General features: G+C 39.3%; 55 protein-coding genes (1 of these 55 running past the window's edge). 27 read left to right on the forward strand and 28 right to left on the reverse strand.

What is annotated here, in order from left to right:
• Positions 1–809: 809 nt before the first annotated feature.
• Positions 810–2,261, reverse strand: coding sequence for a 16S rRNA (cytosine(1407)-C(5))-methyltransferase RsmF (gene rsmF / locus I6F45_RS17730; RefSeq protein WP_165740737.1), 1,452 nt, complete (start codon positions 2,259–2,261; stop codon positions 810–812).
• Positions 2,262–2,526: 265 nt separating this feature from the next.
• Here rsmF and I6F45_RS17735 point away from each other — a divergent pair, with 265 nt between their 5' ends.
• From I6F45_RS17735 to I6F45_RS17770, 8 genes are all read left to right on the forward strand, one after another.
• On the forward strand, positions 2,527–3,219 hold the full coding sequence (locus I6F45_RS17735; protein ID WP_165740738.1) for a GntR family transcriptional regulator: 693 nt from the start codon (positions 2,527–2,529) through the stop codon (positions 3,217–3,219).
• Positions 3,220–3,358: 139 nt separating this feature from the next.
• The gene (prpB, locus tag I6F45_RS17740) at positions 3,359–4,237 is read left to right on the forward strand and encodes a methylisocitrate lyase (protein ID WP_002962361.1); all 879 of its coding nucleotides are present in this window, start codon (positions 3,359–3,361) and stop codon (positions 4,235–4,237) included.
• 46 nt (positions 4,238–4,283) lie between these two features.
• Entirely contained in the window at positions 4,284–5,408 is a 1,125-nt protein-coding gene (gene prpC / locus I6F45_RS17745; protein WP_165740739.1) for a bifunctional 2-methylcitrate synthase/citrate synthase, read from the forward strand.
• A 129-nt stretch (positions 5,409–5,537) separates the two neighbouring features.
• Positions 5,538–8,147, forward strand: a complete 2,610-nt coding sequence (gene acnD, locus I6F45_RS17750; protein ID WP_165740740.1) for a Fe/S-dependent 2-methylisocitrate dehydratase AcnD — start codon at positions 5,538–5,540, stop codon at positions 8,145–8,147.
• Between the two features lie 11 nt (positions 8,148–8,158).
• Positions 8,159–9,325: a 2-methylaconitate cis-trans isomerase PrpF gene (prpF, locus tag I6F45_RS17755; protein WP_165740741.1), complete on the forward strand. Its 1,167-nt coding sequence runs from the start codon at positions 8,159–8,161 to the stop codon at positions 9,323–9,325.
• A 482-nt stretch (positions 9,326–9,807) separates the two neighbouring features.
• Positions 9,808–12,840 (forward strand): hypothetical protein, encoded by a 3,033-nt coding sequence (locus I6F45_RS17760; RefSeq protein WP_165740742.1) that lies wholly within the window; start codon positions 9,808–9,810, stop codon positions 12,838–12,840.
• A gap of 62 nt (positions 12,841–12,902) precedes the next feature.
• Complete coding sequence (locus tag I6F45_RS17765) at positions 12,903–13,994, forward strand: hypothetical protein (protein ID WP_024607186.1); 1,092 nt, start codon at positions 12,903–12,905, stop codon at positions 13,992–13,994.
• Positions 13,995–14,003: 9 nt separating this feature from the next.
• Positions 14,004–15,884: a hypothetical protein gene (locus I6F45_RS17770; protein WP_197119748.1), complete on the forward strand. Its 1,881-nt coding sequence runs from the start codon at positions 14,004–14,006 to the stop codon at positions 15,882–15,884.
• A 77-nt stretch (positions 15,885–15,961) separates the two neighbouring features.
• Here the strand turns inward: I6F45_RS17770 and I6F45_RS17775 are convergent, their stop codons facing one another.
• Entirely contained in the window at positions 15,962–16,603 is a 642-nt protein-coding gene (locus I6F45_RS17775) for a CPBP family intramembrane glutamic endopeptidase (protein ID WP_197161450.1), read from the reverse strand.
• A 66-nt stretch (positions 16,604–16,669) separates the two neighbouring features.
• Positions 16,670–17,245, reverse strand: a complete 576-nt coding sequence (locus tag I6F45_RS17780; protein ID WP_197161452.1) for an inner membrane-spanning protein YciB — start codon at positions 17,243–17,245, stop codon at positions 16,670–16,672.
• 191 nt (positions 17,246–17,436) lie between these two features.
• Between I6F45_RS17780 and I6F45_RS17785 the strand changes: the two genes are divergently transcribed.
• Both I6F45_RS17785 and I6F45_RS17790 read left to right on the forward strand, forming a co-directional pair.
• Positions 17,437–17,706: an HU family DNA-binding protein gene (locus I6F45_RS17785; RefSeq protein ID WP_197161455.1), complete on the forward strand. Its 270-nt coding sequence runs from the start codon at positions 17,437–17,439 to the stop codon at positions 17,704–17,706.
• A gap of 932 nt (positions 17,707–18,638) precedes the next feature.
• Positions 18,639–19,217, forward strand: coding sequence for a type 1 glutamine amidotransferase domain-containing protein (locus tag I6F45_RS17790; RefSeq protein WP_197161457.1), 579 nt, complete (start codon positions 18,639–18,641; stop codon positions 19,215–19,217).
• Between the two features lie 109 nt (positions 19,218–19,326).
• Here I6F45_RS17790 and trpA read toward each other — a convergent pair whose 3' ends face one another.
• From trpA to I6F45_RS17820, 6 genes are read right to left on the reverse strand one after another with little or no spacing between them, the layout of a single operon-like run.
• Complete coding sequence (gene trpA / locus I6F45_RS17795) at positions 19,327–20,148, reverse strand: tryptophan synthase subunit alpha (RefSeq protein WP_197161459.1); 822 nt, start codon at positions 20,146–20,148, stop codon at positions 19,327–19,329.
• Positions 20,145–21,329: a tryptophan synthase subunit beta gene (gene trpB / locus I6F45_RS17800; protein WP_197161462.1), complete on the reverse strand. Its 1,185-nt coding sequence runs from the start codon at positions 21,327–21,329 to the stop codon at positions 20,145–20,147. Before trpB ends, trpA begins: the two co-directional genes overlap by 4 nt.
• A 7-nt stretch (positions 21,330–21,336) precedes the next feature.
• Positions 21,337–22,701: a bifunctional indole-3-glycerol-phosphate synthase TrpC/phosphoribosylanthranilate isomerase TrpF gene (gene trpCF / locus I6F45_RS17805; RefSeq protein ID WP_197161464.1), complete on the reverse strand. Its 1,365-nt coding sequence runs from the start codon at positions 22,699–22,701 to the stop codon at positions 21,337–21,339.
• Positions 22,694–23,731, reverse strand: coding sequence for an anthranilate phosphoribosyltransferase (trpD, locus tag I6F45_RS17810; protein WP_197161466.1), 1,038 nt, complete (start codon positions 23,729–23,731; stop codon positions 22,694–22,696). Before trpD ends, trpCF begins: the two co-directional genes overlap by 8 nt.
• A gap of 11 nt (positions 23,732–23,742) precedes the next feature.
• Complete coding sequence (locus I6F45_RS17815) at positions 23,743–24,345, reverse strand: aminodeoxychorismate/anthranilate synthase component II (RefSeq protein ID WP_010554215.1); 603 nt, start codon at positions 24,343–24,345, stop codon at positions 23,743–23,745.
• 1 nt (position 24,346) lies between these two features.
• Positions 24,347–25,915, reverse strand: coding sequence for an anthranilate synthase component 1 (locus tag I6F45_RS17820; RefSeq protein ID WP_197161468.1), 1,569 nt, complete (start codon positions 25,913–25,915; stop codon positions 24,347–24,349).
• A gap of 464 nt (positions 25,916–26,379) precedes the next feature.
• Here I6F45_RS17820 and rnm point away from each other — a divergent pair, with 464 nt between their 5' ends.
• From rnm to I6F45_RS17845, 5 genes are all read left to right on the forward strand, one after another.
• A complete protein-coding gene (gene rnm / locus I6F45_RS17825; RefSeq protein ID WP_024590417.1) occupies positions 26,380–27,234 on the forward strand; it encodes an RNase RNM in 855 nt (284 codons plus the stop codon).
• Positions 27,231–27,851: an L-threonylcarbamoyladenylate synthase gene (locus tag I6F45_RS17830; RefSeq protein ID WP_024590418.1), complete on the forward strand. Its 621-nt coding sequence runs from the start codon at positions 27,231–27,233 to the stop codon at positions 27,849–27,851. The genes rnm and I6F45_RS17830 overlap by 4 nt, the downstream gene beginning before the upstream one ends.
• A 6-nt stretch (positions 27,852–27,857) precedes the next feature.
• Positions 27,858–28,694 (forward strand): segregation and condensation protein A, encoded by an 837-nt coding sequence (locus I6F45_RS17835; protein WP_197161470.1) that lies wholly within the window; start codon positions 27,858–27,860, stop codon positions 28,692–28,694.
• Between the two features lie 145 nt (positions 28,695–28,839).
• The gene (locus I6F45_RS17840; protein WP_002961572.1) at positions 28,840–29,391 is read left to right on the forward strand and encodes a cytochrome b; all 552 of its coding nucleotides are present in this window, start codon (positions 28,840–28,842) and stop codon (positions 29,389–29,391) included.
• Position 29,392: 1 nt separating this feature from the next.
• Positions 29,393–29,974: a YceI family protein gene (locus I6F45_RS17845; protein WP_165741701.1), complete on the forward strand. Its 582-nt coding sequence runs from the start codon at positions 29,393–29,395 to the stop codon at positions 29,972–29,974.
• Positions 29,975–30,058: 84 nt separating this feature from the next.
• On the opposite strand, the gene I6F45_RS17850 is transcribed toward I6F45_RS17845, so the two are convergent.
• On the reverse strand, positions 30,059–30,901 hold the full coding sequence (locus I6F45_RS17850; RefSeq protein ID WP_197119741.1) for a transporter substrate-binding domain-containing protein: 843 nt from the start codon (positions 30,899–30,901) through the stop codon (positions 30,059–30,061).
• A 139-nt stretch (positions 30,902–31,040) separates the two neighbouring features.
• Entirely contained in the window at positions 31,041–31,208 is a 168-nt protein-coding gene (locus I6F45_RS17855; protein ID WP_002961566.1) for a hypothetical protein, read from the reverse strand.
• Between the two features lie 370 nt (positions 31,209–31,578).
• Here I6F45_RS17855 and I6F45_RS17860 point away from each other — a divergent pair, with 370 nt between their 5' ends.
• The gene (locus tag I6F45_RS17860) at positions 31,579–32,130 is read left to right on the forward strand and encodes a hypothetical protein (RefSeq protein WP_165727372.1); all 552 of its coding nucleotides are present in this window, start codon (positions 31,579–31,581) and stop codon (positions 32,128–32,130) included.
• Here the strand turns inward: I6F45_RS17860 and I6F45_RS17865 are convergent.
• A complete protein-coding gene (locus I6F45_RS17865; protein WP_197161473.1) occupies positions 32,127–32,930 on the reverse strand; it encodes a M61 family metallopeptidase in 804 nt (267 codons plus the stop codon). The genes I6F45_RS17860 and I6F45_RS17865 overlap by 4 nt on opposite strands.
• A gap of 187 nt (positions 32,931–33,117) precedes the next feature.
• Between I6F45_RS17865 and icd the strand changes: the two genes are divergently transcribed.
• Positions 33,118–34,371, forward strand: coding sequence for an NADP-dependent isocitrate dehydrogenase (icd, locus tag I6F45_RS17870; RefSeq protein WP_197161476.1), 1,254 nt, complete (start codon positions 33,118–33,120; stop codon positions 34,369–34,371).
• 12 nt (positions 34,372–34,383) lie between these two features.
• Here the strand turns inward: icd and I6F45_RS17875 are convergent, their stop codons facing one another.
• The 6 genes from I6F45_RS17875 to I6F45_RS17900 all read right to left on the reverse strand — a co-directional run bounded on the left by I6F45_RS17875 (position 34,384) and on the right by I6F45_RS17900 (position 38,026).
• The gene (locus I6F45_RS17875; RefSeq protein ID WP_197161479.1) at positions 34,384–34,815 is read right to left on the reverse strand and encodes a hypothetical protein; all 432 of its coding nucleotides are present in this window, start codon (positions 34,813–34,815) and stop codon (positions 34,384–34,386) included.
• A 418-nt stretch (positions 34,816–35,233) separates the two neighbouring features.
• Positions 35,234–35,440, reverse strand: a complete 207-nt coding sequence (locus tag I6F45_RS17880) for a hypothetical protein (RefSeq protein WP_008169332.1) — start codon at positions 35,438–35,440, stop codon at positions 35,234–35,236.
• A gap of 29 nt (positions 35,441–35,469) precedes the next feature.
• On the reverse strand, positions 35,470–35,919 hold the full coding sequence (locus I6F45_RS17885; protein ID WP_165727377.1) for a GNAT family N-acetyltransferase: 450 nt from the start codon (positions 35,917–35,919) through the stop codon (positions 35,470–35,472).
• Positions 35,903–36,352, reverse strand: coding sequence for a hypothetical protein (locus tag I6F45_RS17890; protein WP_101163613.1), 450 nt, complete (start codon positions 36,350–36,352; stop codon positions 35,903–35,905). The genes I6F45_RS17885 and I6F45_RS17890 overlap by 17 nt, the downstream gene beginning before the upstream one ends.
• 87 nt (positions 36,353–36,439) lie before the next feature.
• Entirely contained in the window at positions 36,440–36,772 is a 333-nt protein-coding gene (locus I6F45_RS17895) for a hypothetical protein (RefSeq protein ID WP_139016249.1), read from the reverse strand.
• Between the two features lie 306 nt (positions 36,773–37,078).
• On the reverse strand, positions 37,079–38,026 hold the full coding sequence (locus tag I6F45_RS17900; RefSeq protein WP_101216732.1) for a LysR family transcriptional regulator: 948 nt from the start codon (positions 38,024–38,026) through the stop codon (positions 37,079–37,081).
• 428 nt (positions 38,027–38,454) lie between these two features.
• Between I6F45_RS17900 and aceK the strand changes: the two genes are divergently transcribed.
• The 3 genes from aceK (at position 38,455) to I6F45_RS17915 (ending at position 41,568) form a co-directional block, all read left to right on the forward strand.
• Positions 38,455–40,227: a bifunctional isocitrate dehydrogenase kinase/phosphatase gene (aceK, locus tag I6F45_RS17905; RefSeq protein ID WP_165741244.1), complete on the forward strand. Its 1,773-nt coding sequence runs from the start codon at positions 38,455–38,457 to the stop codon at positions 40,225–40,227.
• Positions 40,228–40,291: 64 nt separating this feature from the next.
• Positions 40,292–41,254: a zinc-binding dehydrogenase gene (locus I6F45_RS17910; protein WP_165741243.1), complete on the forward strand. Its 963-nt coding sequence runs from the start codon at positions 40,292–40,294 to the stop codon at positions 41,252–41,254.
• A gap of 62 nt (positions 41,255–41,316) precedes the next feature.
• Entirely contained in the window at positions 41,317–41,568 is a 252-nt protein-coding gene (locus I6F45_RS17915) for a DUF2999 family protein (protein WP_007582532.1), read from the forward strand.
• An 81-nt stretch (positions 41,569–41,649) separates the two neighbouring features.
• Here the strand turns inward: I6F45_RS17915 and I6F45_RS17920 are convergent, their stop codons facing one another.
• On the reverse strand, positions 41,650–42,150 hold the full coding sequence (locus I6F45_RS17920; RefSeq protein WP_165727380.1) for a fasciclin domain-containing protein: 501 nt from the start codon (positions 42,148–42,150) through the stop codon (positions 41,650–41,652).
• 183 nt (positions 42,151–42,333) lie between these two features.
• Here I6F45_RS17920 and lepB point away from each other — a divergent pair, with 183 nt between their 5' ends.
• Entirely contained in the window at positions 42,334–42,984 is a 651-nt protein-coding gene (gene lepB / locus I6F45_RS17925) for a signal peptidase I (RefSeq protein ID WP_165727381.1), read from the forward strand.
• 81 nt (positions 42,985–43,065) lie between these two features.
• Here lepB and I6F45_RS17930 read toward each other — a convergent pair whose 3' ends face one another.
• Both I6F45_RS17930 and metG read right to left on the reverse strand, forming a co-directional pair.
• Positions 43,066–43,713, reverse strand: coding sequence for a bifunctional 4-hydroxy-2-oxoglutarate aldolase/2-dehydro-3-deoxy-phosphogluconate aldolase (locus I6F45_RS17930; RefSeq protein ID WP_165727382.1), 648 nt, complete (start codon positions 43,711–43,713; stop codon positions 43,066–43,068).
• A gap of 121 nt (positions 43,714–43,834) precedes the next feature.
• On the reverse strand, positions 43,835–45,856 hold the full coding sequence (metG, locus tag I6F45_RS17935; protein ID WP_007582537.1) for a methionine--tRNA ligase: 2,022 nt from the start codon (positions 45,854–45,856) through the stop codon (positions 43,835–43,837).
• Between the two features lie 187 nt (positions 45,857–46,043).
• Between metG and apbC the strand changes: the two genes are divergently transcribed.
• Together apbC and dcd are read left to right on the forward strand one after the other, a co-directional pair.
• Positions 46,044–47,120 carry an iron-sulfur cluster carrier protein ApbC gene (gene apbC, locus I6F45_RS17940; protein WP_165741044.1) on the forward strand — a complete coding sequence of 359 codons (1,077 nt, stop codon included), beginning with the start codon at positions 46,044–46,046 and terminating at the stop codon, positions 47,118–47,120.
• Between the two features lie 6 nt (positions 47,121–47,126).
• The gene (dcd, locus tag I6F45_RS17945) at positions 47,127–47,711 is read left to right on the forward strand and encodes a dCTP deaminase (RefSeq protein ID WP_007582539.1); all 585 of its coding nucleotides are present in this window, start codon (positions 47,127–47,129) and stop codon (positions 47,709–47,711) included.
• A gap of 229 nt (positions 47,712–47,940) precedes the next feature.
• Here the strand turns inward: dcd and I6F45_RS17950 are convergent, their stop codons facing one another.
• Complete coding sequence (locus I6F45_RS17950) at positions 47,941–48,864, reverse strand: GlxA family transcriptional regulator (RefSeq protein ID WP_166421413.1); 924 nt, start codon at positions 48,862–48,864, stop codon at positions 47,941–47,943.
• Between the two features lie 99 nt (positions 48,865–48,963).
• Between I6F45_RS17950 and I6F45_RS17955 the strand changes: the two genes are divergently transcribed.
• Positions 48,964–49,527, forward strand: a complete 564-nt coding sequence (locus I6F45_RS17955; protein ID WP_024592527.1) for a cysteine hydrolase family protein — start codon at positions 48,964–48,966, stop codon at positions 49,525–49,527.
• 48 nt (positions 49,528–49,575) lie between these two features.
• On the opposite strand, the gene I6F45_RS17960 is transcribed toward I6F45_RS17955, so the two are convergent.
• Both I6F45_RS17960 and I6F45_RS17965 read right to left on the reverse strand, forming a co-directional pair.
• Positions 49,576–50,358: a CLCA_X family protein gene (locus I6F45_RS17960; RefSeq protein ID WP_197161482.1), complete on the reverse strand. Its 783-nt coding sequence runs from the start codon at positions 50,356–50,358 to the stop codon at positions 49,576–49,578.
• Positions 50,359–50,378: 20 nt separating this feature from the next.
• On the reverse strand, positions 50,379–50,975 hold the full coding sequence (locus tag I6F45_RS17965; RefSeq protein WP_197161485.1) for a tRNA-uridine aminocarboxypropyltransferase: 597 nt from the start codon (positions 50,973–50,975) through the stop codon (positions 50,379–50,381).
• A gap of 137 nt (positions 50,976–51,112) precedes the next feature.
• On the opposite strand from I6F45_RS17965, the gene I6F45_RS17970 reads away from it, so the two are divergent.
• Positions 51,113–51,457, forward strand: a complete 345-nt coding sequence (locus I6F45_RS17970; protein ID WP_007582543.1) for an Hpt domain-containing protein — start codon at positions 51,113–51,115, stop codon at positions 51,455–51,457.
• A gap of 367 nt (positions 51,458–51,824) precedes the next feature.
• Positions 51,825–53,042: a pyridoxal phosphate-dependent aminotransferase gene (locus I6F45_RS17975; RefSeq protein WP_024590435.1), complete on the forward strand. Its 1,218-nt coding sequence runs from the start codon at positions 51,825–51,827 to the stop codon at positions 53,040–53,042.
• Positions 53,043–53,422: 380 nt separating this feature from the next.
• On the opposite strand, the gene I6F45_RS17980 is transcribed toward I6F45_RS17975, so the two are convergent.
• The 4 genes from I6F45_RS17980 to I6F45_RS17995 all read right to left on the reverse strand — a co-directional run bounded on the left by I6F45_RS17980 (position 53,423) and on the right by I6F45_RS17995 (position 56,499).
• Positions 53,423–53,890 (reverse strand): glycine zipper 2TM domain-containing protein, encoded by a 468-nt coding sequence (locus I6F45_RS17980; protein WP_165740185.1) that lies wholly within the window; start codon positions 53,888–53,890, stop codon positions 53,423–53,425.
• A gap of 178 nt (positions 53,891–54,068) precedes the next feature.
• Entirely contained in the window at positions 54,069–54,689 is a 621-nt protein-coding gene (gene lpoB / locus I6F45_RS17985; protein ID WP_007375407.1) for a penicillin-binding protein activator LpoB, read from the reverse strand.
• A gap of 11 nt (positions 54,690–54,700) precedes the next feature.
• Positions 54,701–55,126 carry a YcfL family protein gene (locus I6F45_RS17990; protein WP_007582549.1) on the reverse strand — a complete coding sequence of 142 codons (426 nt, stop codon included), beginning with the start codon at positions 55,124–55,126 and terminating at the stop codon, positions 54,701–54,703.
• An 8-nt stretch (positions 55,127–55,134) separates the two neighbouring features.
• Entirely contained in the window at positions 55,135–56,499 is a 1,365-nt protein-coding gene (locus I6F45_RS17995; protein WP_165727387.1) for a COG3014 family protein, read from the reverse strand.
• Positions 56,500–57,010: 511 nt separating this feature from the next.
• Here I6F45_RS17995 and I6F45_RS18000 point away from each other — a divergent pair.
• Positions 57,011–57,671 carry the 5' portion of a DMT family transporter gene (locus I6F45_RS18000; RefSeq protein WP_197161488.1) on the forward strand. 209 nt of this gene lie beyond the right edge of the window, so only the first 661 of its 870 coding nucleotides appear in the window; it begins with the start codon at positions 57,011–57,013; its stop codon lies off the right edge, out of view.

Here is a 57,671-nt window from a genome sequence, read left to right on the forward strand (position 1 = left end):
ACACCAAGTGATCTATTTAACTAACTGATTTATCACTTTTCTAAAAGCGCAGCGTCTCAAAACCTCTTTGTGAATACTTGTTTTATTGGTAAAAGCGTTGCTTTAAACGGCAGCAAGCAGCTCGTATTGTATCCCTACAAGAGTTTTTTGCTTACTTGTAATCGTTTAGCTTAATTACGTTAAAGTTAAATGTGATAAACCAATTGCACAAAGAGAAGTGAATGAGGAGTAAATGAGAAGACACCAAGTGATCTATTCAACGAACTGACTTATCACTTCTCTAAAAGCGCAGCGTCTCAAAACCTCTTTGTGAATACTTGTTTTATTGGTAAAAGCGTTGCTTTAAACGGCAGCAAGCAGCACGTCTTGTATCTCTAGAAGAGAATTGTGCTTACTTATAATCGTGAAGCGGGTTCACGTTAAAGTTAAATGTGATAAACCAATTGCACAAAGAGAAGAGAATGAGGAGTAAATGAGAAGACACCAAGTGATCTATTCAACTAACTGATTTATCACTTCTCTAAAAGCGCAGCGCCTCATAACCTCTTTGTGAATACTTGTTTTTTGGTAAAGCTGAATTGTTATTATACTGCGCAAAAAATTGCCCAGGGGTGTATAAAAAACCTCTGGGCAATAAAATGACTCTAAATTGAGCCTAGCGTTAACTAAAAACTTTCTGGTTCGTTAGGGAGAAGAAGAAAGTACTTAAAACTATAGTAAAGCTACTCAATAAAGCATAACTAATTTTGCCACCTAGTTACATTTGATAACAAAGGATTAGATTAATTATGCGTAATTTGTACTTTAGTTTAACCCCAGCTTATTAACTGCGTATTTTGCACTAGATCGCGTGGTAGTGAGTTTTTGATCTTATTTTTTTGCCATTTCCCCAGCCCGATAGGGCAACCACACAGCGTTAATACTACTTCACCTATTGTTTGAGTTGCCTCAGCTAAGCGTATATCTTTACCTTGAAAATAATCATTTGCTTGCTCGTTATTTAAAGCAAATACATTGGTTTTACACTTATTGCCAAATACGGTTGCAAATTCGTGCGTTAGTCTCACGCCGTTTTTATGAATAATGCCAATTTGAATACCTAAACGTGCGTACTTAATTTTATTTTGTACGGCTTCAAACCCTTGTGGAAATAACCACAGTTCTTTATCGCGCTGCATTAAGCTGCCAGGTAGGTTAGTTAGCCCAAAGTGCTTTTTAAGCGATTGCATAAACGCGGCACTTTGTTTTTTATCAAATTCGTTAAACGGAAACGCGCCTTTTTTAACAGTTTGATTTGGGTTATCGCAACTTGCGTGCTTTTTAAATTTAGCGATAAAAAAGCCTTCGCTATCGAACGTTTGCGGCCATACATGTAAATAGCCTTCATCGGTAGTAGCCTTGCTTGCACCTTCAAATAAGTCGCTTAGGGATTGCGGTGCTATGTAGTCACCGAATTCACTGAGTAAATAATCGCATACTTGTTGGTTTTCGAGCGGAGTAAGTGTGCAGGTTGAATACACTAATGTGCCACCTGGCTTTAATGCGTAAAATGCGCTTTTAATTAAGTCTTTTTGTACTTGGGCTATTTGTATGTTTGATTCTATTGACCAATTTTTAAGGGCGTCTGCGTCTTTACGTACGGTGCCTTCACCAGAACAGGGCGCGTCTAGCAGTATGCTATCAAAGCATTCAAACATGTAGTTGCCAAATATAACGCCATCAAAATGCGAAAGCGCACAGTTACCAACCCCCATACGTTTGAGCGTTGCGCTAAGTACCTTTAAACGAGACGACGAAAGCTCGTTTGCAACAAGCACGCCTTGGTTATCCATAAGTGCAGCTAGCTGCGATGTTTTAGAGCCTGGTGCTGATGCCATATCAAGTATGGTGTTACTTTGAGAGTCTGCGAGTTCAATACTCTGTTTTAAGGCAATAGGGGGCAGCATTGAACTTGCCTCTTGCACGTACATCGCACCGCTTAGATGTAAGTCGGTATTACCAAGGGCTAGGTTTTGCTCTTCATCGCTTGGGCGCTCTAACCAAAAGCCTTCACTGCACCATGGAATAGGGGTTAGCAGCCAATTTTTTTCAGTTGCACGTTTTACAAATTCTTCAATGCTAATTTTTAATGTATTAACGCGAATAGATTTTCTGAGCGGCCTGCGACACGCATTTAAAAAGTCATCTAAGTTTAGATGCGCTGGCAAATAGGTTTTTACGTCATCAATAAAGTGCTCAGGAATAAAAGTGTTGGCGTTCACGCGTTAGCTCATACTATAAAAATAAAGCGCGATAATAGCATTTATGCGAGGTGTTTTCAGCGCTAAAAAGCGTAACATCTGATTTATTACGCTGTCGACACTTCACTGTTTTAGTCCATTGTAAAACCATTTTTATGCGACTTTAGGTTAATAGTGTCGACAATGAGCGTGTTTTTTAGTCGTTTTGATAGGTTTTAGGGTTGACATGTTTTTTTAATAAGCACATAGTGACCATATGAATTGTCGACAATCTAAAAAATAACTTATGACACACACATTTTTAAACGAAGCGCCTATAACTACCGCATCAGATCAAGTATTTGTAGATATGCGCCGTGAGATTGTTGAAGGCACTATAGTTCAAGGTAGTAAAATATCAGAGCCAGAACTTGCAAAACGTTATGGCGTTAGCCGTGCAACGCTTAGAGAGGCGTTAAATCGCTTAGAAAGTTGCTACCTTGTTGAGCGTAAAGCTAACGTAGGTTGTCGCGTAGTTGCCCTTACCGCTGAGCGTTTGATTGAAGTTTACCAAGTTCGCAGCTCGCTTGAAGGTTTAGCATGCAGGCTTGCTGCCGACAATATGGAACCCGAAGAAGTAAAAGGCTTAAAGCAATTACTTAATCAGCACCTACAAACACAACGTGTTAAAGAAGGCGAATCTTATTATCAAGAAGCCGGCGATTTAGATTTTCATTACCGTATTATTCAAGGCAGTAAAAACGCGCATTTAATTCATTTACTGTGTAATGAGCTCTATCAATTAATACGCATGTACCGTGTACAAATGGGCATGGTGGGGCCGCGTGTATCAAAAGCGTTTGATGAGCATTTAGCTATTATTAACGCCATTGAAAACCACGACGGCGAACTGGCCGAAATGCTTATGAAGCGCCACATAAGTGCATCGCAAGCAAATATTCAAACCAAATTTGATTTATTAGCTAAGCAGAAAGCATAAGCTGTTAAAAGCTAAAAGCTAAAAGCTAAAAGCTAAAAGCTAAAAGCTAAAAGCTAGCAAGAGCAGTTAAACAGTCACAATTACAGATTAAAACTATAAGTTACTCCACGTAGCAACCGTTCAAAGTGAGGAGAAAGTAATGTCAGCAGGATTAAAATTTAAACACGCTATTGCCAATAACCGCCCGTTACAAGTAGTAGGTACTATTAACGCATACACCGCGATGATGGCTGAAAAAATGGGTCACCAGGCTATTTACCTCTCAGGTGCCGGTGTTGCAAACGCCTCGTTTGGTATGCCTGATTTAGGTATGACAAGCCTTGATAACGTGCTTGAAGATATTCGCCGTATTACAGGTGCTAGCGATTTACCACTACTTGTGGATGCCGATACCGGTTGGGGTGGGGCGTTTAACATTGCACGCACAGTAAAAGAAATGACTAAGGCCGGTGCGGCGGGTTTTCATATAGAAGACCAAGTAGCGCAAAAGCGCTGTGGTCATCGCCCTAATAAAGAAATTGTAAGCCAAGGTGAAATGGTTGACCGCATTAAAGCGGCAGTTGATGCAAAAACCGATAGCGATTTTTATATTATGGCCCGTACCGATGCATTTCAAAAAGAAGGTTTAAACGCCGCGATAGACCGTGCAGCTGCCTGTGTTGAAGCCGGTGCTGACGCTATTTTTGCAGAAGCCGTACACGACCTTGCTGATTACCAAGCATTTGCAAAAGCGATTAACGTTCCAATTTTGGCAAACATTACTGAGTTTGGCCAAACACCTATTTACACTAAAGAGCAGTTAAGCGATGTAGGCGTTGAAATGGTGCTTTACCCACTAAGTGCATTTAGAGCCATGAACAAAGCAGCATTAAACGTGTATTCAGCAATTTTAAATGAAGGCTCGCAACAAAGCCAAATAGAAAATATGCAAACGCGTTCTGAGCTTTACGACTTTTTAGATTACCACACGTACGAGAACACACTCGATACTCTTTTTTCATCAAAATCTGACAAATAAAAACTATTAAAATAAATCACACACAAATTTAAGATAGGAGAAGATCATGGTAGATAAAGCATTAAGCGGCGCAGGTTTACGCGGACAAGTGGCTGGTCAAACAGCATTGTGTACTGTAGGACAAAGTGGTTCTGGTTTAACGTACTGTGGTTACGATATTAGCGAACTGGCCGAAAAAGCGCAGTTTGAAGAAGTGTCTTTTTTACTTTCACGCGGTGAGTTACCTACAACAAGCGAATTGGCTGAGTATAAAGCTAAACTTAAAAGCTTACGCGGCTTACCGGATGCGCTTAAAACCGTGCTTGAAAATATTCCTAAAGATGCGCATCCAATGGATGTAATGCGCACAGGTTGCTCAATGTTGGGTAACCTTGAAATGGAGCTTGATTTTAACCAAGCCAACGACGCAATCGACCGTATGATTGCTGTGTTCCCAAGTATTATTTGTTACTGGTACCGCTTTACACACGATGGCGTACGCATTGAAACACAAACAGATGACGACTCTGTTGGCGCACATTTTTTAACGCTGTTACACGACAAAGCACCTAGCGAGTTATTTGCACAAGTGATGAACGTATCACTAATTTTATACGCAGAGCACGAGTTTAATGCTTCTACATTTGCGGGTCGTGTGTGTGCATCAACGCTTTCTGATATTCATTCTTGTGTAACAGGTGCGATTGGCACGCTGCGTGGTCCATTACATGGTGGTGCTAACGAAGCGGCAATGGATATGATTCAAGGCTTTACAAGTGCTGAGCATGCTGAGCAAGAAGTTATGGGCATGCTTGAGCGTAAAGACAAAATAATGGGTTTTGGCCATGCGATTTATCGCGAGTCTGATCCACGCAATGTAATTATTAAAAAATGGTCTGAAAAACTAGCTGCAGAGGTAGGCGATACCGTGCTTTACCCTGTGTCTGTTCGTTGTGAGGAGATTATGTGGCGCGAGAAAAAACTGTTTTGTAACGCCGATTTTTTCCATGCGTCTGCTTATCACTTTATGGATATTCCGACTAAATTATTTACGCCAATATTTGTAATGAGCCGCGTTACTGGTTGGACTGCGCATGTAAAAGAGCAACGCGCTAACAACCGTATTATTCGCCCAAGTGCCGATTACACAGGCCCTGATGCACGTAGTTACACACCAATAGAGTCACGTTAAAAAATGAGTGAGCACGCATGTGCTCACTTTTTTATTGCACATAGCCACTAGCGAGCAGTTTTTCTCAAACTTTTCATTAAACACGCTAGCTGTGAGCAAACACCGTCACCAAATTAGCGAACCCTTATCATGACCATAATTAATAACACCCAATACCGTAAACCCTTACCGGGCTCAAATGTCGACTACTACGATACCCAAGAAGCCGTAGATGCAATTAAGCCAGGTGCATACGCCACGCTACCTTATTCATCACGTGTATTTGCCGAAAACCTAGTACGCCGATGCGACCCTGCCATGTTAACCGATGCACTTAATCAGCTAATTGAGCGAAAGCAAGATTTAGATTTCCCTTGGTATCCGGCGCGCGTAGTATGCCACGATATTTTAGGCCAAACGGCACTTGTTGATTTAGCAGGGCTTCGTGATGCAATTGCAGCTAAAGGCGGCGATCCGGCAAAAGTGAATCCGGTAGTCCCTACGCAGTTAATAGTTGATCATTCGTTAGCTGTAGAGCATGCCGGTTTTGATCCTGACGCATTTGAAAAAAATCGCGCCATTGAAGACAGACGAAATGACGACCGTTTTCACTTTATAAATTGGACAAAAACTGCCTTTAAAAATATTGACGTTATTCCACCGGGTAACGGCATTATGCATCAAATTAATCTTGAAAAAATGTCGCCGGTTATTCAAAACCGAGATGGCATTGCATTCCCAGATACTTTAGTTGGTACCGATAGCCACACACCACATGTTGATGCACTGGGCGTTATTGCCGTGGGCGTAGGTGGGCTTGAAGCTGAAAGCGTAATGCTGGGCCGTGCTTCTTATATTCGCTTGCCCGATATTGTCGGTGTTGAGCTAACAGGCAAGCGCCAACCCGGTATTACCGCAACCGATATTGTGTTGGCTATTACTGAATTTTTACGTGAGCAACGTGTTGTATCTACTTATTTAGAGTTTTACGGTGAAGGTGCTGATGCGCTTACTCTTGGTGACAGAGCAACCATTTCGAACATGACGCCTGAATTTGGCGCAACTGCAGCTATGTTTTATATCGATGATAAAACAATAGATTACTTGCGTTTAACTGGCCGCGAAGAAGAACAAATAGCCCTTGTAGAAAACTACGCAAAAACAGCAGGCCTTTGGAGCGATAGCTTAAAAACAGCTAAATACGACCGTGTGCTTACGTTTGATTTATCAAGCGTGGGACGCAATATTGCGGGTCCGTCTAATCCGCACCGCCGTGTATCAACAAGCGATTTAGCTAAAGAAGGGATTTCGGGCGTTGTAGAAAACGAAGAAGGCTTAATGCCCGATGGCGCGTGTATTATTGCTGCTATTACTAGCTGTACTAATACGAGTAATCCGCGCAATGTAATTGCTGCAGCACTCCTTGCCCGTAACGCAAATGCCAAGGGGTTAATGCGCAAACCTTGGGTTAAAACCTCATTAGCACCGGGTTCAAAAGCGGTGCAATCATACCTTGAAGATGCAAATCTACTAACAGAGCTTGAGCAACTGGGCTTTGGTATTGTGGGTTTTGCGTGTACAACTTGTAACGGTATGAGCGGGGCGCTTGACCCTATTATTCAAAAAGAAGTAATCGATCGCGATTTATACACTACAGCGGTGCTTTCGGGCAATCGTAACTTTGATGGACGCATTCATCCTTATGCTAAGCAAGCATTTTTAGCGTCACCTCCTTTAGTTGTTGCGTACGCCATTGCAGGCACTATTCGCTTTGATATTGAAAAAGGAATACTAGGGCAAGATCAACAAGGCAACGATATTACGCTTAAAGATTTATGGCCGTCAGACGAAGAGATTGATGCAGTAATTAAGCAAAGCGTTAAGCCAGAGCAGTTTAGAAAAGTATACGAGCCGATGTTTAATTTAACCGTAGATTACGGTGAAGATAACGATCCACTTTACGACTGGCGCCCAGAAAGTACGTACATTCGTCGCCCTCCTTATTGGGAAGGTGCACTTGCGGGTGAGCGCACAATGACCGGTATGCGTGCGCTTGCAGTTCTTGGCGATAACATTACAACCGATCATTTATCGCCATCAAACGCAATTATGGCAAGTAGTGCTGCTGGTGAATACCTGACCAAAATGAACGTGCCAGAGGAAGACTACAACTCGTATGCAACGCACCGGGGCGATCATTTAACAGCGCAGCGCGCAACATTTGCAAACCCAAAACTACTAAACGAAATGGTACTGGACGAAAACGGCGAAGTTAAGCAAGGCTCTTACGCACGGTTAGAGCCACAAGGCACTAATACCCGTATGTGGGAAGCAATCGAAGCCTACATGGAGCGTAAACAACCGCTTATTATTGTAGCTGGTGCCGATTACGGGCAAGGTTCGTCGCGCGATTGGGCAGCAAAAGGCGTAAGACTTGCAGGCGTTGAAGTAATAGCAGCTGAAGGTTTTGAGCGTATTCACCGTACTAACCTAATTGGTATGGGTGTTTTACCGCTTGAGTTTAAAGCAGGCACAACGCGTAAAACTCTAAAGCTGGATGGCAGTGAAACGTACGATGTAGCAGGCGATTTAAAACCAGGTGCCACCGTTAATTTAAGTATTACTCGTAAAGACGGTGAAGTACTCACTGTGCCTATGAAGTGCCGTATCGATACCCAAGAAGAGCTTTCTATTTACGCGGCTGGTGGTGTGTTACAACGCTTTGCACAAGACTTTTTAGAAGCAGCACAATCTGCATAAGGGCAAGCATTATGTTTAAACCGCAAATTAAAGTGCCTGCAACCTATATGCGTGGCGGCACCAGTAAAGGTGTATTTTTTAATTTAACTGGCTTGCCAAAGCCTGCTCAAGTAGCAGGCGAGGCGCGCGATAATTTATTACTGCGCGTTATTGGCAGCCCCGATCCGTATGCTAAGCAAACGGATGGCATGGGCGGTGCTACATCAAGTACCAGTAAAACCGTAATCTTAAGTAAAAGTGAGCAAGCTGACCACGATGTAGATTACTTGTTTGGTCAAGTGGCAATAGATAAACCTTTTGTAGATTGGAGCGGTAACTGCGGCAACTTAACCTCAGCAGTGGGTGCTTTTGCCATTAGTAATGGTTTGGTCGATAAAAGCAGAGTACCTAATAACGGTGTTGCTATTGTGCGTGTGTGGCAGGCTAATATTAAAAAAAGCATATTAGTGCATGTCCCCATGACAAATGGCGAAGTACAAGAAACCGGCGACTTTGAGCTCGATGGCGTTACTTTTGCTGCAGCTGAAGTAAAACTTGAATTTATTGACCCCGCTGATGGCGATGGTGCGTTATTTCCAACTGGTAATGTAGCTGATGATTTAGAAGTACCGGGTGTTGGTACTTTAAAAGCAACAATGATAAATGCAGGTATTCCTACCATATTTATTAACGCCACTGATATTGGTTATACCGGTACAGAGCTGCAAGACGATATAAATAACGATGTTGCAGCGCTTGAAAAGCTTGAAACCATTCGTGCTTATGGCGCTGTTAAAATGGGCTTAATCACTAACATTAGTGAAGCGCAAGCTCGCCAACATACGCCTAAAGTTGCGTTTGTTGCAGCGCCTTTAGATTACAAAGCATCTAGCGGAAAGCTTATTGAAGCTGCAAATATCAACTTGTTAGTACGTGCTATGTCGATGGGTAAACTGCATCATGCCATGATGGGCACAGCTGCTGTTGCTATTGGCACGGCTGCAGCAATCGAAGGCACACTCGTAAATATAGCCGCTGGTGGCGGCGCATTGAGTGAAGTTAACTTTGGTCATCCGTCGGGCACGCTAAAAGTAGGTGCTGAGGCTAAAAATAATGCTGGCAACTGGCTAGTTACCAAAGCAAGTATGAGCCGAAGTGCACGCGTATTAATGGAAGGGGTTGTAAGAGTCCCTCAGTAATTACTAAACATTTACTTTAGGTAAGTAAACAAGTTTTATAAACGTTTGCTTAGCTAAAGTAAAACCTACTAACATTCATTATAAACAATCCTTTTTCATTAATTTTTCGAATTATCCTCTTTTTTAGCTTTCATCCATCGCATTTACTTGAAGAATATAATTAACAAACTAGATTGTATGTAATATTCATTTAATAAAGTGAATATATTGTATCAATATGTGCTGGTTCTTTATGAGTGTCTATAGGTTATTGAATAATAGAGATGCTGATAAAGAAGTAGCTCATAGAATAAAGATAAATACTTCTATAAAACGTATAAATATGTAGCATAACTATATAGCTTAATGGTATTTTTAATGTTCTGGTAACAAAGGTTATGATTGTGTACTTTTTTAATGCTTTTTAAACATAAAAGCTTACACAAGCCACTATCAACTAAACTAATTTCTGATACTCATTCCAGGCTATCAAGGAGAAATAAATGGTAAAGCGTACGATCAAATTTACACCTATTGCAGCTTCAGTTGCACTTACATTAGGCTTAACAGCATGTGGTTCGGACAATGACAGAAACATTCCTGTTACACCTGTAGAATCTTTTACTGCAACAGGTGATGCACAGTTCAACATTGAAGTAACTGGTAAAGCAGTTAAAGGTTCAATGAAAAGTGCAGTAGTAACTGTAATGACTTTAGATGCATCTGGTCAAAGCGTTCCTGTTGCGTTTCGCTCAGCTGCTTCAGCAGAAGCAGAGTCTTTTTCTGAAGAAGCACTATCACAAAGTGCTGCTGATGCTGCAGTAGAAGCAAGTAAAATTGCTGCTAACCCTGAAGTATTAACTGATGAAAGCGGCCGTTACAGCATCTACTTAGATGATGACTTTACTGGACCAGTTTACATTACTGTTAAAACGTCTGCAGAAGGTGATGATAGCTTTTTACGTTGTGATGCTTACGTAGGTTGTGGCGATTACGATGTAGCGCCAGAAGAAGATGACGTAAATGATGGCGATACTGCGATTGAGTTTGGCGAATGGTACAAAACGGACCTAGAGCTTTCAGTTGTTAAATTTGTTCCAGCTGTTGAAGCAGATACATCTGGAGTAAGTGGTGCAGCTGGCGATCTTAATGTTGCTAGTTCTTATAAAGCTAATGTTACTTTCTTAACATCGTTAGTGGCGGCTCTTCTTCTTGACTCAGGTTCAAGTGTAGATGAAGACGCAATTGCTAAAGCAAGCTTAGATACTGTTGTACAAGTAATGGGTCAAGACGCTGCACTTTTACTTTCAGCTATTATTGGTGATTTATCTAACGGCGGCGCTGTAGATTTAAGTGATGTTGATGGCGAAGAAGAACTAACTGACGGTATTTTAGCAATTGCACAGCTTTCATCTTCAATTCAAGGTTTACCTTCAATTGGTGATGTAATGAGCAGCATTAAAGCTGGTATTAAATCAGGCCAGTTTAAAGGTAATGCTGATGCTAGCATTGCAGCAATAGCGACAATGTTACAAACAGCTATTACAAATACTGCAAATGTTTTTGTTGCCATTGCTACTGGTACTGAAGATGACATTAAAACTGCATTAGAAGCCGCTTTCGCAGCAAAAACTCCAGCTCCTACTGCTGGTGAGATAGTTGCATTTGCTGCTAGCTCAGCTGATGTTGCTAAAAAAGCAAAAGCTGCTAAAGATAAAGCTGTTAAAAATGGTGCAGCAACTGATGCTGGTCTTGCAGCCGCTGCAGTGAAAATTAAAAAAGCACTAGAAGTAATTGGTTGTACTGGCGCAGAATGTACAGTTGGAGATGACTTTTATACAGCTCTAGCAGCTGCTTTAACATTAGAAGTTACTGCTTCTCAAACTGCACTTACTGCATTAGAAATGAGCATTGAAACAGCTCAAAGCTCACTTGTAGATGTTCAAGCAATGGGTGGCGATGCTCTTACCGCTGATAACGCAGCTGCATTTGTAAGCGCTGTTACATTACTGAAAAATGAAGCTGCTACAGCTGGTTTAACAGCTAAAGCGGGTTCTATTTTTGTTAAATCACAAGGCTATGTAACTGCTGCAAAAGCGTTAGTTACTCAAAGCTCTGATTACCAACAAGTTCTTGATTCTGCAACGTCGTTGCAAACAGACGCATCTGTTGCTGTAACTGACACAGTTGCATACGACATTGCATTAGCTGCACTAGTAGCAGAAGCAGAAACTGCGATTGAAACGTTTGATATTGCTCTTGCTGCAGCAAAACTAGTTGCTGAAGACACTGCAGACGTTGCTGATGAGAAAAAATCAGTAGCAGACACAGCTGAAGCGGCTTCTACTAGCGCACTTGCTAACGCAGAAAATGCAATGGTAGATACAGCTGCAAACGCTGCTGAAGCAAAAGAGCTTGCGATGACTGCAGTTACTGCTGCGTCTGATTTTGCTGCTGCTGTTGATGCACTTGAAATTGCTATTGAGCAAGCACTTGTTGCTGCGAATGAATACTTAGCTCTTGAAGGCGAAGGCGCACAAGCAATGATTGATGCGCTTACAGCTATGCAAACAGCTGCTGTAGCTCAAGGTGAACTAGCTAGCGAGCAATTTGTAACAGCTTATAATCTACAGCTTGCTGCTGAAACTGCAGTTGCAAAACTTGAAGTACTAACTTCTGTTAAAGCTACATCAGAGTCATTATCGACTATGACTGTGCTTACAGGCACTGGTGCTGATGCAGTTGCTGATGCAGCAGATATTCTTGCAGACGTAATTGATGAATTAGCTGAAATGGGTAATAACTCAGGTACAGGCACATCAACTCGCAATGCTGATTGGGACTATGCTTACAGCTTAGATGATCTTACGCTAATGCTTAGCAATGCTACTACAGGTGAGATGATTAATGCAGCGGCTTCTTATGAAGGCGACAAGCTTGTTGTTGCTTGGGGCGCTACATTAAAAGGTGAGAATGACGTATCTGTTGAGCTTGTTACTGCTGCTACACAAACACAAGCACTTACAGATTGTGTTGATTTTGCAGCCGGTACAATTGATGCTACTCAAATCGATTCATGTTTAGTATTTACTTTTGATGGCGCAGTAACTGCTGACAATGTAGATGATGCAGAAATCATAATGACTGAAACGGCTAACCATGTTGAAATCATGGATGGTGATTCTGGCTTCACTGGTATGTTAAGTATTACAGCTGATGATGCAACAGATTCAGGCTCTATTACATTAGAGGGTGTTTCTGGTGATGTAGACTTTAAAGTAATGACTACATACCTTGACAGCGACATGGAAGAAGCAAGTGCTTTAACTATTACAGTAAATAATGCAATGGGTTACACGTTGTCTATTACTGGTAATGAAAGTGCAGGTTACACTGGTGACGTTATGGCTATGTACAATGAGATGATGATGTCTTTTGGTACTGCAGCTAAAACAACAAACGGTCTTTCAATTACTTACATTGATGGTGACGTAGTTGATTACACTGATGTTGATTTAATTGATTCATCTAAGTAATATTTAAACTATAAAAGGGGAAAGCAGCGCTTTTCCCTTTTTTTATAGAAAGCGATTAAATTATGAAAAAAAAAATTCTCTTGTTAGGATTTTCAACAGCTTTTATTTCTCCTCTTGCTTCCGCAGATAACCAATTTCAAATTTTTACCCACTTTGACGCAGAAATTTATACAGAAGCACAACCAGTACAAGCCTTTGTAGATGATTTTGATGCTCCATTAAAATCGGGTGACAGTGCATTCACCTATAATATATTTGAAGTAGGTGTTGGCTACGGTAATTTTAAGGTAGGTTTACAAAGTCGTTACGACTATGTTCTTAACTTTGATCCTGATACAGCCAAATATACTCATACCGAAAAAAATGATCTAGAGTTTGAAGATAGATTTTATACATATTACCTTGATGCTAAACAAGCAACGTCTAACGGTGTATTTGTATCTTATGATTTTAAATTTTTAGATAAAAATGCATTAACAATAACACCTAAACTTTCTGTTTTTGCCAGCTCGCACTATCAAGATGCCACTGTAAATGGTGAAATTTATAGTGATGAAGTTGAAGGCGCTGTAACTGTCGATTACAACTTTTCAAAAGACATATTATTTAAAAAGTTTTCACCTTCACAAAAACCTGAAGGGCTTGGCTATAGCCTAGATATTTTTGCTGATTGGCAAGTAAATGATGAGCTTCAAGTTGGTTTTAGCGTAAAAGATTTACTCTATAAAACAGAGTACGAAGACAGCGGCTCTGTAAAAGGTCAAACTACTGAAATTCCATTTAGCGAAGATGACAACGGCGATATTATTACTCAGCCAACAGTTTCATTAAAAACATCTGCATTTGGAAATACGGTATCTCATGATTTAGAAATGGAAATGCGACTACAAGCATTTGCCGATTACAGAATAAACGACCGATTTTCGACTCAGTTAACTTTAAAACGTTACGACAAAGACACGTTCAGCCAATTAAAAGGCCGTATACACTTTTGGGATCATTGGAAAGTACAGGCAGGCTATGAGACAAAAAGTGAAGCATTTTTAGTTGGTATAGAAAACGAGTATTTTGGTCTTAATTTACAAACTGATAGCCTAGATTTAGATAAAGCCTATTATGCTAATGTGAATTGGTACGTGAACATTAAGTTTTAAGGAATGAAGATGTTAAAACAAATTATACCCTTAGGGGTAGCTATTGCATTGGTAGGTTGTGGTTCTTCATCAGACAGTGACAGTTCAGAATCTGTTGCAGTGAGTGAGATTGCTACATCTTCTTCTGTGAGTTTTTATGTATCTAATTGGCAATCACCACAGGGCACGCTTAATGTTTTAGATAGCGACGGGGTGGTGCAAGAATCAATTGAAGTCGAAAACATCAATACTGCGAGTGTAAGTGTAACTCCACTTACTTTTAATAGTTTTGAGTTTATACCGAGTGATACTGCTCTACCTTGTCCTCGCTTTACAGGTTGTGGCAGAACAGTTCGTGGTGATGTAAATGACTTAAACGCAAACCGTTTAATAGACTACCAAGAATTGACAGCCGTTACTCTTAATTACAAAGCAGATGCATTTAGTGCACCAGGTGTAAATACGGTTTATTTATCGCCATTGAGTAAAGCAATTACAGATGAAGGCTTTAGTGCTACGCAAGCTAGTTTATCAGCCACGCCTTTTTATCATTTAACGCACAGCAATTTAAATGCAAGTGTTGAAGCAGAAATGGTTACTAATGCATTTACTTACGCGGCAATTTTAGCTGGTGTTGCTGATAGTTCGTTTAGTGTTGAAAGTGCTTTTAATGCATTTACTAACTTAGAGACTGACCAGCAAGCATGGCAAGATTATAGCGATTTAGCAGCGCAGTATGTTACAGATAACTTATTTAGCGACCAAGGTAATGCTTTACTGCAAAATGTAGCTGGTCAAGTTAAGCAAACGATTGCAAGTGTAACTACATTTACAAATTGGCAGGCTCGCTCAACAGAAGTTCAAAGCTTAGATTCAAGAGAGTTACTTGTTGATACACGAAATATTATAGGTGCAGCAAGACTTCAAGAAAAAAGCTATTCAGATGAATTAGACGCAAAATTCGCTGAGCTTGAAAGTGCGTTTGATGAAGACACACAAAGAACACTTGATGCACTTACTAATGCTTTAAACGAAGTTATTACAAATTATTCACCACTAGCTGATGGCTCTACACCATCAGGACAATATAAACTTCGTGACTTAGATATTGATTACAGCCAATCACCTTATACTTGGGCTATAACTGGCACATATGATGATTTACCTATAACAATTGATTTATCAATTCCAACATTTAGAGTAAGTGGTGTATTAGGTAATAAAATTGAAGGTGTAATGAGCGCAACAGTCACAAATGGTGCTACGGTTTTAAGTGTAGATGTAAGTGAGTTGCTAATTCAGTTTGATGGTATAGATGCTCAAAGTGAATTAAACCCAGAAGCCGATACAGGTATTACACAGGTAACGACCAATGTAATTATCAATAAAGCAGCTGGTAAACTTGAAGGTGACTTGTCACTAAACTTAAATCGTTTTGTTAATTCATTAGGTGAAGAGTCTACGACGTTATCTACTTTTGATTTTAATGGCGATTACGTAAGTGACATTCAGAGCACTGCATTTCATATTACAGCAGTAGAGGCTTCGCCTTTTATTGGTGAAGATAATGACGATTTAGCATTTACTTTTGAATTAGATTTTCCGTTGAGTGGTGCAAGCGATTTTAAGTTTGCTTACGTGGGCGATGTTGAAAACTTATCAGAACTTACCTCTACAGATATATTTGTTAGTATAAAAAACCGTGCGCTAGATTTACGTATTCGTGATGTTAGTGGCAACATTAATCTAATAGCGAAAGGCGAAAATGGACGTTGGTTAGATGTAAAACAAAAGGGCCGTAATTACAGTGGCGGTTTATATTTTGGTGATACTAAAATAGCTGACGTTACAGCAGTACGTGGTATTCCTGGTGTTTTATTTCCAAATGGTGAGTTTGAATCGTTATTTTAATCATTAGTTAAGTGGTTTTAGAAATATTCAAAATCCGATATTAGTTTTCTAGTATCGGATTTTTAATGCTTGTTATATTAGTTAAATGCGCCTGAATCAAGGTAGCTGCCGATCCCGAGTGTAAACATCCATATCCCCCATAAACTATGCTCAATAACGCACACGACGGTTGAGCGGCTTTGTGCATAGGTATAAGCAAACAGTAAGCCACCTAAAAAGGCTAAGGCTACTGCAATCCAATTTGCATACACAATATGCGCCAGTGCAAATACAGTTGCACTTACAATTATGCGCACGGCTTTTTTGGGCATAATTCGTTTATAACGATGAAAAAAGTACGTTCTGAATATTAACTCTTGAGGAATAACCGACAGTATTGGGTAGAGCAACAACAGTAAAAGCCAATCATTAAACGAATTGCGGGGAAGGGTAAACCAGTTTCCCTGATGAATAATCCCGTAAAACATACCTGAGAACAGTGCACCTAAAAAAAAGAAGCTAAACACACGCTTTTTAACCGCAGAAAATTGCCCAAGGCTTGTAAGCCTAAAACGTTTAAAATGCGGATCGCTAAGAAGCAACATACAACACACACTCATAAGTATAATAAGCGCAGGAATAAGCCAATTAGCTAAATGCTCGCGCAATCCAAAGCCCAATAAGGGTAGCAATACAAAAATGAGGGTAAATTCAAACCAGCGATATTGATTGGCGTTCAAGGTCGTCTCAACTTACTTTTTTTAATAAGCTATCAAGCTAAGACGACACTTTTATGACGAGGGGGCTTACTTTGCAGGTTCTTCTTCACTAGGGAGGTATTTATAAAGTGCAATAATGGTTACAAAAATACTCACAAAAGTAATACCCATTAAACCAAATACTTTAAAGTTAACCCAAAAGTCGAGTGAAAAATTATATGCAATATAAATGTTTAGTGCTGCGATGCCAGCAGTAATTACAACCCACATTAGGTTGAGCTTATTCCATAAAGGCTCAGGTACAACAATGGCTTGTTTTGTATCATTAGCATTATCGAGTATTGAGCTAAGCGCTTTTTTAACGAGATTTTTTTTAAGTGCATAACGGCTAACAAGTAACGTTAAACTTAAACCTGCGTATATCAGCGTTGCTTTCCATTTAATGTATTGCTCATCATGTAGTACCAGCGTTAACGTACCAAACACAGCAGCAATGCCAAAAAAGATCCACTGGCGAGTAGGCACAGAGCCATGTTTAAAGTAGCTATAAGCAACCTGAATGAGGGTGGTTACCATTAATAAACCGGTAGCCCAGTAAATATCGACTAGCTTAAAAACTGCAAAAAACAGTATGAGTGGGATGTATTCAATTAATGCGTGCATAGCTTACCTAAATTATACAAAAAAGAGTCAAAGGCTTTTTACCACATAAAGCTTAGCAACTACAAGGTTGACTTGTTGCCCTGTAACCCTTAGCCTGCGTGGCTTTATTGCCAATTTGGTTTGGTATTTTTTATATCATCATATTCCCACGCTTAACCAACACTGATTTGGCGTGTATTTAGGAGCCTAAAATGAATAAAGCAGAACTCGTTGCTGCCATTGCACACAAAAGTGAATTAACAAAAAAAGATTCTCAAGCGGCGCTTTCAAGCTTGCAAAAAGTAATTACTAAATCGCTTTCTGAGGGCGATCAGGTTCAAATTAGTGGCTTTGGTACGTTTGCGCTAAGTTACTATCCAGCGCGTACCGGTCGTAATCCACAAACAGGGGCTGCAATTGAAATAGAAGGCGCTAATAAAGCGGTTTTTAAGCCTGCTAAGGCGTTAAAAGATCTGCTTTAAATAGTATTACTTAGTTTGGTCGTTTGCAGAGCTTGATTGAAGTTATTAAATATATTATTCAACATACAAATTATGGGCTTTGCCCATCACGGCAACAAGTTGCGCGTCTACAAATATAAACATAATGTAGAGCATGAGTTGTAGGCGTTTAGCTTGCTCACGCGAGAAGCGCAGCTTCTGTATTTCTTAACCACCGATCATAAAAACTACGTTTTTAAACGGCTGCAAGCAGCGCCTCTACAGGTATATTACACTGCTGAGTGTAAGTCTTTCAGGTAGGCGCTAAGCTTGCTCGCGCGAGAAGCGAAGCTTCTAATTACTTAATCACCCATCATAAAACCTGCGTCTTTAAACGCCTGCAAGCAGCGCGTCTACAGGTAAATTAAACTGCTGAGTGTAAGTTTTTCAGGTAGGCGCTAAGCTTGCTCGCGCGAGAAGCGCAGCTTCTAATTACTTAACCACCCATCATAAAAACTACGTTTTTAAACGCCTGCAAGCAGCGCGTCTACAAAAATAAACATAATGCCGAGCATGAGTTGTAGGCGCTAAGCTTGCTCGCGCGATAAGTGAAGCTTCAGTATTTAATCATCGAGTACCAAAGCTGTGTTGTATCTGGTTTATGTAGATTATTCATATTGTCTAAATGATTTACATAGCACTGTGGCACAACTTGAATTAACTCCTTTATTTTCAATGGTTTGATTTCGGCATGCATCGTGCTTTTTAACTGTGTGTTTCGAATATATTTTTAATAATACCAATCTGCATATATATGGGGTCTATTTAACGTTAAGAAAATCACGCTAGAATTAGGCAATAATTTTTGTATCTAGTTGTTCTAAATGAAAGATTTTTAACGACGTTATAGTGCGATTTAATTCGTTAAATTGCTCAAAGATTTATGCAGGTTGGTATCAAATAAGGAGATCTAAATGAGTACATTACAAACAAGCACACGTTTACAAGGCAAAAAAATTGCAATTTTAGCCACTGACGGATTTGAGCAAAGTGAGCTTTTATCTCCACGCAGCGCATTACTTGATGCCGGTGCAAGTATCGAAATAGTATCAATTAAAGAAGGCCAAATTACGGGCTGGGATGAAGACAGGTGGGGCGATAAAGTAACAGTAGATAAACTAGTCACAAACGCAGACCCTGCTGATTACGACGCGCTTATGCTTCCTGGTGGTTTATTTAACCCAGACAGTTTACGCCAAGATAAAGACGCTAAAGCATTTATAGACGGCTTTTTTGGTGCAGAAAAAAACAAACCCGTTGCTGCTATTTGCCATGCGCCGTGGTTATTAGCCGAAATTAATAAACTGCGCGACCGTACCATTACCTCTTTTCCAAGTATTAAAAGCGATTTAATTAATGCAGGCGCTAATTGGGTTGACCAAGAAGTATGTGTAGATAAAGGCTTAGTAACAAGCCGAAGCCCAGCCGATTTAGAAGCATTTAATGCTAAATTTATTGAAGAGATTTTAGAGGGTAAGCACCAAGCTCACTAAGTTGCTTTTTAAAATGTTTGGATATTGATAAAGCGTTTGATTTTGAAAAAACAAAAAAGGGCATTTTAAATGCCCTTTTTTAATGAGTATAAAACACGCCCTAGTTAGCTTAAAGCGATGTAGCTGCTTTCATATCAGCTACAAATGCTTTTAACTGAGCGGTCATTGCCGGTAAATCATTAAGGTTAGCTTCAATGATTTTAACCACAGCAGAGCCTGAAATAGCACCGGCTGCACCCGCATTAAGAGCCGCTTTTACATCATCTGGCGTTGAAATACCAAACCCTAAAAGAGCAGGGGCTGCATGGTATTCTTTTAACTTAGTAACAATGTTGCCTGCAGGCATTTGTGCTTTAGTATCGGTGCCGGTAACACCTGCGCGCGATAATAAATACGTGTAACCACGGCCGTAAGAGGCACACTGGCGAAGTGTGTCGTCATCTGCATTCGGTGTTGCGATGAATATTGGGTCTACACCGTTATCCATAGCTGACTTTCTAAACATTTTAGATTCATGCAGAGGCACATCGGCAACTAAAATAGAGTCTACGCCTACCGCTTTTGCATCTTTATAAAATGCTTCAATACCGCGCTTAAACACAAGGTTTGAATACAGTAATAAACCAATTGGAATATCGGCATTATACTCACGTATTTCTTTAATAATATCAAAGCAATCTTGCGTATTAATATGTACATCAAGAGCGCGAATATTCGCTTTTTGAATTACAGGACCATCAGCAATCGGATCTGAGAAAGGAATGCCAAGTTCAAGTGCATCAGCGCCCCCATCAATTAGGCTTTTAATAATTTCTATGCTTTGCTCTTTACCTGGGTCGCCAATTGTTACAAATGGTACAAATGCACCTTGTTTTTGCTCGTTAAGTGCTGCAAACATTTTGCCGTAACGATCCGTTTTTACTTGGCTCATAGCTGACCTCTTTCAGATAGTACGTTGTGAACGTGTGTTAAGTCTTTATCGCCACGACCACTTAGGTTAATTATTAAAATGCTTTCTTCGGTTTGCTCTTCTGCGTACTTAAGAGCGTAAGCTAACGCATGGCTTGATTCAAGCGCCGGAATAATACCTTCGTTTTTAGCAAGCGATTGAAATGCATCAAGCGCCTCGGTATCTGTAATACCAACGTATTGAGCACGACCGGTTTCGTGTAAAAATGCATGCTGAGGACCCACTGCAGGGTAATCAAGACCTGCCGATACCGAGTAAGACTCTTCAATTTGACCGTCGTCATTTTGCATAATATACGTATAAGTACCGTGTAAAATGCCTTTAGTACCTTTACAAATTGTTGCACCGTGCTCATTTGTATCAAGCCCTTTACCAGCAGGCTCAACACCAATTAATTTAACGCCTGGCTCGTCAATAAAGTCGGTAAACATACCAATCGCGTTTGAACCACCACCAACACAGGCAATAACAGCGTCAGGTAAACGACCTTCTGCTTTAAGTACTTGTTGTTTGGCTTCTTCACCAATAATTTTTTGATACTCGCGTACAATTGTTGGGAATGGGTGAGGACCCGCAGCTGTACCTAGTAGGTAATGTGCGTCTTGGTAGTTTGCTGACCAGTCACGCAGCGCTTCATTTACTGCATCTTTTAATGTGCCAGAACCCGCTGTTACCGGAATAACCTCTGCGCCCATTAACTTCATTCTAAATACGTTAGGTTGCTGACGTTCAACGTCTTTTGCGCCCATATAAATACGACATTTTAAACCCAGTAATGCACATGCAAGCGCTGTTGCAACGCCGTGTTGACCGGCACCTGTTTCAGCAATAACTTGTTTTTTACCCATACGTTTAGTAAGTAACGCTTGGCCAAGTACTTGGTTCGTTTTATGTGCGCCGCCGTGTAATAAGTCTTCGCGCTTGAGATACAGTTTTACTTTTGGGTTTTTAACTAAATTGCGCGTTAAAGTAAGTGGGGTAGGACGACCCGCATACTCGTTTAATAATTTACTTAGCTCTGCCTGAAACTCAGGATCTTTTTGTGCTTTGTTAAATTCATTTTCTAACTGCTTAAGCGCAGGGACAAGTAACTCGGGTACAAACATACCGCCAAACTCGCCAAAATAAGCTGGATTTTGCATTTTAACCTCAATAATTTCTGATGCTTGTAAAAGCATTATGTAATTTGTTAGGGCACTTTTTACCCGCAGATTCTTCAACGCCTGAGTTTAAATCAAGGCCTAAGGCACCTTTAAAAAGCGCATCTTTAATATTGTCTGGATTTAAGCCTCCAGCGAGCATAAATGGTGTAGTTGCGCCGCTAAGCACCGACCAATCAAATGCTTTACCAGTACCGCCAGCTTGAGTGTCGCTGTGTGTATCGTAAAGATGACGATCAACCCCATTTACTGGAGTTGGTAATGTATTTTTAACTGCCTGGGCTTTCCAAATTTCGCAATTAGTTGGTAACTGTGTACGCAAGTCAGCAATGTAATCGTCACTTTCTTGGCCATGTAATTGAACTGCCGCTAATTTTAGCACACTTGCGTATTGAGCAACTTGCTCAATGGGAGCATCTACAAATACACCAACAAAGTTAAGTGGTGCGCTTTGGCTCAGCTCTCTTGCACAATCTAAATCGACATAGCGAGGCGATTTAGGATGAAAAATTAAACCACCATAAACAGCACCGTTTTGATATGCCGCTTGTGCATCTTGGCTACGTGTTAAACCACATACTTTATTGTCGCCTAAAATAACACGGCGACATGCTTGCTCTAAATCACGCTCGCTCATAAGTGAGCTGCCAATTAAAAAGCCATCACATAATGGAGCTAAACGTTTTACGTCTTGATGGGTGTAAATACCCGATTCCGAAATAACCACTTTATCTGCTGGGATAAGTTTGCGTAGCTTTTCGGTAGTGGCTAAATCGGTGCTTAAATCGCGTAAATCGCGGTTATTAATACCAATAATTTGTGCATCAAGCGCAAGTGCGCGGTGTACTTCTTCTTCATTACTTACTTCGGTTAACACCGACATATTAAGTGAATCGGCAACAGCATGCAGTGCTTTATAGCTTTCGTCATCGAGTACCGAAAGCATCAGTAATATAGCGTCACCACCATAAATACGTGCCATATACACTTGGTACTCGTCTATAAAAAAGTCTTTACAGATAAGCGGTTGTTCTACTTGGCTGCGAACAAATTCAAGATAGTCAAAGCTGCCTTGAAAATATTTAGCATCAGTTAACACACTCATGCAGGTAGCATATTTTTTATAAACTGAAGTAATTTCAGTTAAATCAAATGGGTTTCTAATTAACCCTTTTGAAGGCGATGCTTTTTTACACTCTAAAATAAACTGAGTGCCAGGTGCTGCAAGTGCTTTATAAAAGCTACGACTTGTAGGCACTGCAAGATGCTTAAAGCTTTCAAGCGGACGTGCAGCTTTTCTCTCAATTAGTTCTAATTTTTTATCAGCAACAATTTTGTCTAATACATTAGCCATTACTTACCTCAATAATTGCACTTAGTGTGTTCATGGCTTGCCCTGAACTTAATAATGTTTGTACTTGTTTTGCTCCTTCTTTTAACGTTTCTGCTTTACCTGTTAGGTATAAAAGGGCAGCTACGTTAACCACAATAGCAGCATTATGTGCATCTGTGCCTTTGCCTTGCAAGATGGCGAGGCTAGCATTTGCGTTGTATTGTGGGCCTTCACCAGCGAGTTGTTCAAGTGAATAGTTTGCAAGGTCGAAGTCGCTTGGGTTTAGTGTGTACTGCGTAATCTCGCCATTATTTAGCTCAACTACCGTTGTTGGGCCGTGTAGGGCTATTTCGTCAGTGCCCGAGCCGTGAACAATCATAGCGCGCTTTGTGCCAAGGGTTTTAAGTGTTTGTGCCATTGGCATACACAACGCTTCGTTATAGACGCCGAGTAATTGCACTTCAGGTGCAGCAGGGTTAGCAAGCGGACCTAAAATATTGAAAATAGTGCGTGTTTTAAGCGATGTTCGTACGCCCATCGCATGGCGTACGCCACTGTGATAGTGCGGTGCAAACAAAAAGGTAAAATTGGTTTGCTCAAGACATTTTGCTGCTTGCTCTGGGCTCATATCTATATTAATGCCCAGGGCTTTGAGTAAATCGGCTGAGCCTGAATTACTCGATACACTGCGATTACCATGTTTTACCATGTTAATACCGGCAGCAGCGGCAACAATTGCAGCCGTTGTACTTATATTAATTGTGTTTGAACCATCGCCACCAGTGCCACAGCTATCGGCAAGTTGCGTACTGCTGGTAGTAAAAGCAACGGCGTTTTCGCGCATTGAGGCTGCAGCGCCTGCAATTTCATCGCTTACTTCGCCTTTAATTTTAAGGCTTATAAGTAGGGCGGTTAGCTCAATTTCACTCATATTACCTTGCATTACTTCATCAAAAAGTGCTTTGGCGTCTGCGTAGCTTAATGATTGCCCAGTAATTAGTTGCTCAATAGCGTGTTGAACATTTATGGGTTGTTCTGGTTGTGTACTCATAATGTCCTCTTTTATTTAGCGCGTGTTAAGTAAGCGACACTTTGCTGAAGTAGCATTGCGCCGTTTGGCGTTAGTATTGATTCTGGATGAAACTGGTAACCCAATGCGTTGTCACCATGATGATAAATAGCCATAGGGATATCTTCGTACTGGGCAATAACCTCAATATTATCAGGCACTTTTGTTGCCATTAATGAATGGTAACGTGCTACAGGCATTGTATTGCCCATACCATCAAATACAGGATGCTCGCCTAAATTAATAATTGAAGACTTACCATGTACGGTTTCACCCGCGTGACCGATTACTCCGCCATAGCTTTGGGTTAACGCTTGTTGACCCAAACAAATACCCAGCATAGGGAAGTGGCCTTTAGAGAGTTCAATAAGCTCCATTAAACAGCCTGCATCGCTTGGTGTTCCGGGGCCTGGCGAAAGTACTAATAGCACTTGGCCTTGCTCTTGACGCATTTTGTTAAAAATAACCTCAGCGCTAATGTTGTTTCTGTAAACAACCAGTTCGCAGCCAAGCATCGTTAGCTCATCAACTAAGTTATATGTAAATGAGTCAAAGTTATCTAAAAAATAGATTTTAATAGGATTCGCTTTACTCATTTTATACCGCCTTATACGTAGATTTTATGGCGGTGATAACCGCTTGTGCTTTAGCGCGAGTTTCGTTTGCTTCTGAAATAGGATCTGAGTCAAACACCACACCGGCACCTGCTTGCACATACGCTTTATTATTTTTAACAAAAGCTGAGCGAATAACAATACAGCTATCCATTGCGCCATCACCGGTTAAGTAACCAACTGCGCCGCCATAGCTGCCACGGCGTTTCCCTTCAGTTTGACGAACAAGCTCAGCAGCACGAACCTTTGGTGCACCAACAAGCGTGCCCATGTTCATACATGCTTGGTAAGCGTGCAGTGCATCAAGCTCGGGTTTTAGTGTGCCAACAACGCGTGACACTAAATGCATTACCTGTGAATAACGGTCTACTTTTAATAGCTCTTTGGCAAAACGAGTACCTGCAACACTAATACGTGCTACGTCGTTACGGGCTAAATCGACAAGCATTAAATGCTCGGCGCGCTCTTTTTGATCGTTCCTAAGTTCAAGTTCAATGCGGCTGTCTAGGTCTGGGTTTATTTGCCCATTAGCAAATTTGCCGCGTGGGCGAGTGCCAGCAATTGGGTATACTTCAACTTGCTGAGATTGCACTGTGTATTTAAGTGCTGATTCAGGCGATGCGCCAAATAAAGCAAAGTCTTCATCGCGCATATAAAACATATACGGACTTGGATTTTGCTTTTTAAGCTGGCTATAAGCATGCAAAGCGTCAGGACAAGGTAGTGAAAATGTACGCGACGGCACTACCTGAAAAATATCACCGTCTACAATATTCTTTTTAAGCTTAATTACTTGCTCGCAGTATGTGTCATCGTCTATATCAACGCTTACCTCACATTGTCCACTTTGCATATCTGCACTAAATTCTGAAGCGTTATCGCACAGCGTATTTAAGCGCTCTAGCTCTTTACCTACTTCAAAGCAATTTGCGTGTACGTCTGGGCCGTTAAATACATTACCAATGAGTTCGGTTGTTTGTTTTTGATGATCAATAACAACTAAGGTTTCGGCTAAATAAAATACGTAATCTGGGCAGGTGTTTTCGCCATCAGGTACATCACTTAACTGCTCAAAGTTTGCTACCATATCGTAGGCAAATACACCGCCTAAAAATAACGAAAATGGATTGTTAGTTGTGCTTTTAATACTGTTAATACAAGTTCTCAGAGCGCTAAATGCGTTATCTGCAATTAGTTTACTCGCTTCGTCAGTATCGCCGCTAGTGTCTAAATAACACAGGGTAAGTGTTGCGTCGTCTAAAGTGGCATCACAGCTTTTAACATTTGCCTGCAAGTAGCTAAGTAGCTGTTGCCCATTATTAGATTGAGCAGTAATAGTGACTGTTTTACCTTGGCATACAATGCGCAATGCACAGTCGACTAAAATTAAACTTTTTACACTGTCTTTAGAATCAATCTCAGCCGATTCAAGCAGTAGTGAGTTAGGCTTATCAAGTGCCGCGTATAATGCAAGAGGACTACTAATATAGTCGCGTACTTGCGTAATGCTTGTTACTTCGCCTGGTGTGGTAGTTATATGACTAAAAATCAAACCTCATTCCCTCAAAAAATTAAACCCCGCAATGCTTTAGCAATGCGGGGTTTGAATAACGATATCTAAATTACAAACAGATCATTACCGTCCCGCTATATCAGGCGCCACCACCAACGATGTGTAAGAGTAAGACCGTTATTCATGTTTTTCTGCCTCAAAATTTATTAAATATTTTTAACGTATACGTTTCGTAAAATTTAGTTATAAAAAAACCCGCATAGTTGCGGGTTTTGAATTTTTGTTAGACACGACAATTCATCACCCGATAATTACGAGTGCCACCACCAAATAGTGTTTAAATTTGAATTGATCATTATTGTTAATTCTTAATGTGTCTGAAAGTGGCTACAGTAAAACGTATCTTATGCTTTTGTGTCAAGTGTTTATTTAAAACAATTTAGTCAAAAAAGTTGTTATACTTACATAAACACCAGTAACCCTTAATTTTAAGCAGTTTTCTTTTGATAAAATATGATTTACATAGCCATACCACACATTCAGACGGGCGTTTAACGGTTGAAGAATTATTGCATCGCGCTGTTGATAAAAATATTGATGTGTTTGCTATTACCGATCATGACACTGTGGCGGCTATTAAGCCTGCGCAGCAATTTATTAAAACCGAAAACTTACCGCTTTCATTAATAACGGGTACAGAAGTGTCTACTAAATGGGAAAGCTTCGAAATTCATATTGTAGGTTTAAATATTGATATTAATAATATTGACCTTACCTCTTTATTATCAGCTCAGCAGCAAAAGCGAGAAGAGCGTGCACTAGAGATTGGTGTTCGCCTTGCAAAAAATGGCTTTGATGGCATTTACGAGCAAGCTAAAGAGCTGGCAAAAGACGCGCAAATAACGCGTGCACATTTTGCACGCGCCCTTATTGAGCGTGGTGTTGCTAAAAATTTCCCGGGTGTTTTTAAAAAGTACTTAGGGCGTGGCAAAACAGGCTACGTACCAAGTTGCTGGTGCACCATGCAAACCGCTATTGAGGCCATACATGCCGCTGGTGGTGTTGCTGTACTTGCGCATCCAAGTAGCTATCAAATGTCAAACAAGTGGCTACGCAAATTATTAGTAGAATTTAAAAGTGTAGGAGGGGACGCAATGGAAGTTGCACAACCTCAACAGGCGCCAAGCGAACGTCAATTTTTAGGTGAACTCAGCCGTGAGTACGAACTACTTTGCTCGCAAGGGTCTGATTTTCATTTTCCGACAAGCTATTTAGAGCTTGGCAAAAATTTATACCTACCAAAAGATTGCCAAGGTGTTTGGCAAGCTTGGGAAGGAGAAGAAGGGGCATTAACATGAGTCAATTATTTCATATTCATCCTGATAACCCGCAACCGAGACTAATTAGTCAAGCCGTTGATATTATTAAACAAGGCGGCGTTGTTGTTTACCCAACAGATTCGGGCTACGCCATCGGTTGTAACATTGGTAATAAGCAAGCCAAAGAGCGCATAGAGCGTATTCGTGGTATTGAAAAAAACGATAATTTTACGCTAGTTTGCCGTGATTTATCGGAGTTATCTACTTATGCACGCGTAGATAATCAGCTATTTAGACTCATTAAAAATAATACGCCAGGGCCTTATACCTTTATTTTTAAAGGCACAAAAGAAGTCCCTAAACGTTTATTAAACGACAAGAAAAAAACCATTGGCATGCGTGTAATTGAGCACCCAATTGCTTGTGCATTGCTTGCCGAACTTGGTGAGCCGTTAATGTCGTGTTCTTTAATTTTACCAGGTGAGCAGTTTACAGAATCAGATCCTGATGAAATATTAGAGCGATTAGATAAACACGTTGATTTAATTATTCACGGTGGCCACTTAGCTGAGCAAGCAACCACGGTAATCGATTTGTCGGAAGATGAAGTCAAGATTTTGCGTGTTGGCTGTGGTGATACAAGCCCATTTGAATAATAAGTAATGAGCGAAAGTACTGCGAATACAAAAAATAGTGAAAAGCCAGTGCAGCAAAAGCTGCCACTGGCTTTTTTGCATGGAAAAGCGGTTGTAGATAAACCTGAAGATTTATACATCCCACCCGATGCGCTCGAAATAATATTAGAAACCTTTGAAGGCCCGCTCGATTTACTGCTCTATTTAATTAAAAAGCATAAGCTTGATGTGCTCGAACTTTCTATTTTTAGTATTACAGAGCAGTACGTAAGTTATGTAGAAATGATGACAGAATTTCAACTCGAACTTGCTGGCGAATATTTAGTAATGGCTGCGTTACTTGCGCAAATTAAGTCGCGCTTATTATTACCTGTACACGAAGAGCTTGAAGAGGAAGAAGATCCTCGCGCTGAGCTTATTAAACGCCTGCAAGAGTATGAGCTGTTTAAACAAGCCGCCGAAAACCTCGACGATATTCCCCGTGTTGGTCGTGATATTTTTATAGCGCATGCCGCTATGCCAATAAGTGAAGATACAAGTCAAAATCTCCCCGATATTGAACTTAAAGACTTAATGCTAGCGTTGAGTGAAGTTATGGCGCGAGCAAAAACGTTTGAGCATCATCAAATTACTGCTGAAGTACTCTCAACCCGTGAGAGAATGAGCCAAATATTACAGCAACTATCGCAAGCAAACTCGGCAGTGGTATTTAATGCGCTTTTTACCCCAAATGAAGGGCGAAGTGGTGTAGTGGTTAGTTTTATAGCTATGCTTGAGCTTATTAAAGAAGGACTTGTTACTTGTTTGCAAGTAAGCCCTGAGAGCTTAATTTATGTCAGCTTAAGCGAACAATCCACCCTATAAACTTATCTGTCTAATCATCTATTTGCAAAACTGACTTTAAATAATAAAGTTCTGTGCGTATACGCACGTAAAGTGTTTGTAAATGTTATTTTCATTTACCTCTTTGCACTATATTGTAACGTCATTGCATTATAGGACGTTACACATGTTTAAAAATACACCTTCATCTTACGGACTTGTCGCCATTATTTTACATTGGCTCATGGCGCTAACTATTTTTGGCCTGTTTGGTTTAGGTTTATATATGGTTGAGCTTACTTATTACGATAGCTGGTATAAAGGTTCACTCGATTTACATAAGAGTATTGGTATTACGCTTGTGGCCGTATTTTTATTTAGAATTTTATGGCGTGCTTTATCTACACAACCTAAACCATTAGGTGAGAGTAAAGGCATGAACCAATTAGCGCATACGGCGCATATTGCTATGTATATTATTTTGGCTGTTATTGTTGTTGCAGGGTATTTAATATCAACCGCAGACGGGCGTCCAATAGAAGTATTTACTTTATTTAACGTATCAGCGCTTGATTTTGCCTTTGATGACCAAGCCGATATTGCAGGAAAAGTACATTATTACGGCGCGTGCACATTAATCGGGTTTGCAGTATTGCATGCACTAGGGGCGTTAAAACATCACTTTATCGATAAAGATAAAACCTTAATTAGAATGATCAAACCATTAAAGGATGATTAAAATGAAAAAATTATTAGTAAGCACAGCCGTTTCGGCTGCAATGATGTTATCGGCAACAGCCGCCAATGCAGCTGATTATGTAATTGATACAAAAGGCGGGCATGCATCTGTTAACTTTAAAATTAAACACTTAGGTTACAGCTGGTTATATGGTCGTTTTAATACTTTTGACGGCACATTTAGCTACGATGCTAAAAACCCTAATACGTCAAAAATTATGGTAAACATTGATACCACAAGTCTTGACTCTAACCATGCAGAGCGCGATAAGCATTTACATGGTAAAGATTTTTTAAATGTAGATAAATACCCAAAAGCGACATTTAAAAGCACGAGTATTAAATTTGATGAAGACGGCGAAGAGGCTGATGTAACCGGTGAGTTTACGCTGCACGGCGTAACTAACACTATTACCTTTGAAATAGATAAAGTGGGCGAAGGTAAAGATCCGTGGGGCGGCTACCGCGTAGGTTTTGAGGGCGAAACCAGCCTTAAACTTACCGATTACGGTATTGATTATAACTTAGGACCTGCATCTACTCATGTTGATATTATTTTATCAATAGAAGGCGTTCGTCAGTAATACCATTATTAAATATAAAAACGCCACTTACTGTGGCGTTTTTTTTGCTTAACAGAAACTCAAATTAAGCGACTTCGAATTTGCTTATTTTGCGCTATTAATACGTGACTGTAATAGCGGCCTTAAATGCTCGGGCAACCAGCGCATGAGTAAATCATTATAAGCCTGCGTTTTTTTAATAACTTTAAGCTGCTTATTAAGAGTAGCAATGTTTTCTGCGCCTTGCTCGTTTTTAGTACAGCCAATAAAACCATAACTTAACGCAGGTGATTCGGTTAATGGACGCTGCGTTAAGTTCTCTTCAAAGTGCATTGATTTAGCTAAATAGTAATGCTCGCTTGGGTAACCCAGCAAAATATCAATTCGTTTTAGGTTAAGCATATATGTGAGGCTCGCTAGGCTATCGCGAGTGGGTCTAATTACTAAATCTATATTAGGCGTACTGTTTATCAATGTATCTATCTCTTGGCCATAAGAGCGGCTCATAGAGATCCCAAGAGTTAGTTTTTTATCTTGTATTAAATCTAATAGTGATACTTCTTTTGATTCCGCTATATTTAGCGCTTTGGCGAGCCTTTTGTGCATTGCTATTGAAGGCGAGAGGCCCGTTGTTGAGCTTTCGTCTGTAAAATAAATATGCTCTTTTCTGTAATCATTTTTATAAAGCGATAACGCACAAACATTATTTGAAGTATTAGACAGCTCTTGGATTACCTTACCTGAGGGGATAAGCATGCGGTTAAAGGTAATATTAGGAAGTTGTTTTTCAAGTAAATAAATTATGCTTTCGTCACGGCCTTGGTGTTGATATTGACCATTTAAAATATAATAGGGTGCAAAGTCGTGCGCTAGCCAGTTTATGGTTCTAGCATTGCCTATTGAGGTCAGACAGAAAAAAAGTAAGAAAGTTAAAAATATACGGAGCATTACAACAGCTGCCAGTAATTATTATTGTAAAACTATTGTAACCAATAAAGAGCTAAAAAGTAAAATGCCAGCAACGAGGCTGGCATAATATCTTATCAATAATTGCAATAATAAAAGGGCAATTAAAGTTATGTGTTGCTTAGTTAGCTTTTAGCCACTTAACAAACTGGCGTGCATCACTCGCTTTTTGAAACAATGCATTTTTTAAACCTTGTGTATCACTAAAGATTACACGATGTTTGTTTACTGAAATTGATTGCACTGGATGTGCGATTTGGATCATAGACCCATTATATTTATAAGACATAATAAAACTCACTTTATTCTTGTTATTTATTCTGCGCTATATTTTTATAGCAAATTGCAGTTAATAAATTAACGATGTTGTGTTTAGCTTCATTACAGTGTTGACGATCTTTATGACACTTTTGCGATGATAGTAAAAAATCATCTCGGTATTATTCAAGGGGTTCTCGCCGTACAATAACTTAGCTTTCAAATATACGTTTTGCGGGGCTTACTGGATCAGGGTAAATGGTTAACCGCGGCGGTTTCTTTAAACCAGAGAGGGAAGGTAACTTATATATAAATTGTGTGCAAGCTATTTTTGTAAAAATATTTATAATAAATCTTATCAACTGCTTACAAAGCCCGTTTTTAGTTACCAAAGGATAAGTATGAATTACCTAATAGTGAGTGATATTTATGGTTTAACCCCTGCTTTAAGGAGGTTATCACAGGCAATTAGTTCAAATTTAGTTATTGTTGACCCTTACAATAACAAGTATCAAGCCATTGAAAGTGAACAAGATAGTTACAACAATTTTATACAGCAGTGTGGCCATGATAAATACACCGACAAACTTCAAAAATGCTTTGAGAGTTTAAAATTGCCAACGACGTGTATTGCTTTTAGTGCAGGGGCAAGTGCAGCATGGCGGGCACAGTTATTAACAGGCAATACACACCTTAAAAAGTTAATTGGCTTTTATCCGTCGCAAATTAGACATAACTTAAATTTAAGTGCAAAAGTACCCTGTGAGTTCATATTTCCAGCAAGTGAGAGTCACTTTAATGTTGATGAAGTTATTAAAGCTTTAAGCACCAAAGCGGATGTTAAGTGCTATAAAACCAATTTTTTGCATGGTTTTATGAACGAGTACTCAACCAATTTTAATGCGCAAGGGCTTGTTGAATATAGTAACTATATAAAACTGAGCAGCCGTTAAAGCGTGTTTAGCTGCTCTTTACTAATATCAGGAAAATCGGTGCGGGTATTATATTTTGCATACAGCGTTGTAAAAACGCTACTACCGGATAGCTTATCTAACTCTTTTATAAAGGTTTTCGCACTAGATCGAGCGGGTCTACAGCATACTTGATACTGTTTTATTATACCCGCGACAGATAAACCTTGTTTTTGTAGCTCCAAATCGGCCTGTGCAAAAAAAGCCGCACCTGTCCAATAAACACGTTGCTGGGCTTGTTGTTTCCACATATCAGCAGAGAGCTTATTAAGTGGCTGTGTTTTAGTTTTAGTTTGCAGGCGGGCACGATCAAATCCTGCATTTAAACGTTGTACAAATTGCGGCTGGGTAATTATACCGCTGTCACGCATTATTACGTTTTGCATGTAACTAGCAAAACCCTCGCTTAGCCAAAAACCGGAGTAGGGAAGTAGCGGCAAATATAAATGCGAAAGTTCATGGTATAGCGTCCAATCTTTAGTGAATGCATTTAAACTGGCATAGCGATCTATATGTAGTTCAAGCCCATCGGGGTTATTGCGCTTAACTGTAGCCCAAGGTACAGGCTCAAAAGCAAAGTATTGCGGTTTTAAATAAATAGGCAATGTGGTTTGTTTTAAAGGTCCCAGTGTATTTTGTGTTTTTTCAGCACTTTGATTAACCCATGTAGACACTGTTTTTTGAGCATTACTTGAGAGCGAGCTAAGGTTATGTATGACTACTTCAACCGCTAATACGTTAAAAGAGCTGATTAATAGTAGCAGTACAAAAAAGAATTTCATTAAAATGCTCCACTGTAATTTAATAACTGGTACGAAAATTCTAATATACAAGACCAACTAAATGGATAAATAATCACGCCTAATTCTTTATTTTTTAAAATGATAGTAACTATAAAAGTACAAATACAGACACTCCTAGCTAAGCATGGTTTAATCAATTAATCGTTATTTTAAGTTAGGTTTAGCCATGACGTATCAGCATATTCAAGTTCCTGAGCACGGCCAAAATATCACTATTGATGCACAAGGACACTGGCAAATACCGTTAGAACCTATCATTGCTTTTATTGATGGCGATGGCGTGGGGCTAGATGTTATGCCGGTAATGCGCCATGTTGTTGATAGTGCAATTGAACATTGTTATAAAAGCGCACGGAAAATTCATTGGATGCAGGTTTATAATGGCGAGCAGGCCGCAAAGCTGTATGACGGTGATTGGTTTCCACAAGAAACAATTAACGCGGTACGTGCCTGTAAAATTGCCATAAAAGGGCCGTTAACCACACCGCTGGGTGGTGGCTTTCGATCTCTTAATGTTGCACTCAGGCAAGAAATGGATTTGTTTGTAAATATGCGCACTATAAAAGGCTTTAGTGCGCTCCCTTCTCCTTTAAAAAACCCTTTCTTAACAAACATAACAGTGCTTCGTGATAGCAGCGAAGACGTGTACTCAGGTATTGAGTGGCAAGCAGGCAGTGTAGAAAGCGAAAAAATGCTCGATTTTTTATGTGAGGAAATGGGCGTAACCCGCCTAAGGTTTTCACAAGAGTGCGGAATTGGTATTAAAAATATATCTAAAGAAGGCTCTGAGCGACTAATGTGTTTTGCAATTAACTATGCACTTAAAAACGATAGTGAATCATTAACGCTAGTACACAAAGGTAATGTACTTAAATTTACCGATGGGGCATTTAAGCGTTGGGGGTTTGCACTTGCACAAAACGAGTTTAATGCCGCTGCACATGAAAATGGGCGTTGGTTGCAAATAGAGCGAGCACACCAATCGCCCTTAATTATTAAAGAAGTCATAGCTGACAACATGCTGCAACAATGTTTAATGCATCCAGAGCAATTTGATGTAGTGGTGACGACTAATCAAAATGGTGACTTTTTAGCGGATATGCTCAGTGCACAAGTTGGTGGTGTTGGCATAATGCCTGCTGCAAATTTAAATAACGATGTCGCATTTTTTGAGCCTACACACGGCACGTTTGAACGTATAGCAGGGCAAAATAAAGCAAACCCCAGCAGTAGTATTTTAAGTGCGGTATTAATGCTTAAATTTATGGGGTGGGACGAAGCCGCATTACTCATAGAAAATGCGTTAGAGCAAACATTTAAAAGCGGTGAAGTAACCTTTGATTTAGCGCAAGAGCAGAGCGATAACTCAACAACCTTAACTTGTACTGGCTTTGCAAAGAAGGTTATCGAGCACTTTTAAATACATCCATTATTAAGCTGCTGAGGCAGTTTTTACTCTGTGCATACAAGGGCGGTCGGTTAACTGCGCTGCACGATGGTAAATCTCGTGTGCTTGGGGTTCATCGCACTGTGTACCACTAAGCGTATCCATTAACGCAACAACAATAATTGCAGGAACCTGGCAGCAATACTCGTCTAAAACGGCTTCCGTAGTTTGTGCATCAACATGGCAAAGTGGATGATTTTTAAGTTGGTATGCATTTAATAATGTATCAACTTCTAATACATCATCTGGTTGATGCTTTGTTTTACGGCATTTACAACCAAACTCGTCAACTAAAGTAGCTAACGCTTGGTAAGTTTCAGTGGTGTTAGCCTTAGTGCATAACTGCTCTTCAATGAACTGATGCAAGTTAGCATCGATGAATAATCCGTCTTGGCGTGTGAAAGAAGTTGTTGTCATAATAATTACTCTTAGTTTGTTGGCTTAACTTCACTCTAGCGCTAAGTGTATTATTAATAAAATTGTTGTTTTCAATAACTGATATTGATTTTATCAATAGTAAGTTTTAAAACTAAATAAAAAATAGAAAACATATCTAAATAATACTAATTAATTTGGTGCAATGCGGTGAAAGTGTGCACAAAACTGGAACAAGGGGAGGAGTTGAGGAATAAAGAAGGAATCTTAGTTAATTGTTTTTATTGAATTTTAATTATTTTATGAAGTTGGTACTAAGCTTGCTAATAATACACTGTAGGTAGATTCCTATATCGACGATTTCCAAAAGCGCCACGGTATTTTCCCAAAGTTGAATACCGTGGCGCTTTTTTATTTTTCGCGTGTATTTTATTTAGCCGTCACAATAGCAATAACAATGTTAAATTTTAATAAAGTAGGGAATAGCCACTAAAATAGCGCCTACAATCAACAGCATGCTAACACTGGTCATAAAGTACGGAAAAACCAATAATGACAAACCAATACAAAGTGGCACTACGGCTTTTTTTCTTCGCCCGTAAGTAAGGTAGCCAATACCTATGCCGCCAAACAAAACACTCCACGCAATTATTGATGCACTATCCATTTATAAATTACCTATTTTGAAATACTGATTTAAATTACGACCGACATAGCCAGTTTTTCAATACCATGTGAAGGAGTCCATCTTTTGAATTCCACGAAACCATGCTTTTTATATAAACTTATTGCAGGAGTATTAGCAACTGCAGTCTCAACTCTTGCATGAGATAAATCACCGATTGCTAGAACATAATTTATTAGCTTACTTGCGATACCTTTTTTAAAATAGCTAGGATCAACGGTTAAACTACAAATATCTAAACACTCGTTGTTTGTATCTACTTCAATAACAGCTACTAAACATTCATTTTCGCTGTAGCCATAAAAGGTTGTTTCTGATTTTTTAATATCTTCAGTATTACGTGTTAAAGGAGGGAAGTTATGCGCGCCGATCAGTTTAGCCTCAATAGCATAGGATTTTTGAAAGACAGCAAAAATTTTATTTGCAGTATCGTTATTCTTATTATTAAGTTTGTTTATCATTGTCTTCTTTTTTAGAAAATAAAGCATGAATACCATATGCCGTAATAAAACCTCCGGCACTAATTGTGAAAAAAAGAAATAAATAAAACTTTTTCGGGTTATTTTCTAAAGATGCCACTGCCGGCTCATTGTATCTCTTATAAATAACACCACTTTCGTAATTAAAATAGCTGCGCAAAAGAATAAACAAACCTAGAACAATACACAGGAGCGCTTTACTTGTTTTCTTAGTGTTCTTTTTAGCTATTACTATTTGTTGCGCAGCTTTTGGCTCAGTACGACTTGGTTTAGCTAATTCATCTTTAAGGCGTTTGTAGTTCTCTGGATATTTATGTGAGTCAATACTTTCAATTGCTTCGTTTAATTCACTAAGTGAATAAGCAGAGTAATCAATATTTATAATAATCTTCCTTAAAAGGCTCTTAAATAACACTTACACAGCAAGGTTTTTAAATTGTTGTTATTTAATGGTATTTTTATAATCCGATTAAGTTTATTTTAATGTAGCAAAGACTTGAGGTTAGTCACTTTTACTTTCATATTTAAACTCGAATGAAACTATTGCAGCCAATATACCTCCAGTCGCTAATATAGCAGCGCTAAATAACATCTCCCATAATAATTTTTTCAACAGTAGAGTCTGATGAATATTTGTAAATATTACGCTCCAAGTTTGTTCAAAGTTGTATAAATTAACAACTTCATGAACATCATATAAAAAAGTACCTAACCCATTCAAAAAGTATGCAAGAGCTATATAAACAAAAAGTCGTGCAGTAAATAAGAGGGTTTTTAAATTATCAGTTTCAACTTTAGAGAAAGGAAGAAAGCTAATTTTGGTGACCTTGCTCATTATAAGTGAACACTTCAAATATAGGTATTGGTACATAAAATTCCATTTTTTAATATGTCTTAGGTTATTGATAACGAGTATCTAAAGTTATTGACTTTATATTACTAATTAAGAATAACGCAGTACCTATTTTGATTCAATTCTTCAGCGAACATTGTATTTGAGTTCTAGCTTTTTCATTAGGTAGTTTTTAACTCAATGTATTTAAAATGCTAACCAAGCTATTAGCTCAAAATAAGATGATTCAGTACATAGCACAGGCACTCTCATTAGGCTCTTGAGTACTAATCAAAGGTTTGCTCTTAATTACCTATCTGCAATCGTTTTAGCAAACGCTAATAATTCACGCCTTAACCATTGGTGTGCAGGCGCGTGGTGTAGTAGCGGGCTCCATATCATTTTTACCTCAATAGGCACTATTTGAAATGGCACAGGGCTGATTACTAAATCAGTATGAGAAGTTAATAACTTAGCTTGCCTGCGCGGTAGGGTGGCAATAAGTTGCTCTGATTGGCAAAGCAGGCTTGCGACCATGTAGTGGCGAGTAAAAACACGTATTTTACGGGTTTGCTCTAGTTGCCAAAGCGCTTCGTCTACCCAGCCTAATTTTTGCTTACCTGATTTATTAGTAACAGCGGCCTCTGGTCCCCAGCCTGCACGGTTTACCCAAATATGTTCTTTTTGTAAGTAGTCGTCTAACCCTGAATGTTGTAAAAATGTATTTTTAGGATGCGTTAAACAACAGTAGTTATCGCGCCAAACACTGGCCTGATGAAACGAGCGAGGGAGACCGTTAAAGCGGTTTATAGCTAAATCTATAGTGCCTTTTTCCATGTCTTGTAGGTTTACGTCGCTTGGGCTCAATACATCAAAATTAATACCGGGGTTTTTACTAAGCTGCGCCGTTATAAAAGGGGCTATTAAGGTCGACTCTATATAGTCGTTTGCCATTATTCTAAAGGTAACTTCAGCGGTTGTAGGGTTAAACTGCTCACTAGGCTGCGTAATAGCTTCAGCCATTTTTAATAGGGCCTCAACTTCAGGCTTTAATGCAAGTGCCTTTGCCGTTGGCGTCATAGAGCCTGCGGCACGCACAAGTAGCGGGTCGTCAAATAAATCGCGCAAACGTTTTAGCGCATTACTCATAGCCGGTTGCGTAAGAGCAAGTTTATTTGCAGCTTTTGACACACTTTTTTCATCTATTAACACATTTAAATAAACGAGAAGGTTAAGATCGACATTTCTTATATTCATATGGGCGTGTTGGCCTTTCAGGGTTGAAATTTGTTCAATCTAGGGGCGATTTAATCGCGGCGCGAGGTTTGCCACCTAGTGGGCTAAGTAAAAATCGAGCAAAGCTTCCGCGTCCTGCTCACGCCCCTTACCTACATCCATGTAGGCAACAAAGAGTTAATTGTCCCTAGAAAGAACCCTATGGGCAGTGTGTATTTGGCCTTTATATAGCGTTAAAGTACATTTATGGGGAGTCACAACACTACATGTACTTTGCCTTGCTTAAAAACCAAATACACGGCTGCAAAATTAACCTCGAAAGGTCAATACGCCCAATAAATTCTATTTATATGCTTTATTAATTATCTAAATTAAAGCCTGCTTGCTAAGGTGTAAACCATTAATAAAAAATAACCGCCATAACTGGCATCAATATAAGTGCTGTATTTATGCAAAATAAGCTAACAAATCAATCTAATAATGCGCTACAACACGTTGTAGCCAGTAAGCTTGCACGATCTGTTTTTGCTGGATTTGAGGCGATGTTTTCGCAATTTTTAAATATTACACTGGGTGCACAAAGCCGGTTTGAGCAACGACAGTATCACAGTGTACAAAGTGCTATGCGTGAACGTTTACAGGTGTATGAGCGCGAAGTTAAAAACGTGAGTGAAGCCGTCAGAGTTATTGCTTATGCTGAACTTACTTGCCCGCAAACGTGGCAGTTAGCTAAAAATATTTATGGCGATATGGTAGAAAATCACGAAAATAAACCTATTGCGCATACCTTTTTTAACTCAACGTTTGGCGCAATTTGGGACGATAAAAAAATTCGTACTGTGCATTTGTTTGTATTAAAAGCAAAGTATCGTAGTGAGCCACGCTCTTATGAAAGCTTAGTGAGCAGGGTATCGCTACATAATGGGTTTAATAACGCCGTTAAAACGCTTATCACTAATCAAGTATTTAGAGTGCCGTTTAGTCATTTAGAACGCGATGTAGCCACATTACAAAGTACGTTAATGCAAGGCTCTAAGCAGCAATGCAAACAGGTGTACGAACTTATAAATTTAAACGATTGGTATATTGAATACGCCAACTCATTATTTTTTAGAAACAAAGCCTGTTATTTAATTGGGCGCTGCATTGCTAAAAATGGCGACAATATGCCTTTTGCTATCGCTATTTTAAATACCGATGAGGGACTAAAGCTTGATGCTGTAATGATGGGCGCCGATCAATTAAGTTTATTATTTGGTTTTGCACGCACCTATTTTATGGTTGATACCGATAAGCCCGCTCGTTATGTAGATTACTTAAGTGTGTTAATGCCACATAAACAACGCTTTGAGTTATTTAACGCCATTGGTTTTATAAAGCACGCCAAAACTGAGTTTTATCGACACAAGGTTGATACGACTAAAAATAGTCCAGCCAACTTTAAGTATGTTACAGCACCAGGGACGCCAGGTATGGTAATGCTGGTATTTACTATTGAAGGGCTAGATTACGTTTATAAAGTAATTAAAGACAAATTTAGTGCGCCAAAAACAGCCACCAAAGCACAAGTGAAAGAAAAGTATAACTTTGTAAAACAAGCCGATAGGGTTGGTCGTTTGGTAGACACACACGAATTTAGATATTTAGCGTTTGATTTAAGCCGTTTTAGCGACGAGCTGCTTGAGCAGATGAAAAGCCAAATTGGTAGCAGTATGGTTATATCGGGCAAGGCACTTATTTTAAAGCACGTTTACGTTGAGCGTAAAATGACCCCACTTAATTTGTATATTAACCAATGCGATAACAAAACCTTAGAAAGAGTGATGCATGATTACGGTAAAGCAATTAAAGAGTTAGCCGGCGCTAATATATTTCCGGGCGACATGCTAATGAAAAATTTTGGCGTAACGCGATGGGGGCGAGTGGTATTTTACGACTTTGACGAAATTTGCCCACTGACCGATTGCAACTTTAGAGAGGTGCCACAAACCCAAAATGCACTTGAAGAGCTAAGTAGTCACTCGTATTTTGATATAGCCGAAAATGATATATTTCCGAGCCAATTTAAGGTGTTTTTTAGTGCTAACGAACTTGCGTTTAACTATTTTAATAACGAGCACAGTCATTTGTTTTTAGCGCCATTTTGGCAAGGCTGCCAGCAACAAATACATAATGGCTATCTACCCGATGTTTATCCTTATAAACAAAGTTGGCGATTTTGAGGTTGTTTGAATCTGTGTTCATCCCCATCTATATGTTATTACAGTTTTTAAACTTGGAGCGACAATGAAATATATTTCTCATGAAGATGGCAATCTTGCATTTAATAAAACCGAAAAACCGGTTTTAAAGAGCCATGAAGTACTCGTAAAAGTAGAAGCTATAGGTGTGAACCGTGCAGATAGCATGCAGCGTCAAGGAAAATACCCGGCTCCTGCGGGAGATAGTCCAATTTTAGGTTTAGAATGCGCTGGTGTTGTTAGTGATATTGGCGGTAAAGTTGATAGAGTTTGGCTTAATAAACGTGTTTTTACCTTGTGCTCAGGCGGCGCTTACAGTGAATATGTAGCCGTTGATGCAAAGCAGCTTATGGAATTACCCGATGATGTAACAATGGCAGAGGGGGCTGCAATAAGCGAAGTGTACCTAACAGCATTTGGCGCTTTATTTGAGCTTGGTAAATTGCAAAAAGGGCAAACAGCACTTATTCATGCAGGTGCTAGTGGTGTGGGCGGTGCAGCAATTCAAATGGCTAAAAGCGCAGGTGCAACCGTTGTTATTACTGCCGGTACGGATGATAAATGCCAACACGCAAAGGAACTCGGTGCCGATCATGCAATTAACTACAAAACCACTGACTTTGTAGAATACATGAAAGCAAATGAGTTAACAGCGAATGCAATTGTAGATCCTGTTTCGGGGAGTTACTTAAATAAAAATGCCGCTATTGCAGCGATGGATTGCCAAATTGTAATGCTTGCATTTTTAGATGGACGTTTTGCAGAAGTTGATTTTGCCGCGCTTTTACGCAAACGTATTTCGTTTCATGCCTCAACGCTTAGAAATCGTAGTATTGAGTTTAAACGCCAGGTGCGCGACGACTTTGTAGCGCGTTTTTACAATGATATTGCCACTAAAAAGTACGACTTTAACCTGTATAAAACATTGCCTTGGAGCGACGCAAACGAAGCTCATGCTATTTTAGAGCGTAATGAAAATGCTGGTAAAGTTGTTTTACTTGTAGAGTAACTCTTTAATTTTAGGGTTTAGCCCATATACTAAGCTCTATAAAAAACACTTAAGGTTTAATAATGAATCCAATACTAGCAATACTTAAAGAGCACAATGTAAGCGACGAAAAAGTAAAAGCATTGTTTGAAGCGTTTACTCAAAACCCAATGATGGCAATGGCGCTTGTTCAAGAGCTTGGTATTCCGCCAGAAAAACTACAGCAACTAATGGCAGTCGTAATGACTCAACCGCACCTTATTAAAGAAGCGACTGACGAACTTGGTTTAGATTTTGAAAAAGTAAAAGAAGCGAAAGAAAAACTAAATCAATAATTTTTTATGTGATGAAACAAAAATAAATAAAAGAGCATAAGTATTTACTTATGCTTTTTTATTTGACTTATTCTTTTATGACTACTCTTTTGGAAGTAGTACGGTGTCGATAACATGAATTACGCCGTTGCTTGCTTTTACATCAGCTTTTACAACTTTAGCATCATTTATCATTACGCCCATGCTGTCGGCTTTAACCATAACTGATTGGCCTTGTAGTGTTTTCGCACTGTCTACCTTCATTACATCGGCTCCCATCACTTTTCCAGACACTACGTGATAAGTTAATACCGCCGTTAGCTTGTCTTTGTTTTCAGGCTTGAGTAGCATTTCAACAGTGCCTTCAGGTAATTTAGAAAATGCAGCATCTGTTGGTGCAAAAATAGTAAATGGTCCTTTACCTTGCAGTGTTTCAACTAAACCTGCGGCTTTAACAGCAGCAACAAGAGTAGTGAACGAACCATTTTCAACGGCTACTTCAACAACGTCTTTTTTCATACCATGATGATCAGCATAAGCCATTGTAGTAAATCCAAGGCTTGCAGTTGTAAACAATAATGCAGTAGTAATTTTCTTAAACATTTTATTTTCCTTTAAGTTAATACCCGTTGGTTTCGTTAAATGTTACGACGCTCTAAATTTAATCGATCAATTAAAATTAGTAGTCAACATGTTTTGTTACATCATTGATTGAACTGCAGCTAGTTAGCAAAGTCATATAAATAGTTACTCAATTAAAGACTTGTTCAATTGAAGGGAATAGGCATGAAATTAGTTTATAAGTTTTGGAAAAATAACCGCTCTCTTATCGTATTTATTGCACTGATGAGCGTATTTAGAAGCGCTGTTGCCGATTGGTACGAAGTGCCAACAGGCTCAATGAAACCGACAATTCAAGAAGGTGACAGAATACTTACCGATAAAATGGCCTACGATATTCGCGTCCCATTTACGCACATAAAATTACTTAAATTAGCGGATCCACAAGCTGGTGATATTATTGTTTTTGACTCACAAGCTGCCGATAACCGTTTAATTAAACGTGTAATTGGTGTGCCAGGAGACACCGTTGCGCTTGAAAATAATGAGCTCATTATTAATGGTAAAAAACTTAATTATGCAGATCAGCGAAGCAACATAGACTCGCTTGATAAAATTGAAAATTTAAACGGATTAGAGCATTCGATAAGAGTGGCAAATATTCCTTCACGTTTATCGGGGTTTGATGCAATTACAATTCCTGATGATTATTACTTAGCAATGGGCGATAACCGCGACAATAGCGCTGACTCGCGTGTAATAGGTTTAATTCCGCGTAACGAGTTATTAGGAAAAGCAGAACGCGTTATAGTGTCACTTGATTACGATAATTATTACCTACCAAGAAAAGATCGCGTATTGAAAAAGCTGAATTAATTAGTAGTAATTAATTTTGTATAGCGCCCAATCAAATTTTATGAGCACACATTTGGCTATTTTATAAATAAAATAAACTGCCTATTTAGGCAGTTTACTTATATAGTTTTTTACAAGCTTGGTAAGGTGGCTACGCTCTTGTTCGGTATTTAATACCTTACAAAAATCGCCACTTACTGCCGCGCCACAAGCACCTGCTTCAAACCATTGTGATAAATTATCTAAATTCACACCACCAACAGGTATTAATTGTGCTTCTGAAAATGGACCTGTTAATGCTTTAAAGTAACCAACGCCCATACTGCCCGCAGGAAATACCTTAATAATATCTGCCTTATATTCAATTGCATTTGCTACATCGGTAGGTGTTAGCGCGCCCATTAATACCGGCAACCCGTGCTGGTGGGCAAGTTCGACAACCGATTTGTTGGTATTTGGCGTTACAATAAACTGCGCGCCTGCATCAATTGCTTGCTGAGCAAGGGTGGTGTTAATTATTGTGCCTGCACCAATAAGTGCGTTTTTATGAGCTGCGCGTGCTTTTGTTATTTCTTGCTCAAAGCCAGGCGTGTTTGAAGTGATTTCGAGTGCGTTTATGCCTGCATTAACTAAGCAATCAATTAATGGAGCTACGTCGCTTTGTTGTTTTAAGCGTAAGATTGCGAGTAACTTATATTGCTTGATTAGCGCACTGGTATTTAGTCTTTGGGTATCAAGGTTGCTGGTCATGGTTGTTGATCTAAAAAATATTTTAATACACTGATATTATTTAAATAATGCTTATAAAGCAAATAGGGAAGCCCATAAAAAAACCGCTGATGTATCAGCGGTTTTTATTGTATGAGTAATATTACATTACGCGCATACCAGGCTCTGAGCCGTCATCTGGGTTAAGAATATAAATTTCTTTTCCGCCAGGACCTGCTGCTAATACCATGCCCTCAGACATACCAAAGCGCATTTTACGAGGCTTAAGGTTAGCGACCATAACGGTTAACTTACCTTCGAGATCCTCTGGTGCGTAAGCTGATTTAATACCTGCAAACACTTGGCGAGTTTCGCCGCCTAAATCAAGTGTTAGCTTAAGTAGTTTATCAGCGCCTTCTACGTGCTCTGCTTTAGCAATTTTAGCTACGCGTAAGTCTACTTTTGCAAAGTCATCAAATTCTATTTCGTCGCTAATCGGCTCTTTTGCAAGTGGGCTGTTAGGGTCAATAGTTACTTTTGGCGCTAAGCTTTCTTTAGATTCTTCAACCATTTTATTTACTTTATCCATTTCAACACGCTGCATTAACGGTTTAAATTTATTGATAGGGTGGCTTACGAGAGCATTTTGAACGCCGTCCCATGCAAGGTCGTCATTTAAAAATGCTTGTACGTTGTCGGCCATTTCTGGTAGCACTGGTTTTAAGTAAGTAATTAAAACGCGGAACAAGTTAAGACCAAGAGAACACACTTCGTGTGCTTCTTGTTGCTTAGTTTCGTCTTTAATTAATACCCAAGGTGCTGCGCCATCAATAAATTGGTTTGCTTTGTCGGCAAGCGCCATTATTTCGCGAATTGCGCGGCTGTAATCGCGGTTCTCATAGTGTGTTGTAATGCTAGGTGCAGCCGCTTGAAACTCTGCTAACAGCTCTGGTTGCATAATAGTGCTGCTTAGCTTGCCATCAAACTTTTTAGTAATAAAGCCAGCACAACGGCTCGCTATGTTTACTACTTTACCTACTAGGTCTGAATTTACGCGTTGTGCAAAGTCTTCTAGGTTTAAATCAAGATCAACAATACCGCTGCTTAATTTTGCTGCGTAGTAGTAACGTAAGTACTCTGGGTTTAAGTTATCTAAATAAGTACGCGCTTTAATAAACGTACCCTTTGATTTAGACATTTTTTCGCCATTTACAGTAACAAAACCATGAGCGAATACGTTAGTTGGCTTTCTAAAATTAGCGCCTTCTAACATTGCTGGCCAAAATAAGCTGTGGAAATAAATGATGTCTTTACCAATAAAGTGATAAAGCTCAGCGTCTGAACCTTCAGCCCAAAACTCATCAAAGTTGATGCCTTTTTTATCACATAGGTTTTTAAAGCTCGCCATGTAACCAATAGGTGCATCTAACCAAACGTAAAAATATTTGCCCGGTGCATTTGGAATTTCAAAACCAAAGTAAGGCGCATCACGGCTAATATCCCACTGCTGCAGGCCATCGGTAAACCATTCGTCTAGCTTGTTAGCCATTTCTTGTTGAATAGTGCCCGAGTGTAACCACTCTTTTAGCATGCCTTCAAATGCTGGCAGGTCAAAAAAGTAATGTTCAGAATCTTTAAGTACAGGCTCTGCACCTGACATTACAGAACGCGGATTAATGAGTTCGGTAGGGCTGTATGTAGCACCACACGAATCACAACTGTCGCCGTTTTGGTTTTCAGATTTACACGTTGGGCAAGTACCAGTTACAAAACGATCGGGTAAGAAAATACCTTTTTCTGGATCGAATAATTGCGAAATAGTGTGCTTTTTAATATGACCGGCATCGTTTAGGCGGTTATAAATAAGTTCGCTTAATTCTTTGTTTTCTTGGCTATGCGTGCTGTGGTAGTTATCAAATTTGATATTAAAGTCAGCGAAGTCGCGTTGGCGCTCTATGCTCACTTGTTTTACCATTTCTTCAGGCGTGATCCCTTGCTTTTGCGCATTAAGCATAATTGGCGTGCCGTGGGCATCGTCTGCGCAAACATAATAAGCTTCGTGGCCCTGTAGTTTTTGAAAACGTGACCAAATATCAGTTTGAATATATTCCAATAAATGACCTAGGTGAGTAGGGCCATTTGCATAAGGTAATGCGCTGGTAATCAGGATCTTTCGCTGCGTCATAATCATTCCGAATTGAGGATAAAACGCCGTTTTTATTATACAAACGGCAATTATCATTAATTTATCTACAAGCTATCTGCTTAGAGTGCGCACAGCTTATGGATTTTTATTAATTGACTGGTGTTAATGCCCTGAATGTTACATAATTCCGTGGCACTTTTCATCAAAGAAACGCTATTTAATTGCTATGTTTGGACTGTCGAAACTATTCTCTTCTAAATCGGTGCAAAAACAACCGATTATTACTGCCTTAGCGGCATATCGTAGTGCGGCTTTTGCCGTCGGTATTGACGAAAGCTTCATTAATACTATTACTCAAAATGACGATAAATCACTACAAATCAAATTAACTCTGCCATTTGCTGGGCAATCAGAAATGCCTTTAGTTGAGCAACACGTATGTGAAAGCTTAAATGTGCCTGTAACTATTAGCGCCAAGGTTATCATTAAAGAGGCGGCTAAGTTTAAAGCGATTAAACATATTGTACTTATTGCCTCAGGCAAAGGTGGGGTAGGTAAGTCGACTACTGCTGTTAACTTGGCAGGCGCGCTTAAAAATGAAGGCGCAAAGGTGGGTATTTTAGATGCTGACATTTATGGCCCATCTATCCCAATGCTTTTAGGATTAGTGGGCGCAGAGCCCGTCACTAAAGATAACAAACAGCTACAGCCTTTTGATGCCAATGGCATTAAAGCGCAGTCAATTGGCTTTTTAGTCCCAAGCGATGATGCCACCGTATGGCGCGGGCCAATGGCTTCAGGCGCGCTTAGCCAATTGCTTAACGAGACTGATTGGGGCGAGCTTGATTACTTAATTGTAGATATGCCACCGGGCACTGGTGATATTCAACTTACAATGAGCCAAAAAGTACCAGCGAGCGGCACTGTTATTGTCACTACGCCGCAAGACTTAGCCCTTGCCGATGCGCAAAAAGGCATTGCCATGTTTAATAAAGTAAACGTGCCAGTGCTGGGCTTAATTGAAAACATGAGTTATTACATTTGCAGCCATTGCGGCGAAGCTAACCACGTATTTGGTAAAGACGGCGCACAAAAACTTGCGCACAAGCACGGCGTACCCGTACTTAGTCATATTCCTCTTGCAATAGATATACGCGAGTATTCTGAGCAAGGAAAACTTATTGCCAACGATAACGACGCGGCAATAAGCAAAACATACAGCGCAGCAGCGAGGCTTATAGCCAGCACGCTTTATTATCAACAGCATCACAATGCGATTGAAATTGTGATTACAGAAGATTAGTAAATAATGAGACTTTCAGACACACATATTAATGAATACCTAAGCGATGGTCGCATTGTTATTGAGCCTGCGCCAACAAGTGACATGATTTCAGGCGTAACTGCCGATTTGCGATTAGGTAATAAATTCAGAACTTTTAATGCACACAACGCGGCATACGTCGATTTAAGTGGTCCAAAAGATCAGCTAAATAAAGCCATGGAATCAATCATGAGTGAAGAAATAGTGCTTGATGAAGGTGAAGCATTCTTTTTACACCCAGGTGAACTTGCACTTGCTATAACACACGAAAAAGTAACTCTGCCAGCAGACATAGTAGGCTGGTTAGATGGACGCTCATCGCTTGCGCGTTTAGGTTTAATGGTGCATGTAACTGCGCACCGAATAGATCCAGGCTGGAGCGGTAATATTGTTTTAGAGTTTTACAACTCAGGTAAATTACCACTCGCGCTTCGCCCACTGATGAAAATTGGGGCTATGAGCTTTGAAATGCTATCGGGCCCGTGTGAAAACCCATACAACATCCGTAAAGATGCAAAATATAAAGATCAAAACAGTGCAGTAGCAAGTCGTATTAGTGACGATAAGTAACCACTAAATAAAGCTTTTATTCGTCCATTTTATGAAGCGCATAACCCAGTAGTGCAAAATACTGGTTAAGCGCTTCATTTGCTTTATTAAGTGGGTGCAACAAGTTTGCTAAGTATAAAGATGAAAGCTTTATACCTTTAATTCAATATTTACAATAATAGCCATTTATTTTAATAGTGAAGTGAGAATACAACGGTAATTAATGATTCTTCCCTTTGGTACTATCTATTCAAACAAATCTTTCTTTAAACGCCGTAGGGCTTAATCCGATTATCTTAATAAATACTTTGCGAAAACTGTTTACATCGTCATAGCCAATATTCAGAGCCACTCGCTCAAAACTGTGAGTGGTCGATTCTAATAGCTCACATGCCTTTTGCACTCTTATTTTTTGAATATACTGTATCGGCTTTAATGTTGTGGCATGGGTAAATTGTCGAAGAAATGTTCGCTCGCTCATACAGGCCAAAGCTGCTAGTACAGAAACATTCAGTGTTTTACTATAATTTGCTTGAATGAAATGCTGAACTAGTAATATTTGTTTATTCCCGTGATTAAGTTTTGGCGAAAAACTACCGTAATAGCGTTGTTCTCTTCTACCCGTATCAACGATAAGAAACTTTCCAAGTGTACGCATAACGTGTGGTTTTGTGAATTGAGCCACGATTTCTAGCCCTAGATCAATCCATGACATCAGCCCACCTGCGCTAATAATATCACCGTCATTAATTAGTAAACTTTCAATCTCAAGAGATACTTTAGGGAATGCCTCATGAAATTCATCAGCTAATTGCCAATGTGTTGTAGCAACACGATTATTTAATAAGCCTGTTTTGGCAAGTATAAATGCACCAGCGCAAGCAGAGCATAATATAGTCCCTTTTTGATGAGCCTCGTTGAGGTATTGCAACAACTTGGGTTGAGGCGTGAAGAAATAATCACCATCTAAGTTTGGTGGGAGAATAATAATATCATTTTGGCTCATCCCATCTAAATCTATATCGGGCTGAATGACCTTTACAGAGAACTGAACTTCAAGCTGGCTTTCTATAACTATCCTGTTTGCCAAAAAAAATAACTCTTTAAAGCCTTGTACTGCACTTTGTAGGGCGTTGGGGTAGTCGATAATTGTGATCTGAACATGCTTTGTCATTTTTAAACTGATTTATGGCTATTTCGCCATCGGTGTAATGAGTTGATGTTTTGCATAATAGTCTCAACAGATAACCTAAACAACATAAGAGAGATTATTATGTCTAACATAGCATTACTACTTATTGATTTACAAAACGATTATTACTCTACATTCGAAGGAGCTAAATGGCCTCTGTCTGGAACTGAAAAAGCCTCAGAAAATGCAGCAATACTACTAGCTCAATTTCGTGATAATGGTATGCCTGTAGTTCATGTTCGTCATGAGTTTCCTTCTGACGAGGCTCCGTTCTTTGTGCCTAACTCTGATGGTGCGAAAATCCATCCTACGGTTACTCCAATTGAAGGTGAGCCGGTCGTTTTAAAGCATCAAATAAATAGTTTTCGCGATACAGATTTACAAAGAGTACTAGAAGAGCTCAACGTTGAAAGGTTGATTATTGTTGGTGCTATGAGCCATATGTGTATTGATGCTGTCACTCGTGCTGCAGTAGATTTTGGCTATGAATGTCATGTAGCACATGATGCTTGTGCTACATTAGATCTTGAATTTAATGGGGTGGTAGTATCTGCACATAATGTTCATCATGCATTTATGGCTGCATTGAGCTTTGGTTATTGTAATGTTCAGAGCACAGACAAATTACTAGATTTAGTTCGCTAACCATTAGTACAGGTAATGGTTTAGCTAAGCATCACTTTAAGAGCTGATTTAATCCATTTTATGAAGCGCATAACCCAGTAGTTCAAAGTACTGGTTAAGCGCTTCATTTGCTTTATTAATATGCCCAATATTTGGGTATATTAAATTACTACTTTGTAAGCCCCCCACTAAAAAGCTATTTTTTATATTTGAATGCTGCTCAATACAGGCTTCAAAACACCGTGCTGCAAGCTCTTCTGGCATGCTCATATAATTCATATTGTGGGCTTTATCGTGTTCTATACACGTTTGTACAAAGTTATTTGCATCAACGCCGTGCTCATCTAAAAATACATGTTTATAAAAACTGTTCAAAGCATTATTAAGTGGATGCGATAAATTAGGCGTGTTTGAAAGCCATAATTTTGAGGCAAAACCAAATCGTGGTTTTGCTGCAAATAAATGCTCACTTATGTGATGGTCAAATGCATGAAACCATTCATGAGCAAGTGCGCCACCGCCTGCATTTTTTGCAAGAGCAAGCGTTTGAGAAGCTGCATTATAATGTGCTTGCACACCTTTTTGTCCGCCATGACCAAATGCAAAATTAAGTTTGCCACGAAGACCAATCGCTTTAGGCGGTAAATGCAGTATTTGTGCAAGGTCTGCCAGTGCATCGTAAATTAAATTAGCGCTAATATAGCGCTCTTCTTTGGTTACCCATTTACCAACGACCATTGATCTAAAACCAAAGGTGTCTCTTATATCGCTAAAATCGACTTGGTCGTCAAAGCGATATTCGGGGCCTTGGCGAGTAAAGCCACGTTTTAGTCTGTTTGGGTAACTACGCATTTAAGTTTATGGCACCGTATTTAATCTAAGTAACGTGCTTTTACGTGCTTGGGCATGTGTTGGGTTTGTTTTTGTATTAATTCATCAAGCACATTATAAAGTGGAGCAGGGTCTAGCAGCTCTATAAGCAGTAAACTGTGCGCTACGGCTTCAAGTGTTGAAAGACTGTCGGCCCGAGGAGCTTTGCGAATAGCATAACGGTTTTTAGGCAATTGTTTAAAGCTGACCGTTTTGAACTGATTTAGTAATGGAGTGAGCTGTAAAACTTTATAAGCTTTTTTCCATGTACCATCAACTACTATTAAGTGGGTAATGTTATTTATACTTGCTTGCTCAGCGTTGTCGTCTAAATTTATAGCATTTTCGTTAGGGTAGAGTAAAACAGTAGAGCTCACTGGTAGTGTTTTAAGAATAGAAAAGTCATCATTATTTTCACCTTTGATTATTTGGCAATCAGTTAGGCATAAATTAAGTAGCTTAGCGGTATTTTTTGCTATTTTTTCTTCGCTTGGGTGCTGTAGAATAATAACCGTAACTTTGTTGTTTATGTTTGTAATTGCGCTGCAAATACAGGTGTTTAGTGCAAAGTTACAATGAATACAAAGTGTGCGTGCCATTTAATAAACTTTTTGTTGCCAGTATGATCTTCATAATTATACATTTATAAGGTAATTAAGTTGGTTTTTTTTACGCATCAATATAAAGTAGTACTATTAAACTGTAATTTACATGGATTGTTTTAAGGGCTTAAAATATGACAGAAATAAATATTGATACATCAGCATTAGAGAGTATGGAATCGTTATTGGGTGAGCAGTTTGCTGATACACTTGATTTTTGCTGCTCGGAGTTTGAGCGTTTAGGCTCTGAAGTTTTAGCAACCATTGGAAAAGACAGAGAAGCGGCGATTCGTCATTCTCATAGCTTAAAATCTAACGCTGCTCAGTTTGGTGCTTCAAGCCTTGCTGAAGTATCTCGCGTTATTGAACAAAATTTAAACCTAGATAACTTAGCTGAAGCCATCGACGCATCTAATAGCTTAATGGCTCAAGTAACAGGCTCTCAAGCTAAGCTAAATGAATGGTTAGCATCTCGTTAATTATTGAAACTGAAACGTGAATTTATTTCAGTATTAAGCGTTTAAATAGGCTGGCATTTTACGCCTTTACTAGGTTAGTCTAAAGACTCACTAGGGCGTGTTGATCTTTCGGGATTGAATTTGCAACGAGTGTTTGGTTTTTAGGTTAGGCAGAGCCTATGCAGTGTGGTTTTTCCACATAAATAGGCGATAACAACACATAAAATCCAAACACGCATTGCCCAGAGGGTTCTTCCTAGGGGCTATTTTTTCTTTGTTACTCAATTTTTACTTAGCCCACTAGGTTACAAATCTCGCGCCGCGATTAAATCGCCCCTAGGTTGAACAAATTTAATCCATAAAGTCAATACGCCCTAAAGAGGTAAAAATGTCTGATATTAAAAAGAGTCACAAATTAGAAGGTGTATGTTATGACATTCGTGGGCCGGTTTTAGCGCAAGCTAAAAAAATGGAAGACGAAGGTCAAAAAGTATTAAAATTGAATATAGGTAATCCGGCTGCTTTTGGTTTTGATATGCCAGAAGATATGCACCGAGATATTATCCGCAACTTATATTCAGCCCAAGGTTACTGTGACTCTAAAGGCCTCTATTCAGCCCGCGTGGCTATTTATCAGCACTACCAACAACGTGGATTACATAATTTAGATGTAGATAACATTTATATTGGTAATGGCGTAAGCGAACTTATTCAGATGATCACCCAAGCGCTATTAAATAATGGTGACGAAGTGCTTATTCCTGCTCCAGATTATCCACTTTGGACTGCTTCGGTCACGTTATCGGGTGGTAATCCGGTACATTATTTATGTGATGAAGAGCAAGATTGGTTTCCGGACATTGCCGATATAAAAAGTAAAATCACGTCTAAAACTAAAGCTCTGGTATTAATTAATCCTAATAATCCTACTGGTGCGGTTTACAGTGATGATTTGTTAATGCAATTAATTGATATAGCGCGTGAACATAAACTGCTGTTATTGAGCGATGAAATTTACGAAAAGATTTTATACGATGGTATAACGCATACTTCAATCGGCTCACTTTGCGACGATGTGCCTATTATTACTTTTAATGGTTTAGCTAAAACCTACCGTGCAGCGGGGCTGAGAATGGGGTGGATGGTTCTAAGTGGTCGTACCTCGGTAATGGATGATTTACGCAAAGGCCTAGAAATACTTTCATCTATGCGTTTGTGCGCAAATGTACCTGCACAGTATGCGATTCAACAGGCTTTGGGCGGCGTGCAATCAATTGATAGTCTAATAAACCCGGGTGGGCGCTTATATGAGCAGCGTGATATTGCATGGCGTGGATTAAATGATATTGAAGGCATTAGTTGTAAAAAACCTAAAGGCGCGCTCTATGCATTTGCCAAAGTAGATACAGCACTTTTTAACGTCAAAGATGATGAAAAGATGATGTACGATTTACTAAAAGCCGAAAAAATATTACTTGTGCATGGCAGGGCGTTTAATTGGCCCGAGCCGGATCATTTTAGGTTGGTATTTTTACCAAGCAAAGATGATTTATCCGATGCGATGTTAAAAATGAAGCGCTTTTTTAAAGATTATCGCCAAGTATAGTTATTAAAAAATAATAAAAAAACGAGCCAAATTTGGCTCGTTTTTTACTTTAGTCATGAATATATTAACAGGGCGTGTTGATCTTTGTGGATTGAAATTTGTTCAATCTAGGGGCGATTAAATCGCGAAGCGAGGTTTGTAACCTAGTGGGCTAAGTAAAAACCGAGCAAAGCTTCCGCGTCCTGCTCACGCCCCTTACCTACATCCATGTAGGCAACAAAGAGTTAATTGCCGCTAGGCAGAACCCTTCGGGCAGCGCATGTTTGGCATTTATGCTGCGTTATCGCCTATTTATAGGGAAAAACCACATTTCATAGGCTCTGCCTTGTCTAAATACCAAACATTCTGCTGCAAATTCAACCACCAAAGTTCAGCACGGCCTAGTACGCTTTATCTACACGCACTGTGTTGTCGTTCAAGTACACTAATCTTACGTTATCGCCTTTGCTAAAACGCATTGATTGGTCCTGATCTTGAACAACCATAAACTGGTCGCCATTTTCAACTTGTATTAATAACTCTACAAAGTGATTTTGCTGATAATGACTTTGCTGCTGCCTATTATGTGCAACACTGCCGCCAATTACCGAACCTAATATTGTTGCTACTGTACGGCCGCTACCACCACCAAACTGGTTGCCTACTACGCCGCCGAGTAATGCACCACCAAAGGTTTGCCAGCCGTTGTTTTTGTCTTGAATGATTTCTTGCTCGGTAATATTGCGTACCGATTTTACGCCACCAAATAAAACTTGCTGCACAGGGACTGCTTTATTGCGCTCGTATTTAGCAAACGTAGGCGCGCTTATTGTAAGTAAAGCGCATATAATTACAGTAATTGCTTTCATAACTTGCTCCTTTTATACCAACCTGCATAAATCTTTGATCAATTTAACGAATTAAATTGCGCTATAACGTCGTTAAAAATTTTTTATTTAGAACAACTAAATACAAAAATTTTTGCCTAGTACTAGCGTAATTTTCTTAACGTTAAATAGACCCCATATATAAGCAGATTGGTATTGGCTACCAGCCAAAGGTTGATTTTTCTTTAGTTTTACGAATTTCAGTTTCGTCTGCCCACTCAACTAGGCCGCTTTCCATATCCATTAAACGCATTGTAAATTTGTAGTATACGTCTGATTTATCGGCATTTGATTTAACGATGCTTGATAAGTTTCCGTATAACATATATTGCGCACCAATTTGTTTACCAAATGCAACGGCTGTTGCAGGGTTAACAAGAGCATCTTCATTTTGAAACGTTAATTGCTCACGTACTGACTCAACACGGGTCATATCTACAAAACGGAACTTACCGCTGCGTAGCATTTGTGTTGAGATTGAATCGGTGATTGATTCTGTATCAATGTGCTCGCTGGTTTTATTTTTAATACGCTCAACAAATACTACAGGGCGTTTATTAGCGGTCATTGTGCCAACAACAGGTGAGCTGAGTAATGAGTCGGTCATTTGGCTCGCTACTTTTTGTAAGTCGGTAGAACCAAAATTAATATCTGTTGTTTCTACTGCTTGTGCATCGCCATAACTTACTACGGCTTTATTAGCACAGCCACTTAATACTAAAGCGCTCAAGCCAACTAAAGCGTAAGTTGATGCTGTTTTAAATTTGTTACTGATGATCATGGTTGTTTCCTTTAATCTTTAAATTCTTGTGATTCGGTAGACACTTCTCTTACTGCTAAAGAAAAGGTAACCGCATCAGAGCTAGGTGCTAAGCCCGGTAATTGTGTTTTTGCAAAACCAAATAAGGTGAGTGCTTGCCAAGGTGAATGATTGCCTTTAATAACAAAGCCGTCTTTATCAAACCAATTAAATTGATACTGCAAATACTGTGATTTTTTATACTGGCTCGAAAGTGTCACTACTACATCGGTTAACTGGTTGGTTTGACGTGTTTTAACATCAGTAATGGCCAGCTTTTTACCGAGCTCTGGATTATCTACACGTAATTGCTCATTAAACTGATTTTTATTTTGTTCAACGGAAATACCCGATGTAACCGGTTTACTGGAACATGCACTGAGCATTAAGACTGCTAATAATGGCGCTATGTATTTCATGATGGCTCCTAAAGTTGAACTACGTGGTAATTAAAGTAGTTATTAACGGAGGTTAAGTAAATTAACGTTAACCCTTGCTTACTAACGGTAAAATTTATAGGTGCTTGTGTGCCTATATGCAGAGAATGCTCACCTGTATTTAGGCTTTGCCTTGCAACACTTATTTGATTTGGAAGTGTAAGCCAGCTACGTGTATCAGCTTGCTCAGACGCCAAATTATAAATATTAGCAAGTATGTTACCTACATCACCGGCACTGCGAGCAAGTTCTGCACGCACTTTCTCTTTAGCTACTAATCTGAGTACTTGGCGAGCTACTTTTGCAGGTATTTGATCTTCTAATGTTTTTGCTGCAAGTGCTTCAATGTGTACTAATGGGCTCAGCTCTATGCTTTGTGCATCTATGTTTATATTATTAAGGCGGCGCACATAGGCATTATCTTTATACACTGGCATTGCAAGGCTGTAAAAGCGTGCATCGCCGCGTGATGAATAAATTGGTAAGCGCAGTTTAAATTCATCTTGTTTTGGTACTAAGCCTTGTTCAAATAAAACAATTACTTCGCCTTGCGTTGCAGAAATTGTGGGTGCATCACTAAAACGTTTTTTAAATTCACTTAGGTCTTGGTCAAACCCTTGTTTTTTAGCAAGGCGCATTACGTCCTGCTGTAAATAAATATTGTTAGGTTGTATAGCCAGTGCTTTTTTATAATCAATATAAGCATCGTCATACTGTTTAGCACTTTGATAAAGCAAAGCAGATAAATAAAATGTGTAGGCATTTTGAAAGCCATTTTTTACATCTCTGGTTACATTGCCCATGCTAGGGTAGTGCTGCTGCGCTTCTTTAACTGTTGAGTCGCCATCTGTTTTATTTTCGCTTAGTGCATCAACTTGTACTTTATTAGCGCGGCGAATTTCGACCAAAGCGCCTTCTACATCATTTTTATACACGTAGTTAAGTGCTTTATAACTATGAAGCATACTCATTTCGTAAGCCGGTGGCACATAAGTTATGGCTGAGTCGTTAGTAAATAACGCATTGCTTTGCTCAAGCCCCGCACTTACTTGTATTTTGGCGGCTTCACGTTTTTTTTGCATTTGCGTATACACGTTCTCAAATTTACCTTGTGCCTCTTGTGGCATATTGGCTAAGTCGTTTAAGCGAGCTTGCTCAAGTTGGTTGAGTAAGTAGCTGCTGTGCATGGTGCTATTATCGGCAATAAGGGATTGCGCTTCTTCGATATTGTTTTTCTCGATCGCATTTCTTATTGGTGTCATTTGCGTGGCATAGTCATTAAATAGGTCATTAAAGCCCATTGTGCTACACCCACTTAAAATACAACAAAAGCTTAAAATTATACTTAGGCGCACTGCGCACTCCTCTAAATTCACCTGTATACATTAACATATTATTTTTAGCTAAATGTGTGAAATATTGTAAAAAATCGTAGAGTAAAACTGCCTGCTAATAAAGAAATATAAAATGACATTGGTGAACAAAGTGTGAATTTTCTTGTTGGGTAACAATATTGAAATACTTAAGGTACTTTATTGGTCTTATTGAATACAATGATCCCTAAAGCGTAATGATAAATGAATTTTTTAAATGAAGTAATTGCTATTCACTAAGTCGTATACGAAAAATACTAAAAGGATATCTTGTGTTGTAGACACCGTATTTTGCAAATGCGGCTAAGATTTTAGTATAAATAATCTAATTTATTAAAACTAAATACTCCCTTTGCACAGTTATACCAATCCTGTTTAAATGTGCTGCTCAGTAAGCGGTTTTATAGGCGCTTATGACAATGTTTTTAGCTTAGTAGGTTAATTAATTAATTGAAATAACGCTGTAATTTGTTTTTATTGCTAAGGAATTTTTTTGAAAGCTACGTTGTACACAATAATTGCTTTAATTGCGTTTGCTGCAAACTCTCTTTTTTGCAGAATGGCTTTAGCCGAAGGCTATATAGATGCTTGGAACTTTACAGTTATTCGCTTACTCAGTGGTGCTGCGTGTTTGGGCATTATAATGGCTATTTATACTCATAATTTAAAACGAAAAGGCACTTTTAACCCCGCTATTTTAAGCGATAAAGGAAGCTGGCGAAGCAGTATAAGCCTATTAGTTTATGCACTTTGTTTTTCGATTGCATACGTAGAGCTGGATACAGGCACCGGTGCACTGATTTTGTTTTCAGCCGTGCAACTCACTATGATTGGCTGGGGTATATATCAAAAAGAGCAGTTGAGTGTGCTTCAGTGGTGCGCGTTTATAGTGGCGCTAGGTGGGTTTGTATATTTAATGCTGCCATCTGCTGCTGTACCTTCATTATTAGGTGCATCACTTATGGCACTCAGTGGTGTGGCATGGGGTATTTACAGTATTCGCGGTAAAGTGTGCGTATCGCCACTGCGTACTACGGGGTTTAACTTTATAAGAAGCTTAGTGGCTATCCCTGTTTTATTACTTGTTGGTATGAGTTATTTAAAAAATATGAGTATTGAAGGGGTTTTGCTTGCATGTGCCTCGGGTGCGATAG

Origin of the sequence: Pseudoalteromonas sp. SWYJZ19, assembly GCF_015864375.1 — a bacterium.
Classification (GTDB): Bacteria; Pseudomonadota; Gammaproteobacteria; order Enterobacterales; family Alteromonadaceae; genus Pseudoalteromonas; species Pseudoalteromonas arctica.

Coding starts and splice junctions, on each gene's coding strand:
- I6F45_RS17735 (WP_165740738.1), top strand. CDS start 2,527: ATGACACACACATTTTTAAACGAAGCGCCTATAACTACCGCATCAGAT.
- I6F45_RS17780 (WP_197161452.1), bottom strand. CDS start 17,245: ATGCACGCATTAATTGAATACATCCCACTCATACTGTTTTTTGCAGTT.
- I6F45_RS17950 (WP_166421413.1), bottom strand. CDS start 48,864: ATGACAAAGCATGTTCAGATCACAATTATCGACTACCCCAACGCCCTA.
- I6F45_RS17970 (WP_007582543.1), top strand. CDS start 51,113: ATGACAGAAATAAATATTGATACATCAGCATTAGAGAGTATGGAATCG.
- I6F45_RS17910 (WP_165741243.1), top strand. CDS start 40,292: ATGAAATATATTTCTCATGAAGATGGCAATCTTGCATTTAATAAAACC.
- I6F45_RS17840 (WP_002961572.1), top strand. CDS start 28,840: ATGTTTAAAAATACACCTTCATCTTACGGACTTGTCGCCATTATTTTA.
- I6F45_RS17990 (WP_007582549.1), bottom strand. CDS start 55,126: ATGAAATACATAGCGCCATTATTAGCAGTCTTAATGCTCAGTGCATGT.
- I6F45_RS17920 (WP_165727380.1), bottom strand. CDS start 42,150: ATGTTTAAGAAAATTACTACTGCATTATTGTTTACAACTGCAAGCCTT.
- I6F45_RS17960 (WP_197161482.1), bottom strand. CDS start 50,358: ATGCGTAGTTACCCAAACAGACTAAAACGTGGCTTTACTCGCCAAGGC.
- apbC (WP_165741044.1), top strand. CDS start 46,044: ATGTTTGGACTGTCGAAACTATTCTCTTCTAAATCGGTGCAAAAACAA.
- I6F45_RS17885 (WP_165727377.1), bottom strand. CDS start 35,919: ATGATAAACAAACTTAATAATAAGAATAACGATACTGCAAATAAAATT.
- lpoB (WP_007375407.1), bottom strand. CDS start 54,689: ATGATCATCAGTAACAAATTTAAAACAGCATCAACTTACGCTTTAGTT.
- I6F45_RS17865 (WP_197161473.1), bottom strand. CDS start 32,930: ATGAAATTCTTTTTTGTACTGCTACTATTAATCAGCTCTTTTAACGTA.
- trpD (WP_197161466.1), bottom strand. CDS start 23,731: ATGAGTACACAACCAGAACAACCCATAAATGTTCAACACGCTATTGAG.
- I6F45_RS17760 (WP_165740742.1), top strand. CDS start 9,808: ATGGTAAAGCGTACGATCAAATTTACACCTATTGCAGCTTCAGTTGCA.
- I6F45_RS17765 (WP_024607186.1), top strand. CDS start 12,903: ATGAAAAAAAAAATTCTCTTGTTAGGATTTTCAACAGCTTTTATTTCT.
- I6F45_RS17975 (WP_024590435.1), top strand. CDS start 51,825: ATGTCTGATATTAAAAAGAGTCACAAATTAGAAGGTGTATGTTATGAC.
- aceK (WP_165741244.1), top strand. CDS start 38,455: ATGCAAAATAAGCTAACAAATCAATCTAATAATGCGCTACAACACGTT.
- I6F45_RS17875 (WP_197161479.1), bottom strand. CDS start 34,815: ATGACAACAACTTCTTTCACACGCCAAGACGGATTATTCATCGATGCT.
- I6F45_RS17895 (WP_139016249.1), bottom strand. CDS start 36,772: ATGAGCAAGGTCACCAAAATTAGCTTTCTTCCTTTCTCTAAAGTTGAA.
- I6F45_RS17835 (WP_197161470.1), top strand. CDS start 27,858: ATGAGCGAAAGTACTGCGAATACAAAAAATAGTGAAAAGCCAGTGCAG.
- I6F45_RS17900 (WP_101216732.1), bottom strand. CDS start 38,026: ATGAATATAAGAAATGTCGATCTTAACCTTCTCGTTTATTTAAATGTG.
- trpA (WP_197161459.1), bottom strand. CDS start 20,148: ATGAGCCAAGTAAAAACGGATCGTTACGGCAAAATGTTTGCAGCACTT.
- metG (WP_007582537.1), bottom strand. CDS start 45,856: ATGACGCAGCGAAAGATCCTGATTACCAGCGCATTACCTTATGCAAAT.
- I6F45_RS17980 (WP_165740185.1), bottom strand. CDS start 53,890: ATGAAAGCAATTACTGTAATTATATGCGCTTTACTTACAATAAGCGCG.
- trpB (WP_197161462.1), bottom strand. CDS start 21,329: ATGCAAAATCCAGCTTATTTTGGCGAGTTTGGCGGTATGTTTGTACCC.
- I6F45_RS17915 (WP_007582532.1), top strand. CDS start 41,317: ATGAATCCAATACTAGCAATACTTAAAGAGCACAATGTAAGCGACGAA.
- I6F45_RS17815 (WP_010554215.1), bottom strand. CDS start 24,345: ATGAGTAAAGCGAATCCTATTAAAATCTATTTTTTAGATAACTTTGAC.
- I6F45_RS17850 (WP_197119741.1), bottom strand. CDS start 30,901: ATGCTCCGTATATTTTTAACTTTCTTACTTTTTTTCTGTCTGACCTCA.
- icd (WP_197161476.1), top strand. CDS start 33,118: ATGACGTATCAGCATATTCAAGTTCCTGAGCACGGCCAAAATATCACT.
- I6F45_RS17955 (WP_024592527.1), top strand. CDS start 48,964: ATGTCTAACATAGCATTACTACTTATTGATTTACAAAACGATTATTAC.
- I6F45_RS17785 (WP_197161455.1), top strand. CDS start 17,437: ATGAATAAAGCAGAACTCGTTGCTGCCATTGCACACAAAAGTGAATTA.
- prpC (WP_165740739.1), top strand. CDS start 4,284: ATGGTAGATAAAGCATTAAGCGGCGCAGGTTTACGCGGACAAGTGGCT.
- I6F45_RS17880 (WP_008169332.1), bottom strand. CDS start 35,440: ATGGATAGTGCATCAATAATTGCGTGGAGTGTTTTGTTTGGCGGCATA.
- I6F45_RS17770 (WP_197119748.1), top strand. CDS start 14,004: ATGTTAAAACAAATTATACCCTTAGGGGTAGCTATTGCATTGGTAGGT.
- dcd (WP_007582539.1), top strand. CDS start 47,127: ATGAGACTTTCAGACACACATATTAATGAATACCTAAGCGATGGTCGC.
- prpB (WP_002962361.1), top strand. CDS start 3,359: ATGTCAGCAGGATTAAAATTTAAACACGCTATTGCCAATAACCGCCCG.
- I6F45_RS17965 (WP_197161485.1), bottom strand. CDS start 50,975: ATGGCACGCACACTTTGTATTCATTGTAACTTTGCACTAAACACCTGT.
- I6F45_RS17790 (WP_197161457.1), top strand. CDS start 18,639: ATGAGTACATTACAAACAAGCACACGTTTACAAGGCAAAAAAATTGCA.
- lepB (WP_165727381.1), top strand. CDS start 42,334: ATGAAATTAGTTTATAAGTTTTGGAAAAATAACCGCTCTCTTATCGTA.
- trpCF (WP_197161464.1), bottom strand. CDS start 22,701: ATGGCTAATGTATTAGACAAAATTGTTGCTGATAAAAAATTAGAACTA.
- I6F45_RS17930 (WP_165727382.1), bottom strand. CDS start 43,713: ATGACCAGCAACCTTGATACCCAAAGACTAAATACCAGTGCGCTAATC.
- acnD (WP_165740740.1), top strand. CDS start 5,538: ATGACCATAATTAATAACACCCAATACCGTAAACCCTTACCGGGCTCA.
- I6F45_RS17855 (WP_002961566.1), bottom strand. CDS start 31,208: ATGTCTTATAAATATAATGGGTCTATGATCCAAATCGCACATCCAGTG.
- I6F45_RS17860 (WP_165727372.1), top strand. CDS start 31,579: ATGAATTACCTAATAGTGAGTGATATTTATGGTTTAACCCCTGCTTTA.
- prpF (WP_165740741.1), top strand. CDS start 8,159: ATGTTTAAACCGCAAATTAAAGTGCCTGCAACCTATATGCGTGGCGGC.
- I6F45_RS17845 (WP_165741701.1), top strand. CDS start 29,393: ATGAAAAAATTATTAGTAAGCACAGCCGTTTCGGCTGCAATGATGTTA.
- I6F45_RS17830 (WP_024590418.1), top strand. CDS start 27,231: ATGAGTCAATTATTTCATATTCATCCTGATAACCCGCAACCGAGACTA.